This window comes from Lysinibacillus sp. NPDC097279, assembly GCF_044761745.1.
Lineage (GTDB): Bacteria > Bacillota > Bacilli > Bacillales_A > Planococcaceae > Lysinibacillus.
The window spans coordinates 1-57,671 of record NZ_JBIWDA010000004.1 but is presented as its reverse complement, the minus strand read 5'-3'; the positions used below and the strand labels follow the sequence as shown (position 1 = coordinate 57,671).

Genomic DNA, 57,671 nt, shown 5'->3' with positions numbered 1-57,671 from the left:
AGAATTAGGTCATTCCGCCGAAGATCTTCGTTTAATCGGTATTGGTGCCTTATTGCATGATGTTGGAAAGCTTATGGTGCCGAAAGAGATACTAAAAAAACCAGGTCGCTTAACGCATGAAGAATTTGAAATGATGAAAATGCACACGCGTTTTGGATTTGATTTATTACGAAATTTACATTCCATTTCCTTACTGGTTGCACATTGTGCTTTTCAACATCATGAACGCATTGATGGAAGTGGCTATCCACGTGGTTTAGTTGATTTTGAAATCCATCCATTTGCTAAAATTATTGGCGTTGCTGATGTATTTGATGCGGTGACGACAAATCGCGTATATCGTGAAAAAATGCTTCCTTCACAAGGGCTTGCCATTGTGGAAGCTGGTTCGGGAACACTTTATGATGCGCGCATTGTCAACGCATTGAAAAAATCAGTTGTCCATTATCCGAATGGACTGATTTTAAAATTATCAGACGGTCGTCGAGGCATTGTTTCTAAGCAAAATAATTTGGATTCATCCTTGCCATGGATTCGGATTTTTGAAGAACAAAATGAATTACTCACAGCGACATACGAAATTAATTTAGTGGACTATCCAACTGTAACAATTGATAGTATTGAAACCGATTATGTAGTGCCATCGCGAGTCGTATAATTTGCTCCTCCTGTTCATAAGTTGTAGAACAGGAGGAGATTTTTTTGTTTTTCCCTCGAAAAAGGATGAAATTGCGAACGAATCATAAAAGAGGAATGCAGCTTAATCGTTTAACCTTATTAATAGTGGCTAGCATTATTTGTATTGTATTTTTTCTATATTTTTTAAATGAACGTCTTAAACCCACATATTTGGAATATGCCGAAGTGCAGACAAATAAAATTGCGTCTTATGTTGTCAGTAAAGCCATTAACTCACGTACTTCTAACGTATTAGACGTTAATGATATAATCGAAGATGTACCATCTGGCACCTCAGTAACGACCAAATTTAATACAGAAATTATTAATAGAGTACGTGCAGAAACACTCGAACTTGTAAAAATGTATTTAGAGCAGGCTGAGCATGGAGAATTAGCCCATTTACCTGATTTAGATAATGTCGAATATGATGTAAACAAAATTCAAGAAGGTGATGGCATTGTCTTTTTCGTCCCACTTGCACAGGCGGCTGATCTTCCTTTACTCGGTAATTTAGGGCCGAAAATACCAATCCGTTTTCATGTAATTGGTAATGTTCATAGTAATGTTACATCCGATATACGGGAATTTGGCATTAATAGCGCCTATGTAGAAGTAGGTATTCATATAGAAGTTAATGTCCAAATAATAGTTCCATTTGCTAGTAAATCAACGACGGTATCACAGGATATTCCAGTAGCAATGGGGTTAACGAGAGGGCCAGTACCAAACATTTATACAAATGGTGGAGATGCAGTTCAACCATCTATAGAAGTACCAGTTCCATATCAATAGAAAAGTTTAAGCTGAGAGTAAATGTTAGTTGTTGCCGTTCGTGTAATATGATACATTGACAACAGTGATGGTAGATAATATTCAACAAAAGATAACTTTGATAGGGGCGAATTTGTATGACATCCTGTAAACCTACTAGCAATGCTAAAGAAGAACATGTAAGAAAACCAGATTGGCTTAAAATTAAACTAAACACGAACGATGAATATAAAGGTCTTAAAAAGCTCATGCGTGAAAAAAATCTTCATACAGTATGTGAAGAAGCGCGCTGTCCAAATATTCATGAATGCTGGGGTGAGCGCCGTACAGCAACAATGATGATTTTAGGATCAGTTTGTACACGTGCATGTCGTTTCTGCGCAGTAAAAACAGGTTTACCAAGTGAGTTAGATCTTGCAGAACCAGAACGAGTTGCAGACTCAGTAGCTATTATGAATTTAAAGCACGTTGTTATCACGATGGTAGCACGTGACGATCTAAAGGATGGCGGTTCAGAAGTTTTAGCTGAAACCGTGCGTGCTATTCGCCGTAAAAGTCCTTTCACATCTGTAGAAGTACTACCTTCTGACCTTGGTGGTTTGAAGGAAAATCTGCAACTTTTAATGGATTCTAAACCTGATATTTTAAATCATAATATTGAAACAGTACGACGATTAACACCAAGAGTCCGTGCGCGTGCAAAATACGAACGTTCATTAGAATTTCTTCGTTTAGCAAAAGAGATGCAACCAGACATTCCAACAAAGTCATCATTAATGATTGGCTTAGGGGAAACGCATGAGGAAATTTTAGAGGTAATGGACGATTTACGTGCAAACGACGTAGATATTATGACAATTGGTCAATATCTGCAACCAACAAAAAAACATTTACCAGTAAAAAAATATTATTCACCAATTGAATTTGGCAAACTTCGCAAAATTGCAATGGAAAAAGGCTTTAAGCATTGTGAAGCAGGACCACTCGTACGTAGTAGTTATCATGCTGACGAGCAAGTGAATGCTGCAACGAAGGAACGACAACTACAAGCCGAAGTATAATGTGAAATGATAGACGAGAAAGGTGGTGTCACTTTGATAATTTTAGAAGGATATGAATATGAAGTAGTTGAAGATTACCGTGAAGCTTTTCAGGAAGAAGTATTTAAAGAGCGGTACTCAGATATTTTAGTCAAATATGATTATATTGTAGGCGACTGGGGCTATAATCAGCTACGTCTAAAAGGATTTTTTGATGATAAAAATCAAAAATCTACTTTTGATACGAAAATTAGTACGCTTCAGGATTACTTATATGAGTATTGTAATTTTGGCTGTGCTTATTTTGTTTTACGTAAAGGTGGTAAAGTTATTTTACAGCCCGACGTTGTAGTAAATGAAGTAACCGAAGTGACAAAACCAAATGACAATGAACAAATAGCTGAATAGCCATAAAAACCTGATGCAAAGTTTGCATCAGGTTTTTTTTGTTTATAGGAGTTGTGAAATAATGATGAGCTTTTAACTAATTTAGAGTGTAATTATTATAATGTATAATGGAATAACGACCATCGTAATTTTTAAAGAAGGAGAGGAACAACTATGGGACTTTTTGATTTAATTAAAGCGATTATCTTAGGTTTTATTGAAGGAATGACTGAGTTTGCACCTGTTTCATCTACGGGTCACTTAATTATTGTAGACGACATGTGGCTAAAAACAAATATATTATTAGGAGATACCGCTGCAATTACATTTAAAATTGTAATTCAATTAGGCTCAATTTTAGCTGTTTTTCTTGTTTTTTGGAAACGTTTATTCAGTCTGTTAGGGCTTAGTAAATTTGCAACTTCTCATTTAAACTTGTTACATGTTGTGATTGGCTTATTGCCTGCCACTGTTTTGGGACTAACTTTCAAGGATTTTATAGACAAATTATTTAAAATAGAGACGGTTATAGTGGCTCTTATTATCGGTGCAGTTCTTATGATGTTTGCTGATAAATTTGGTCCTAAAAAACCGAAAATCGTATCATTAGATCAAATTACTTATAAACAAGCATTTATGGTTGGACTTATGCAATGCTTATCACTATGGCCTGGATTTTCACGTTCAGGAGCGACGATTTCAGGTGGGGTTTTACTTGGAATGAATCATAGAGTAGCAGCTGATTTTACCTTTATAATGGCTGTACCAATTATGATAGGAGCAAGTAGTGTATCAATCATTAAAAGTTGGGATTATTTATCTTTTGATTATTTAGGGTTTTATACTGCAGGTTTTATTAGCTCGTTCGCTTTTTCCCTTATTTCCATTCGCTTCTTTTTAAAACTTATCTCTCAAATCAAATTGACCCCATTTGCAATTTATCGAATTATTTTAGCAATAGTATTAGCTTACTTTTATATTGTATAAGTGATTGTCATATTCAATTATATTAAATATTTTTGAACTATTAACATTTATTATTTACATAATTATCAGTTTTTTTATATTATTTAATTGTAAAAAAATACGGAGGGAGATTTTTTCCATGAAAAAGATGGTTAAAGCTTTATTTTCTTTCGCATTTGTTAGTATTTTTGCATTTGGATTTAGTAAGGATGTCCCTGCAGCTATTCAATCTAATAATGCAACAGTTTCGCTGGGGAATTTCAGTATTAGTTCAGGACAAACTAGAACTACTGATTTTTGTAAAGCTATTAAGACTGATATGACATTAGGGTTTAATGCTGAAAATAGTTTTGGGAATTATAAATTCCAACATAAACCCCCTAATGGCAATTGGAGTACTGTAGGTTCTAATTCTGTTGTTTTAGCAGGAACAAAATATATTAAAGTTAGTTCAAAAGTAGATTGGTCATATCGTCTAGTGTTTAATGGGGGTAGTAGAACAAATTACATCCAAGTGTGGTGTGAGTAGTTTAGATCTCGTAAGCTTCCATTATGAAACGATGGGGATTTATAGAAGAGAATATGAGTTGAAGGTAGAAAAAAACGTCTTTCAAATTGCAAATGAGCCTTGAAAAAAGTGTTAGATTGATTGAAATCAGTCTAACACTTTTCCTTTTCTTCTTGGCTAAATTATATGAAATAATAAAGGAACTTTGCTGTAGAAGATTGCCCCTTATCGGCGGAATAACAGAATATACAATTTGTAATTTTAAAAATTATGAAATAATCTTTAGTTCAGGTCTGCATTCATAGCTTTAACCAGAGTGGGAAACAATATCATTATTGATTATTATTAAAGGTGGGATTTATATAAAAAGAGCAGTATTTTTAGACAGAGATGGCGTTATTAACGAAGTGTTGACTAAAAGGGTGAAATTTGTTAACAAACCGCAGCAACTTTTTTTCTTACCTGGTGTTCCAGAAGCGATAAAAAAATTGAACGAGTGCTTTGATTTTGTCTTTGTTGTAACAAATCAAGGTGGTGTTGGATTAGGATTTATGAAGGAAGATCAATTAAAAAAAATACACGTTCATATGGCGAATGAATTGAAAAAACAAGGTGCTACAATTCATGAAGTAGTGTATTGTCCTCATAAACCAAAAGCTGGCTGCGATTGTCGTAAGCCCAATAGTAAGTTAATTGTGGATCTCGCTGAAAAATATAGTGTCGAGTTATCTAAATCCTATATGGTGGGGGATACAGACACAGACATTATTGCAGGGAAAAGAGCTGGTACAAAGGGAGTATTTTTAGGTAAGCGTGATCCGCTTGCAGATGCAGTATACCCCGATTTAATAAGTGCAGTTGACTGGATCATAGAAGATGCAAAATTAAACGCATAACGTAATGAAGTATAAATTCCTTAAAAAAGGATAATTTAAAAATTGGAGGTGATAACTTTGGCTAACGAGAAAAAAAAGCAAAAGCAAAAACAATTAAACCGAGAAGAATACGGATACGGATTTGATATTAGTGTTGATGATTTAGCTGTTATTGGGCAAAATAAACAAGCTAAAAAACAAAATGATAATGAAAATAAAGATAAACCACATAATAAAGACAACCCTTCAACTTTAAATAAATAATGAAGTATAGGTTGTCCTACTTTCCATTAGTCAATGAGATTTTTGACCAAAAAAATTCCGCTTTATTCTAGCGGGGCAATGAATGTCAGTTTGTGCGACTTACGGATTGCCCCGAGAAAATAATTAGCGGAATTTTTTTGTATTTAAATCTTTAAACGGGTGTCAATTAAGCAATTCACGTAAGTATTCACGTAATTCAATCGTGTCTTCTTCAGAACGGTTGTACACGTGTTCTAGGTAGCCTGGTTCTTCGACATCGTCTGGCCCTATAATAGCGAAACGGCCAAATTGAATATCCATTACAAGTACTTTGCCAAAGAAGCGGCCAGATTGTAAAATGGCTAAATCATAACGCAGTTTTTGCCCTGCGAAACTTACAAAGCGTGTTTTTGTATCTTCTACATCATCATATAAGAAAAAACGTTCCATCTTTTAATCTCCTTCCAGTCCTATAGATATGGTACTATAGAAGAGAAAAGACTATCAACTTTAAATGATTTGAATGGGGGCTTTCCTTGTGTATTTTGTAGATCGAAATAAAATCACAACAAACTTACAGTACTTAGATAAACTATTAGCTATTTTTGAGGCAGAGGAAAATTGGCTTCAAAGTGATATTACGAAATTAGCAGTCGAGCGAATCGGTCATAATGTGATGGAATCAATGATGGATGTAGGTAACTTGATGATTGACGGCTTTATTATGCGTGATCCAGGTAGCTATGAGGATATCATTGATATTTTAATCGATGAAAAGGTTGTCTCAACTGACATCGAAGCATCGTTAAAGGCTGTTGTAGGCTTACGTAAAATGCTTGTTCGTGAATTTGCTTCTGTAGATATTACTGAAGTAGTGAATGTTTTAACGGCAAGCTTACCTGCTTTAAAGCAGTTTGCACCAGCTGTGAATAGCTACTTAACAAATGAGTTAGGTCCCGTATCAGCATTTTTACCTGAGGATCATCAATGAAAACTTATAAAGCTTATTGCTTTGATTTAGATGGCACTGTCTACCGCGGTAAGGAAGGTATTCCTTCTGCGGTTGCTTTTATACAAAGATTACAGCAACAGGGGATTGAACCCTTTTACGTAACAAACAACTCTTCTAAAACAAGAGAACAATTACAACAGTCATTACGAGCGATTGGAATAGTAGCACCACTTCATCATATTTATTCAAGTGCCTTAGTTACGGCAAAGTATGTAGCACTGAATTTTTCAGGTAAAAAAGTAGCGATGATGGGTTCGGATGGTATTAGATTGGCGTTATTAAACGAAGGAATTGAACCTGTAGACAATGAGCCAGATGTATTTGTTATGGGAATAGATCGAACTTTGGATTATATGGCATTAGCAAAAGCGACTGTTGCAGTGCAAAATGGGGCGATATTTATCGCAACAAATCAAGATATTAAGTTTCCAACAGAATATGGCTTTTTACCTGGGAATGGTGCATTTGCACGTTTAGTAGGAGAGGTAGCGGGGGTCGAGCCGATTTACATCGGTAAGCCATCACCTGCAATGCTCGACATCATTGCAATAGAGCATCATGTGTCAAAAGATGAGATGGTGATGATTGGTGATAACTACGATACAGACATTATGTGTGGTATTCGTTTTGGCTGTGATACAATTCACGTCAACACAGGCGTTACACCAACAAGTGTTGTGCGTGAAAAAGAACAGCAACCTACTTATTTACTAGAAACGCTCGTATGGGAAGACTAATTGTGGTGGGACTTAACAAAAAATAAAGGATGTTATACCGATTATCGGTATAGCATCCTTTTCATATGTGTAATTTTTTTATTTTACAAGACTCGACATGTCTATTATATAAACAATTATATTACCATAATGGATTTTCTTCGATAAATTGATATATAGCTTTTGTGAGCTCATCAGGAGAAGAAGCTTCAACTAAATCACCATTTACAATTGCATAAAAGGATTCAGAACACTTCGTACAGTAGCTGAGACAGCCATATTCCAAAACGTCGATATTTGGATCGCGTTCGAGGATTTCATAAGTTTTCTGTGAGCCGTTTGCTAAATTACTTATACAAAATTCAACCATTGGATTCATACGTTCACCTCACCATTGTTATGCTACTAGCTTTTGAAACGTTCGTCAATATTTTAACTTCATTCAACAAAAGCCAACCTTTTTTTGTTGGAGAAAAAAGGCCAAGCTATGGACGTAGTTTAGTAGATGTTCATACTTGAGATGAATAGATGTAAAAGATTACGGAGAATGTCACACATTTAAAAATGTATTTAATAAGCAAGCGAACTAAAAATTTGGATGCTATAAGCTCGAGGTGTAATTGATCTTGTATGAATTGTTGTTAAAAAACGCAAAGAAGTTATCGATATTGTGAAATCTTTCACAAAAAGTGCAATCTGATATTGTGAAACTTCTCACAATCGGTTATACTCAATTGTGGATACTTTGTGAACAATTATTATTAGATACATTAAAGGAGACTATTATGGGGAAATTAGTACTTTTAGGTGGCGGCTACGGTAATATGCGTGTCATGCTTCGACTTTTACCAAACAACTTACCGTTAGACACGGAGATTGTGTTAGTAGATCGAGCGCCTTACCATAGTTTAAAAACAGAATTTTATGCATTAGCAGCAGGGACATCGACAGATAAAGAAATTCGTGTAAGCTTCCCAGAGCACGAGCGTTTAACGGCTGTATATGGTGAGGCCGTTGAAATTAATCGTGCCGAAAAAGTAGTCATTCTAGAAGATGGGCAACGTATTGAATATGATGATTTAGTAATTGGTCTAGGCTGTGAAGATAAATATCATGGTGTACCAGGTGCAGAAGAGTACACATACAGCATTCAGACGATGGCTAAATCACGTGCAACATTCCAAGCGTTATGTGGTTTACCAGCTGGCTCGACTGTCGGCATTGTAGGTGCTGGTTTAAGTGGTATTGAGTTAGCGAGCGAACTGCGTGAAAGCCGCGCTGACTTAAATGTGAAATTATTTGACCGAGGTCCACGTATTTTAAAAGACTTCCCTGAGAAGCTTAGTAAATATGTGAAAGCTTGGTTTACTAAACATAATGTAGATGTAATAGCCAATTCTAATATAACTAAAGTAGAACCTGGTAAAATATTTAATCATGAGGAAGAAATTCCGCTAGATGCCATAGTATGGACTGCAGGGGTACAGCCTGTTAAAATCGTCCGTGATATGGATGTTGAAAAGGATCGCCAAGGTCGTCCAATTGTTACACAATACTTTAATGTGTTGGATGATGAGCATGTATATGTTGTAGGTGATTGTGCTTCTTCAGACTTTTCTCCAAGTGCACAATTAGCGGAAGAACAAGCAGAACATATTGTCAAAGTTTTACGCATGCGTTGGAGAGGCGAGCGTTTACCAGAAAAAATGCCAGACATCAAATTAAAAGGTTTCATGGGCTCATTGGGCAAAAAGCAAGGCTTCGCGTACCTAGCTGATACTACTGTCACAGGCCGTATTGCACGTTTAATGAAGTCTGGATTACTATGGATGTATAAATATCAAAACGATTAATAGAATGCTCTTATGTCATTGAGCATTCATATATAATAAAAAGGGATTGCTCAAAGAACGTTTGAACAATCCCTTTCCTATTTTCTTTAAACGGTTTCGTCTGGTGTAAAGCCAAGGTTTTCAAGTGCAGTGAAGACTGGTTTTAATTGGACATAGCCTTCTCCTACTACTTCATCATTGATTAAGACAAGTGGATAGAAAAATTCATCTTCTTGGATACGTGTAGCGTAATCCTGGTCACGCTCATTCTCAATTGGACCTTCAATATCGACATAGCGAATATCATAAGCTTGGTCTGGGTATTTTCGATTAATGGCAGCTTGTAGCCATTCATATGTATCTTTTGAAGAAGGTGCATTGACACAGCTAGCACAAATGACAGCTGTTCCGTAAATTTCAATGGTTGGTTTTGATTGACTCATAGTATTTATTCTCCCCCGTGATTCTATATTGGATTTTTTCTGTTGCTAACATTATAATCATTATAAGGAAAGGAGTCGAGACAAATGGCAGAAGCAACGATTAACGACCAAGTTCAAGAAGTATTAGATAAATTACGTCCATTCTTACTACGTGACGGTGGAGACTGTGAATTAGTAGATGTAGAAGATGGTGTAGTAAAATTACGTTTATTAGGTGCATGCGGTAGTTGCCCTAGTTCTACGATTACTCTAAAAGCAGGTATCGAGCGTGCTTTATTAGAAGAAGTACCAGGTATCATTGAAGTAGAGCAAGTTTTCTAATCACTGCATATAAAAAGTTCTAGCTGAAAAATTCAGGCTAGAACTTTTTTTTACGCATGCCGAGCTTTTTCTTCACGAATGAGTGTCCATTGTTCCTTTGCCATATCGATTATTTTTGCTTCGCCTCCGTGGCTTTGTTTCTCAATAACTTTCGAAAAGAAGCGTGTCGCATTTTCAATATCCCCGATACGACGAGATAATTCGGCAATCATATACATAATGCGAATATCTGACATTTGAGTAGAGCTATAATCCTCATTTGAATAAGATTCCATATAAAGATCACGTGACATTTTCATAAAACGTTGCTCTTGCCCTTCATTTTTTAATGAACGATATAACCATGCAAGACGTAATGTAAGACCAGCCGTAGCAACAAACTTTTCCTTTTTAATTGTTCCGCATAAAAACGCTAATTTATAAGCTTGAATCGCTTGGAATATAGTACGTTCGCCTTTAAAATCATGATGTACCCATTTTTCTGTAATTTGCGTCTGAATAACATCCTGTACGCCAGGCGCAAAATATTTTGAAAAGTCTTCAGTAAAGGAGAAGCCACAATGCTCGCAAACGAATACGTTGTAGTAAAGAGCATTGACATCGTCCGCATAAATCGGCTGAAAATCAGTTTCGGTATGATCTACTTTTATGAATTTAGAGCGTACTTTTAATGTAGGAAATTCTTTTTTACAATTAAGACATTGGACTTTCTTTTCGTAATATGGTGAAATCTCCATAATTGATACCTCTTTCATAGATGTAATTAAAACTATTATACCAATCCATAGGTTTTGTACATGAATAAAAAATACTAATTAAGTGAATAAATCGGGAATTTTTGCTAATAATCAAATCGAAGCTGAATGTTTGTCATACAATAGTCAAAATTGATATGATAAGTAAGAAGGAAGGTGACTGGGATGACAAGTTCAAAACAAGTAATAGAAGTGACTGAGGCAGCAGTTTTTCATATTAATGAAATGATGGAGCATAACGAGGAACGAGGTTCTTTTTTACGCGTAGCTGTTAATGGTGGCGGATGTAGTGGCCTATCGTATGGAATGCATTTTGATAAAGAGAAAAAAGACGATGATTTTGAGGATGTACAACATGGTTTAACAATTCTTGTTTCCCGCGAAGATGCGCCTATCTTAATGGGAACAAAAATTGACTATAAACAATCGCTTATGGGCGGTGGCTTCACTATCGATAATCCAAACGCAATCGCATCTTGCGGCTGTGGCACAAGCTTTAAAGCAGCGAAACGTGAAGGTACACCTGAAGTTTGTGATTAATAAAACCTTTTGAGATAGAATTGTTAAAAAAACCGAACTTGATGTATTTAGGAAAGTAGATACGTAGCCTTTTTAATTTGTATGTTGCAAAGCATTACAAATTGAGGAGGCTTTTTTGTATGGTTTTTTTGAGGATTTCTGCTACTACCCTCCTAGCATTAACGATTTGTCGTTAAAAAATTGTGAGTGGCGCTACTTATAGTAATAGAGACATAAAATACTCATCTACAAATTGACCATCAATACATAAAGAGTGTCTTTTAACGCCTTCAATTTCAAATCCCATTTTTTTATATAAATGAACAGCAACATCATTTGAAGCAATAACGGTTAAATCTAATCGGTGCAATTCCACTTGTTGTGCCCATGCTATAACATGTGTAAAAAGAGCTTTACCTACGCCTTGGCCACGGCTTTCACTATGTACGCCAATTACTATATTTGCTCGATGTGCTATACGTACGGGCTTTTCATTTTGGACAATTAAATATCCTACAATTTGTTCACCTACACATGCAACAAATACTCCTGCTTTCGGATTACGATGAGTTGTATCGATATATTTAGCGAACTTTTCAGGATTCACTGCTCTTTCTTGAGGAGAAAATAACATAAAACCTGATTCTTCTGCATTTGCCATAACATTTACAATCTTTTCTGCATCACTATAAATGGCTTTTCTTACTATCATGAATTGTAACCACCTTTCTTCTAACTTTTAAGTTGATAGCTTAATGTTAACACTTTAAATGATAATTTAGTATATATATGGAAAAAATGTGTAGGGTGAAAAGTTCTGTGTTTAATAGGCGTATAAAAAGTATTTAGAAGGAAGTAAAACTACATTCACATTACCCTGTAAGAAAGGTTAGAGAAGCATTTGTGATTTATGGTGAATGGTTTAGAGGTAGAGGTTTTACCCAGGCATAAGGAGGTCAGTACATTACAATTAGTACGAAAAAAAAGAAGCCTCGATTATCTTCTTACCTGTGGGCTTCTTTATGTACCTTTAAGAATGTTTAACTAAGTTTAGCTAATACATCTTCATAAATTTCTTCTGAAGGTTTATCGAGTGCAATGGAAAATTCGGAAAATATAATTTCTTGTAAAGAGTGCAATAACTTTTCTTCTTGAAGTGGGAATTTTTTCTCGTTCGCTTCATATTCAAACTTTTTGCGTAGCAATGTATTTAAAAGGTACGCCTGTTTTTGTCGATCGCCTGTTTTAATAATTTCTACGTGATTTCTCATACGATGTGTGTTTTGTTCAATCCATTCAACACCAGGAGACGTAAAGGAACTTAAAATTCTAATGGCTTCATCTTTTTCAATAATATCTCTAAGCTGTTTTTTTGCATTATCGATAGGGGTACGGATTGTTAATTTTGAATCGTTTAGTGGTTGTAATACGTAGTAAGTTTTAGTAATGTCGCTAAAGGTTTGTTCACAAATATCTTCAACTGAACAAAGTCCATGTGATGAATAAATGACTACATCGCCAACATTGTACATGTATAATCCCTCCATCAAACATTATTGTCAACTAAGTTGACTAAATTAATTGTAAACAATAAAAGAACTTTTGTCAACTTAGTTGACGACTGGTTCGTTTTTTTGTATAGTAATTACGAAATTATGGAATGAAGGTGAATGAGTTGAAGGACGAATTGCAAAATCGAGATGTCATTGATTTGTTGAGCGAACGTCATGAAATACTTCGACGACTTGCTGAAGAGAAATGGAATAAAAATAATACACTCCATATATCTAACTCAGAATGGCATATTTTAAGTAAAATATATAAAAAACAACCTACTATTTCAGAGGTAACGAAAGTTGTTGATTTTTCTCGCCAGGCAACTCACAAATTTATTAAAAGTTTAGAAGCTAAAGGCTTGGTAGAAGTGAGTAATGCTGAGCATAGTAAGAAGCACAAAGTAATCCGAATGACGAATTTCGGTGAAGTTTGCTATGAACAAAACGAACGTAACAAAGCGGAAATTGAACAGCAATTGGTTCGCACAATTGGAGAAGAATCAGTCGCAATATTAAAAAATATATTAGAGCTTAATTGGAGTTTTGAGCAGTTAGAGGCGTAAGAGTGGGTTATAAACAATGGATACCTACAATTCCTTAATTCTTCAAATTGTCGATAAAAGGAATCAAGAATAAAATTCTTGATTCCTTTTGTTTTATCAATACATAGAAAGTTGATTAGTGAGGACGGGGCGACTCCTGCGGAAAAGCGCAGAACTAAGACGCAATAATCCACGCATAGCGAGGGTTGCGGCTTACGGTGTGCCCACGGAAAGCATTCGACCGTAGCAGAAATCAACCCCAAAAAGAAGTTATTGAAAGGAACTACTATCATTACCTAACCAGTTGATTGGAGCGGAGGGCGACGACTCCTGCGGGAACGCACACACCGTAAGACGCAACAAACCGCGCGTTAGTGAGGGTTGCGGCTTACGTAGTGCCCGCGGAAAGCGTCCGACCGAAGCAGAAATCAACCCCAAAAAGAAGTTATTGAAAGGAGCTACTATCATTACCTAACCAGTTGATTGGAGCGGAGGGCGGCGACTCCTGCGGGAACGCACGCATAGTAAGCCGCAACAAACCGCGCGTTAGTGAAGGTTGCGGCTTACATTGTGCTCACGGAAAGCATCCGACCGTAGCAGAAATCAACCCCAAAAAGAAGTTATTGAAAGGAACTACTATCATTACCTAACCAGTTGATTGGAGCGGAGGGCGGCGACTCCTGCGGGAACGCACGCATAGTAAGACGAAACAGGTCGCGCGTTAGCGAGGGTTGCAGCTTACGGTGTGCCCGCGGAAAGCGTCCGCCCGTAGCGGAAATCAACGTTAAAGTATGGTACACAGGATTTTACCTTTTTCAATCCGTGCAGCTATATGTTTGCCATTTATTTATCTGCTTTTTTAAAAATTATTGCTTCTAAGAATAGAAATGAAAAAGCTATAATATGGACATAGAGGTGAATGGAAATGAAAAAAGATCGTGGCAAAGTTTGGTTAGGTGTTGCGGGTTGCACAGTTAATGAGCATGGGCAATGGCTCGTCGTTAAAAAGGCCTATAGTGGTTTAAAAGGTCGATGGTCATTACCAGCGGGGTTTGTCAATGCAGGAGAAACAGTAGATGAAGCGGTTGTTCGAGAGCTAAAAGAGGAAACTGGCATCGATTGTTATGTTTCGGGCTTAATAGGTTTTCGTACAGGTGTTATTCGTGGCGAAATTAGTGATAATATGGCCATCTTTTATTGTAAGATGAAGGACGAACAACAACAGCTATTTATCCAAGAAGATGAAATATTAGAAGCTAAATGGCTGTATCCTAATGAGCTTGCGCAGGACGAAATGACATCTGTTATGTTAAAGGAAATGGTGGCTAATCAATTTGAACAGCATCAATTAGATGCGATTGATGGCATCAATCCTGGCGAAGTGTTTGGCTACTCCTCTTATCGATTATTTTTTAAAAAATAGTAGGGTGTTAAATAGTAGACTGCTTTTACTAGAAGTAGGTTTTTTTCTAAAATATGACGAACATGCGAAATGAAGGATATGTTCATTGAAAGCACTCTCATAATCATGTAAACTAATGAGAGGAAAACGGAGGTTATACATACATGGGTGGTTCAGTTTCAATTGTGCAGTTAATCATTTCAATTGTGTTATTTTTCGTCATGTTTTTTGGTATTGGATTTTTATTAAATATGTTATTGCGGATGACTTGGTTAATGGCAATTGTGTATCCAATTGTTGTTGTCTTTATTGTCGATGATGTAAGCTTTTTAGATTATATTTTTAAACCTGGTTCAGCCTTCCCAGCGCTGTTAGATAAATTACAAGCACTTCAAGTTGTAGATATTTCTATTTTAACAGGTGGCTTTGCAGGGGCAATTGTAGCAGGCATCGTTATGATTTATTTAAGAAAAAGTGGATATCGGATGTTTTAACGTTAAAAAGACACAAAGGATATATAGAAGGAGCTGGTTCGAGGATGTGAACCAACTCTTTTTTTATAGAATGAATTGATAGGTTATGATAGCGATAAAGATGCCTGTTAATGCTCCGAAAAACACCTCACTACGCTTATGACCAAGCAAAGTTTTCAACTCTTCCATTTTTTCCTGCCCATCCATCTGTGGCCAATCTTTTATATCACGTAGCAATGTTTGAAAATCTTTGCGGAGTTGATTTAATACAACCGCATGCTGTCCTGCTTGGAAACGAACACCACTTGCATCATACATAACAATGAACGAAAACATTGCGGCTATGGCGAAAACAGGTGAGTCTAAACCTGTTTCATAAGCTATCGATGTTGTTAAACCAGTAACAGAAGCTGAGTGAGAGCTAGGCATTCCTCCAGTGGATGTAAATAGGCCCCATTTTATTTGTTTAGTCATTAAAAAATGGATGGGGATTTTAACAAACTGTGCAAAGAGAACAGAAAAGAGGGCGACGAGTAGAGGGGTATTTTGAAGTATCGCCAAATTCATCACAACCTTCACTTATAATTGCTTTTATTATAACATTCATTATTTTCTAAAAGAAGAAATAGCTAAATATTACGCGCTTTTTTGAAAGTTAGGTATAATGGAAATATTGAATGGAGGAATAATTATGCATATTGTTAAAGAAGCAAAAACATTTGAATCGATTTCTACAGAATTATTAGTTGTAGGGGTTACTAAACATCGTGAACAAATGCAAGATTGGGCAAGTTTTTCAGCATTTTACGGAGAATCGCTAAATGACTGGCTTAGTGCAGGTGATGTCTCAACAGAATTAAAATCTATTACTAAATTGCCATTTGTGAAGGAACATGCCAATTTAAAACGTATTTTATTTGTTGGCTTAGATGAGCGTAAAAACTTAACAGAAGGTGATTTACGTGCTGCCTTTGGATTAGTTGGCAAAGAGCTTAAAGCTTTAAAAGTAAAGGACTATTCAATTTGGCTTGAATCATTTACTACAGAAGCAATAACTGTAGATGATGTTGCATTTATAGCAGGTGAAGGAACTACGCTAGGCTATTATTCTATTCCACATTATAAAACAACTTCAAATGAAGTAGATAAACGTATTGAAGCTGTACATCTAGTGACAAATGCTGAGGATTTAGATAAAGTTGTGGCAAGCTTTGAAGTCGGTATTATTTATGGTGATGCGGTTAATGAAGCTCGTAGTTTAATTAATTTACCACCAAATCTATTAACTGCGACAGACTTAGCAAATTATGCGCAGTCACTTGCAATTGAATATAATTTTGAAGTGGAAATTTTAGATAAAGCTCAACTAGAAGAACTGGGTATGGGTGGTATTTTAAGTGTTAATCAAGGCTCATATGAGGAACCACGTTTAATCACGTTAAAATATAAAGCAACAGAAGACTTCACTGATCCAATTGGTCTTGTTGGTAAAGGCGTTACGTATGATACGGGTGGTTATTCTTTAAAACCTAAAGATTCTATGGTTGGTATGAAGGGCGATATGGGTGGTGCAGCAGCAGTACTCGGTGCTATGAAAATTATTGGTGAATTACGCCCTAATAAAAATGTAGTGGCAGTTATTGGTTCAACTGATAATATGGTTTCTGATACAGCCTTTAAACCAGATGATGTTATTACAACATACAGTGGTAAAACAGTGGAAATTTTGAATACGGATGCTGAAGGACGTTTAGTTTTGGCAGATGCTACTACATATGCTAAACAACAAGGTGCAACAGCACTTATTGATGTTGCTACTTTAACGGGTGGTGTTATTACAGCACTTGGCCTTGATAAAACAGGTGCACTTTCAAATGATGATGAATTCTATGCTAATTTCATGGAAGCAGCACAAGAGACAGATGAGTTTGTATGGCGTATGCCATTAACAGAAAGTGATAAAAAGCGAATTCGCAAATCAGATGTTGCCGATTTGAACAACTCTCCTGGTCGCGATGGTCATATGATTTTCGGTGGTGGCTTCGTAGGCGAATTTGTTGGTGAATTACCTTGGATTCATTTAGATATTGCAGGCACGTCGGATGCAGTAGCTGCTCATGATTTAGGACCAAAAGGTGGTACGGGTGTCATGGTGCGTACATTAGCAAACTTTGTGCAACGATTAGGTGAAGAAAAATAGAGTAGGCAAAGAACTCGCGGGATATGTATCTCCCTTCATACGATAGAGAAGAAGGGAGGGAGCCTATGCGAAATTTCGGAGGTTATCCAGGAGGCGGCTTTGGTGGCGGTGGCTTCTTTTGGCCAATAGGTGTACCATTTGTTGGCGGCTTATTAGGAGGTTTTCTAGGGTCACAATTTAACCGATATCCATACTATCCATATTATCCAAACTATCGACCATATCCACCTTATCGACCAGGTCGACCATATCCGTGGAATCGTAGACCTTGGTGAATTAAACGGATGTCAGGTAGCTTACTTATAAAGAAAAAAATGCTAGGAGCAAATACTCCTAGCATTTTTTATTTTTAGAAGAATGGATTAGCTCCAGTGTTAAAACTTTTTAAAATGAATAAAACAACTGTTGACAGAATATACTAAATTATTTATTATTCTTATTATATTACTAAGAATTAAAAATGGAAGCTGACTAGTAAACTAGAGGCTCTTATTATTCACAGGCAATTCTTTGCCTATGGATAGTATGAGTCTCTTTTTTTTATCTATAGAAAGGAGTGACATGACTTGGGGAAGGTGTACATTGTTGGAGCAGGTCCAGGCGATATTGATTTGATTACGGTGCGAGGGTTACGCTGCATTGAACAGGCTGATGTCATTTTATACGACAGACTGATTAATAAGGATTTATTAGCGTATGCGAAAAAAGGTGCCAAGTTAATATTTTGCGGTAAGTTACCGAATCGTCATGCCATGATTCAGGACCATATTAATCATTCCCTTGTAAGCTACGCACAGCAAGGCTTTATTGTCACAAGGTTAAAAGGGGGTGACCCATTCGTTTTTGGTAGAGGTGCTGAGGAAGCAGAAGTGCTTGCACAACATCGTATACCATTTGAAATCGTACCTGGGATTACTTCTGGTATAGCTGCACCAGCTTATGCGGGCATTCCTGTTACACATCGGGATTTAAGTTCTAGCTTTGCAATGGTCACAGGACATATGCGAGAGGGAAAAGATGATGTTATACAGTGGGAAAGTCTTGCGAAAGGCATAGATACACTTGCAATTTACATGGGGGTTGGAAATTTACCTTATATCCAACAGCAGTTAATAAAATACGGTCGTGATAAGCAAACGCCTGTCGCACTTATTCATTGGGGAACGTGTCAGCAACAAAAAACTGTCGTCGGTACATTAGCGAATATCGTGGACGTGGCACAGCAAGAAAATATTCAAAACCCAAGCATGATTGTAATTGGTGAAGTGGTGACATTACGGGAAAAAATCCAATGGTTTGAGGAAACTTGTCCTGAAATGCCTTTAAAAGAAATTTCAGTATAGGGAAGTGTTTTAATGCAGGCTATTTTATATGTGGCACATGGTAGTCGTGTAAAGGCTGGTGTGGAGCAAGCAGTTGCATTTTTACAACGTGTGCAACAAGACGTGGATTTACCGATTCAGGAAATTTGTTTTTTAGAGCTAGCCCAGCCGACGATTGCACAAGGTATAGAAAACTGTGTACGCCAAGGGGCTACAGCTATAGCAATTATGCCTATTCTTTTGTTAGCTGCTCAGCATGCGAAGCACGATATCCCTCAGGAGATGGAAAAGGCAAAAAAGCGATACCCAACAGTATGCTTTACATATGGAGAGCCACTTGGCGTACATGAGCTATTAATTGACACATTACAAATGCGAATTTTAGAAACTGAGCTGGATGCTAACAAGGCAAGTGTCTTACTCATCGGTCGTGGTAGTAGTGATCCAGCAGTGAGGGAGGATTTAGCAAAAATTGCGATAAGACTACGTGATAAATATAGTTATGTAGCCGTTGATACGTGCTTTTTATACGGAGCGGGTCCTAGTTTAGAAGACTGGTTAAGGCAAAGCCAACAATATAATCGACGTGTATTTATCGTGCCGTATTTATTGTTTACTGGCATTTTACGTCAAAGTATTGCCAAGCAATTGCATGGGTATGAGGAAAACAACCTGATTTTATGTAATAGCTTAGGCTATGACGACAATGTAAGGAAAGTATTAGTAGAGCGTATTGTTCAATTAGTGCAACTAAATTATTTGGAGGAAGGGTGTTTTTCGTAATGGTAGATAAGAGAAAAGAAAATGTCAATCTAGCATTAGATAATGTCCGACAAATTTTAAATACAGTTAACCATGGTTCGATTACATTAATTGTACAAAATTTTTACGTTGTACAAATTGAAAAGAAAGAAAAAATTCGTCTTAGATAATTATTATACGTGAGGTGGCATAGTTTGAAACTGCAAGTAATAAACAGTCCTTTTAATGAGGAGCAGGTGAAGCTTTTAAATGAGCTTCTACCTAATTTAACAGGAGAACAAAAAATTTGGTTAAATGGTTACTTAAGTGCCCCACTAGCAACCATCGATACTAATGTAGTAGAAGAAGAGAAATTGTCAGTTGCCCCAACAACAAAAACAGTAACATTGTTATATGGTTCACAAACTGGAAATAGCCAAGGTTTAGCTGAAAAATATGCAGCTGCATTAAAAGCTAATAATGTTGAGGTGACAGTCACTTCTTTAGCGAAGTTTAAGCCAAATAATTTAAAGAAAATAACGAATTTATTGCTCGTAGTAAGTACACATGGGGAAGGGGAACCACCTGATCAAGCAATTCAATTCTATGAATTTTTACACAGTAAGCGTGCACCTAAATTAGAGCATTTGCATTTTTCCGTACTGGCATTAGGCGATAGCTCCTATGAATTTTTCTGTAAAACAGGTCAGGATTTTGACGAGCAATTTGAAAAGCTAGGCGCAACACGTATCGTGCCACGAACAGACTGTGATATCGATTACGACGAAGCAGCTGCCAATTGGTTTACGGCTGTTCAACAGGCATTATTACAGCACACAAATACGGCAACAAAAACCGAGCAAAAGCAAATAGTAGAAGGTGACGCTACATATTCTCGTAAAAATCCATATTATGCTGAAGTATTGGAAAACATCAATTTAAATGGTCGAGGCTCTAATAAGGAAACGCGTCATATTGAGTTAGCGATTGAAGGAGCAAATTTTCATTTTGAGCCTGGAGATAGCATCGGTATTCTTCCAGAAAATGACGAATCATTAGTGAACGCATTAGTAACAGCATTACAGTTTAACCCACAGGCACAAGTAACTGTGTTTGATGAAGTAATGCAATTAAAAGATGCGCTTCAGAAAAAGTTAGAAATTACGGTTTTATCGAAGCCACTTCTACAAAAAATCAGTGCCTATACAGTGCATGAGGAATTTGCCAAGCTAAGTGAAAGTACTACAGCTTGGAAGGACTATGCCAGAGGAAGAGATTTAGTAGATATCGCTGAAGATTTTGCTCCATTTACTTGGGATGCACAACAGTTTGTTAACCTGCTACGTAAAATACCAGCTAGACTTTATTCCATTGCGAGTAGCCAATTGGCAAATAGTGATGAGGTCCATTTAACAATTGGAAAAGTAAGCTATGAAACGAATGGCCGCGTACGTTTCGGGGTGTGCTCAGGTAGTGTTGCAGGGCGCGTTAATATTGGTGATACATTGCCAATTTATGTTCATAAAAATCCAAACTTTAGATTGCCAGAACAAGCTGATACACCAATTATTATGATTGGTGCTGGCACAGGAGTTGCACCATATCGTGCATTTTTAGAGGAGCGAGAGGAATTAGGGATAGCGGGCAATACTTGGTTAATTTTTGGTGATCAGCATTTTGTAACGGATTTCCTTTATCAAACAGATTGGCAGCGTTGGCTTGCGTCAGGAATATTAGCTCAAATGGATATCGCCTTTTCTCGTGATACAGATAAAAAAATATATGTTCAACATAAAATCGAGGAGAAGGCACAAGCCTTTTACGAATGGCTGGAGCAAGGGGCAGTTATTTATGTATGTGGCGATGAAAAATCGATGGCAGCGGATATCGATCAAACAATCCGTCGCATAATTGAGCAACAAGGGAACAAAACGCCTGAGGAAGCGAAAGCGTATATTAATGAATTGAAACAGCACAAGCGCTACCAACGTGACGTTTATTAGTAAAGGAGCGAAAAAGATGACTGAAAAAATTATTTTACCGCCACAACCTGGAACACCTAGTGATGTAGAACGCATTAAAAGTGATAGTAACTACTTACGTGGGTCACTTGAACGGACAATGAAAGATCCATTAAGCTCAGGAATTCCCGAGGATGACAATCGATTAATGAAATTCCACGGAAGCTACTTACAGGATGATCGAGATTTGCGAAATGAGCGGCAGCGTCAAAAGTTAGAGCCAGCCTATCAGTTTATGGTGCGAGTACGAACACCTGGTGGTGCTGCAACACCTGCACAGTGGCTTGTAATGGATGAGATGGCTAGAAAATATGGCAATGGTTCATTAAAATTAACGACACGTCAGGCATTTCAAGTACACGGCATATTGAAGTGGAACGTCAAAAAATATATGCAAGAAATCAATGAAGTATTGTTAGATTCACTTGCTGCCTGTGGAGATGTGAATCGAAATGTAATGTGTAATGTCAATCCGAACCAATCGGCATTACATGAGGAAATTTACAATTGGTCAGCAAAGTTAAGTGAACATTTATTGCCAAGAACACGTGCCTATCACGAGCTATGGCTTGATGGCGAAAAAGTAGTAGATAGCCAAGAGGAAGAAATCGAGCCTATTTACGGTGCACAATATTTACCACGTAAATTTAAAATTGGCATGGCAATTCCACCAAGCAATGATGTGGATGTTTACTCACAGGATATCGGATTAATCGCAATCATTGAAGAAGAACAGCTAGTCGGCTTTAACGTAGCTGTTGGTGGCGGCATGGGGATGACACACGGTGACCATGAAACATATCCACAGCTTGCTCGAAGTATTGGCTTTATTACACCTGACAAATTGCTTGAAACGGCAGAGAAAATTATTACGATTCAGCGCGATTATGGTAATCGTTCAGTTCGAAAAAATGCACGTTTTAAATATACCATTGATGCGCGTGGACTCGACTGGTTTAAAGCAGAATTACATCGTCGTTTAGGTTGGGAACTACAGGAGGAGCGTCCATTTACTTTTGAACGCACTGGAGATGAATTTGGTTGGGTTAAAGGTGCTGAAGGTAAGTGGCATTACACATTATTTATTCAAAATGGGCGTATTAAAGATTTTGAGGATTACGAACTGCTAACAGGGCTGCGAGAAATCGCCAAAGTGCATACTGGAGATTTTCGATTAACACCAAATCAAAATTTAATGATTAGTAATGTATCGCAACAGCAGAAGAAAAAAATTGTTGCCCTTATTGAGCAGTATAAGCTAACAGATGGCGCGCATTACTCAGCACTACGCCGCAATTCAATTGCTTGTGTATCGTTACCTACGTGTGGCTTAGCAATGGCAGAGGCAGAGCGTTATTTACCTTCACTCATTACGAAGATTGATACGATTATTGATGAAGCTGGTTTACATGATACAGAAATTGTTATTCGTATGTCAGGGTGTCCAAATGGCTGTTCACGTGCAGCAATGGGTGAAATAGGCTTTATCGGCAAAGGACCAGGCAAGTACAATATGTATCTTGGCGCAAGCTTTACAGGTAATCGGTTGAATAAAATATATCGAGAAAATATTGGGGAAGAAGAAATTTTAGCAGAACTACGTCCAATTCTTTTGCATTATGCAAAGGACCGTGTAGATGATGAGCATTTCGGGGATTTTGTTATTCGTGCAGGTTATGTATCAGCCGTCGTTGATGGACGTGAATTTCATTAAAGAGGGTGTCAGGCACTGAAACAATTCTGAATTTTGCTGAACATTATTATTAAAATTAAGGCGCGCGCCAATATGATGCTTGGTATTTATGCGAAATACTAGGGCAAACGGGAACGCACGCATAGTAGCAAGGCGCAACAAACGGCGCGATAGCAGGGTTATGGCTTACGGTGTGGCCATGGAAAGCATCCCCCGTAGTGGACATAACGGCATAGTAAAAAGTGTTAGATTGAAAAGTCAATCTAACACTTTTTCTCTTTTGCACTAACCACTTTTTTAAATAGAAAAATCCTCTGGAATAAATACTTTTAATTGCTTTGGTCGTACAAATACATTGTCCCCTACCTTTAGCAAGAGATTGGTAAACTGATCTTTTGTCAGCTCTGCCTCTAAAAATTCATCAATATCAAGACGACGTAGTTCAATTTGTACGATTGGTCCGAGCAAATGAATATGGCTTATTTGAGCAGGGACAGTGCCTGGCACCGCTGTTTTTTCGATTTGGATATCATGTGGTCGAACATAGCCTACAGCATCGTCCTGCGAATGTGCGTGTGTGTCTGGCACATCTATGGCAAATTCTCCATGTGTCAGCTTTCCATTATGTAAACGCCCTTTGAAGAGGTTGACATTACCTAAGAAATCATAGACGAATGGACTTTTAGGGTTGGTATACACTTCATCTGGACTGCCAATTTGTTCAATCTTACCGTTGTTCATGACGACAATACGATCAGCCACATCGAGTGCTTCCTCTTGGTCATGCGTTACAAAAATGCTCGTTATATGAAAATCATCATGCAGCTTCCGCAACCAACGTCTTAATTCTTTACGTACTTTCGCATCAAGTGCTCCGAATGGTTCATCTAATAAAAGTACTTTAGGTTCGACAGCGAGTGCTCGAGCGAGTGCAACACGTTGACGTTGCCCACCAGATAGCTGTGTTGGATAACGATCTGAGAAATTTTCAAGTTTAACAAGTCGCAGTAATGTCATTACTTTATCGTAAATTTCTGCTTTGCTTGGTCTGGATTTCCTTGGTCTTACTTTTAGCCCATAAGCGACATTATCAAAAACGGTCATATGGCGAAAAAGCGCATAGTGCTGAAATACAAAGCCGACGTTGCGTTCCTTTGGATGATGATTAGTAATCGTTTGACCGTCAAATAAAATTTCGCCGACATCCGAAGCTTCAAGTCCTGCTATTACACGCAGTAATGACGTTTTACCAGAACCAGAAGGACCGAGCAGTGCTACCAATTCACCAGATTGGATATCGATGGATACATCTTGCAGTGCTTGAAAGGAACCGAATTTCTTTGATACATTTTGAATTTGTATACTCAAGCAAGTAAACCCCCTTTAAATTGATTTTGATTTCCACGCAACAATATCTTTTATAATAAGCGTGATGATGGCTAGCACACTCATTAATGACGCAACAGCAAAGGCTGCTGAAAATTGATATTCATTGTATAAGATTTCGATATGAAGCGGCATCGTATTCGTCATGCCCCGAATATGACCTGATACAACAGAAACAGCACCGAATTCACCAATAGCACGGGCATTACACAATATTAAGCCATATAATAAACCCCATTTAATGTTGGGTAATGTAACATAGCAAAACGTTTTAAAGCCATTCGCACCGAGAGAAATAGAAGCCTCTTCCTCGGATGTCCCTTGTGCCTGCATTAATGGTACAAGCTCTCTTGCTACGAAGGGCAAAGTAACAAAAATAGTAGCAAGTACAATGCCTGGTAAGGCAAATACGATTTTAATATCATTGGCAAATAGCCAGTTCCCAAAAAGACCTTGTGCACCGAATAGCAATATAAACACTAAACCTGCGATAACTGGTGACACAGCAAAAGGTAAGTCAATGACCGTAAGTAATAGATTTTTTCCCTTATAGTTAAATTTCGTTAGTACCCAAGCGGCCATTATACCGAACATTGCATTTAAAGGAACTGCGATTGCTACGACAGTTAAAGTTAACTTTATAGCAGCTAATGCATCTGGATGGGTAATGGCTGCAAAATAAACATCTGCTCCTTTTTGAAAAGCTGTAATAAAAATGGAAACGAGGGGAAGAACGATAAAACATGCTAAAAAAGCAAGCGCAATAAAAGTTAATACATAACGGACAATGCGAGGCTCCTGAAGGGCAGCAGGCTTTGCCGTGGCAATATGTGATTTACGAGCAAATGGTTCGATTACTGTAGATTGATCCATAAATACCTCCTCCTAATGTACAAAGCGACGGTTTGCCAGCCACTGTATCAAATTTATGGTGAATAATAAGACAAAGGATGTAATAAGCATGACAGCCGCGATAGACGTAGCGCCTGCATAGTCATATTGTTCAAGCTTAGTCATAATAATTAACGGTGTAATTTCCGTCTTCATCGGCATATTTCCCGCAATAAAGACAACCGATCCATATTCCCCTAATGCACGCGCAAAAGCTAACGAAAAGCCTGTTAAAATAGCAGGTGCCAGTTCAGGGAAAATAATTTTCGTGATGGTTTGGAGACGGGTTGCTCCAAGACTTGCCGAGGCTTCTTCGACTTCAGTACTGATATTTTGTAAAACAGGTTGCACAGTGCGCACTACAAATGGAAGTCCAATAAAGGTTAGCGCAATAATAATTCCAAGTGGTGTAAAGGCAATTTTAAAATCGAAAAATTGCCCGATCCAGCCATTCGGGGCATAAAGAGATGTTAGCGCAATTCCTGCTACAGCGGTAGGTAAAGCAAATGGTAAATCTACGAGACCGTCAATGATGCGCTTGAACGGAAAATCGTAGCGCACAAGTACCCAAGCGATAATGGTACCAAAGACGACATTAAGTAACCCAGCGGCTAACGCTGTGCCAAAGCTAAGCTTATAAGAAGCAACGGCACGAGGATCGGTTATAATGGTCACAAACTCAGCCCAGCTCAAGGACATCGTTTGAATAAAAATCATTGCTAAAGGCAAGAGCACAAGCAAACTAACGTATAGCATTGTATAACCAAGAGAAAGATGGAAGCCGGGTATAACACGTGCCGGCTTCTTTTTTACTGTTAGGCTACTCATCATATGCCTCCTTATTGTGGGACGTAAATTTCATCGAACGTGCCACCGTCTTTAAAATGCTTCGACTGTGCTTCTGTCCAACCGCCAAAATCTTCAATTGATATGAGTTCAAGCTGAGGAAATTGATTTTGATATTTTGCTAAAATTTCTTCATTGCGTGGTCGATAATAGTTTTTGGCAGCAATTTCTTGCCCAGTATCGCTATATAAATGTTGTAAGTATGCTTCCGCCACTTCGCGCGTTCCTTTTTTATCTACAATTTTGTCAACAATTGCGACAGGGGGCTCAGCTAAAATACTCAATGAAGGTGTAACGATTTCAAATTCGTCCTCCCCTAATTCATTGAGAGATAAATAGGCTTCATTTTCCCAAGCAATTAACACATCACCGATTTTCCTTTCAACAAACGTAGTCGTTGCGCCTCGAGCACCAGAGTCAAGTACTTCCACATTGCTATACAATGCCTTCATGAACTCCTTTATTTGCTTCTCGTCATTGTTATACAACTTCGCAGCATAACCCCATGCGGCTAAGTAATTCCAACGTGCACCGCCTGAAGTTTTAGGATTTGGTGTGATGACTGATACATCGTCTTTTGTTAAATCACGCCAATCTTGTATAGCTTTTGGATTGCCCTTTCGAACTAAAAAAACAATTGTGGAAGTGTATGGTGTAGAATTATTTTCAAATTCTGTTTGCCAGTCTTTGTTTAGTAAATCGCGAGCTTGTGCAATTTCATCAATATCGTAGGCAAGTGCAAGTGTTACAACATCGGCTTCTTGACCATCAATGACTGCGCGTCCTTGTTTACCAGAACCACCATGCGATTGATGAATCTTCACATCTTGACCTGTTTCATTTTTCCACTTGGCAATAAAGTCTTTATTAAATTCGTCATAAAGCTCACGTGTTGGATCATAAGAAACATTTAGTAGCTCAACTGGCTTTTTTATGTCTCCCGTACTAGTATCGTTGTCTGTAGACGCGCTATTACATCCTGTTAACAGTAAAGTTAAGCCAGATATCAGTACGAACGATTGGAAAATACGCTTTCTTTTTTTCATTCAAAATCTCCCCTTTTCATCAAAAGAACATAAAAGGCCATCTGTCAAAAACGTGTACAAACACATTTTGAGTAGATGGCCTTCAGATCCTCTGATCAGCATTTTTTTGTTTTAATTAGCTTATTACCACATTAAACATATATTTCCTATTAGTCAACAAGGAATTAAAAAATTTCTCTTTGTAGTCAGACAAGTATGTGTCGTGCAATTGCTGAGTAGCAAAGGGCGAATTACGTGAATAATATTATTTGAAGGTGCCACTAAATGGGAGAAAAGACGATATTGCAGAAAAAAGTTCAGATTTTTTAGAAAACCTAGTTGACTACTAGGTGTAATTTAGTATATATTTGGTAATAAGAAATTGATTGATAAATGAGGTACAAGATTACTAGTTTACAATCATCCATAAAAGCTGGCTAGTCAAACTAGAGGCGTTTTAACGAAGACACACTACCATAATTGTGTCTGTTGTTAAAACGCCTTTTTCTATATCCGAAAATGTTTCGAGGGGGATTACATGTTAACGTATGCAACTTGGCAGGAGCCAACGACTAACTTTGGAGTGGATGAAACCTATAAGGGTGCACTAGAGGTTTTACAATGGAGCTATGCACAATATGGGGATGACATCGTGTATGCTTGTAGCTTTGGTATAGAGGGAATCGTCTTAATCGATCTAATCTCAAAGGTTAAACCTAATGCTACAATTGTTTTTTTAGACACAGATGTCCATTTTAAGGAAACATATGACACGATTGAAAGAGTTAAGAAAAAGTATCCACAGCTTAATATCATCTTGCAGAAACCTAAGCTTACACTTGATGAGCAAAAGGCTCAATATGGAGATGAATTATGGAAGTCCAACCCTAATAAGTGTTGCGATATTCGAAAAATTAAGCCATTGCATGAGGCTTTATCAGGAGCTACTGCTTGGATTTCAGGTTTGCGCAGGGAACAATCACCGACACGACAACAGACGAATTTTATTAATCGTGATGATAAATTTAAGTCGATTAAAATTTGTCCGCTCATTCACTGGTCGTGGAAAGATGTTTGGCGTTATGTATCAAAGCATGATTTAACTTATAATCCGCTACACGATCAAGGCTATCCGAGCATTGGCTGTGAACACTGCACACAACCAGCATTTACAATGGATGACCTACGTGCAGGCAGATGGCAAGGATCTGCTAAAACTGAATGTGGGCTACATGAATAGGGGCGGTTAAATGATGCTGGAATATATTGCGATAGCCATTAGTTTATTTTTTGCAATGAATATTGGTGCAAGTGGAGCTGCCGCTTCAATGGGTGTAGCCTACGGAGCGGGTGCTATTAAAAAAGCTTGGCACGCATTACTAATTTGTGCAGTAGGGGTTTTTGCAGGCGCCATTTTAGGTGGCGGGGAAGTTGTAAAAACGATAAGCTCAGGGATTATGCCACAAGAGTATATAACTGTAAAAATCGTGGTGATTATATTAATTTCTGCCACCAGCTCATTGTTCCTTGCCAATTTACTAGGTATTCCATTATCAACAAGTGAAGTTACTGTAGGGGCAGTCGTTGGTGTAGGAATTGCCTATCGTGTGCTATATGTCAAATCATTACTTGTTATTATGGCCTTTTGGGTCATCGTTCCTCTGATCGCATTTGTTATTGCACTTGTAGTTGGCAAGTTACTTTATAGATTTCGAGGAAAGAGCTTTTTGGCAAACCATCCGCTGTTAACAGTGCTACTTGTACTTGCAGGATTTTTTGAAGCCTTTTCAGCAGGTATGAATAATGTTGCCAATGCTGTTGGCCCACTCGTAGGTGCTGGGATGATAACTGTCACAAATGGCATATGGCTTGGTGGTGCATTTGTTGCACTAGGGGCAATGCTATTAGGAAGACGTGTACTAGAAACAAATGGGAAAAAGATTGTTCGCTTTGAGAAAGCTGAGGGCATTTTAATTTCAAGTACAGGTGCATTGCTTGTCGGTATCAGTTCACTGTTTGGATTGCCTGTACCACTAACACAAGTAACGTCATCTTCTATCATAGGCATAGGGATGGCGAAAAGCGGCAAACAAATTTTTCATAAGCACATCGTAAAAAAAATTATGTGTATTTGGATTGTTTCACCTATTTTTTCATTAGCAATTTCTTATAGTCTAGTGCAGTTATTTATGGAGAAAGATTTATATGCCATCGTCATAATGGGAAGCGTCATAATCGGAACGCTTGGTGCAATTAGTTTAATGCGAACAATGCGTGAAGAAGAACGGTCAATATACGATGCAGGTGAAGGTATTTAACTATAAAACATACTATTTAAATCAATTTAGGGGGAATAAAAATGACGTTACAACCACATGGCGGAGCTTTAGTGCAAGCCTATCATCCACAAAAATCGATAGTACATATTACAAAGGAGATCGAATTGGATGCAATCGCATTAAGCGATTTAGAGTTAATTGCAATCGGTGGATATAGCCCAATCGATGGCTTTTTCACTAAAAATGATTACGAATCTGTCGTTGAACATACAAGGTTGGCCTCTGGCATTGTGTGGAGTATTCCTATTACACTTCCTGTTGACAAAGAGTTGGCTACAACATTGCAGCCAGGAGATGAAGCGAAATTAGTATATGGCAACGATGTTTATGGGACCATTGATATTACTGATATATATGAGCCAGATAAACAAAAAGAGGCATTACTTGTTTACGGTACACAGGATTTAGCACATCCTGGCGTGAAAAAGCTTCATGAGCGGCAGGCCATATATGTAGGCGGTAAAATTACATTAATTAAGCGACTTGAGCAAAAATTCCCTACGTATTCATTTGATCCACAGGAAACACGTCAGCTATTTAAGGAGAAGGGTTGGCAAACTATTGTGGGCTTCCAAACACGTAATCCAGTCCATCGTGCACATGAGTATATTCAAAAGGCGGCATTAGAAACAATTGATGGCTTATTTTTAAATCCATTAGTTGGTGAAACGAAGTCGGATGATGTATCAGCTACGATACGTATGGAGAGCTATGAGGTGCTATTAAAAAATTACTATCCTCAAAATCGTGTGCAATTAGGTGTCTTTCCAGCAGCTATGCGTTATGCAGGACCAAAGGAAGCTATTTTCCATGCACTTGTGCGAAAAAATTACGGCTGCACCCATTTTATTGTAGGACGTGATCATGCTGGTGTAGGCGATTATTATGGCACATATGATGCACAAAAAATCTTTGAACAATTTACAGAAGATGAGCTTGGTATTGTACCGTTAAAGTTTGAGCATAGTTTCTATTGCACTACATGTGAAGGGATGGCAACAACAAAAACATGCCCGCATGATAGCGCATCCCATGTTATTTTATCTGGTACAAAGGTGCGCGAAATGCTTCGAAACGGGGAAGTACCTCCAAGTACATTTAGCCGCAAAGAAGTGGTCGATGTTCTGATTAAAGGAATGCGTCAGGAGGTTTTAAAATGAGTTCTAATATCGTTTGGCATGAATCATCCATTACAAAAGAAGAACGCCGCACTCAAAACAACCATCAAAGCTTTATTTTATGGTTTACAGGACTATCTGCATCAGGAAAATCATCAGTAGCCAATGCTCTTGCTCGTGCACTATTTGAACGGGGGAACCAGGCATTTGTACTTGATGGCGATAATGTACGACATGGTTTAAATAATGATTTAGGCTTTGATGAAGGAAGCCGTAAGGAAAATATTAGACGTATCGGGGAAGTTGCCAAGCTTTTTGTGGAAAGTGGTCAAATTGTACTTACAGCTTTTATTTCACCTTATAGAGAGGATCGCCAAGTTGTTCGAAAGCTTGTGGAAGAGGGAGAATTTTTAGAGGTGTATGTTAGATGCTCTGTAGAAACGTGTGAGCAGCGCGATCCAAAAGGTCTTTATAAAAAAGCTCGCAATGCAGAAATTACTAATTTTACAGGTATTAGTGCACCATATGAAGAACCAGAACATCCCGAATTTATTTTGGACACTGAGCGCTATTCTATTGAGGAATGTGTCGAGCTGCTCACGACGTTTTTAACGGCAAAGGGCTATATTTAATTGGTATATCGCCGATAAAAGTCCGCGAATCGCCGATTAAACTTGAGAAATCGCCGATAAAAGACAGTGAATCGCCGATAAACCTGCGGAGAGTTACGACATAGAAAAAGTGTTAGATTGATTGCAGTCAATCTAACACTTTTTGTTTTTGTTTAAGTCTTTTTATTTGATACCTTGTTCTTTTTTCATTTTATCAATCTCAGGACCTAGCTCGTCACGAACTGTTCCTTTCCAAGGTTTCACACCTGCTATATAGGAGGAACGGGTCATAATATGTCCACCGACAGGGCCTGTAATAAAGAGAAACAATATACCGAGTAAAATACGAGGGTTAAAATGATCCTCGATAAGCCAAAAGTGAAAGAATACACCAATCAATACACACATAACACCGAGTGTTGCACTTTTAGAAGCGGCATGTGCCCGTGTATACAAATCTGGTAATCGAATGAGCCCTATAGCTGTTACGACGATAAATAGTACTCCGATAGAAATGAACAGAATAACTAAAGTATTAGCGAGAATTGTCACGTTTAATGATGTCTCCTTTCTCTATGAATTTAGAGAAAGCAACTGTACCGATGAACGATAAAATCGCTAACAATAATACAATTTCTAAAAAGAAGCTCGTTTCCACTAAAATCGAAAATAACGCGATTAATGAAATGAGTGATACCCCTAAGGAATCAAGTGCTACGACGCGATCGGACGCGGATGGTCCTTTCACCATACGGAAAATTACTGCTATCATTGATAAGCAAATCACTACGATCGCTGCAATAATAAACGTCATCATGATTTACTCACCTCCAAAATGGCTTTTTCAAAAGAGTCTCGGATGGATGCAATGGCATCGTCCACATCACTAATATCAATAGCATGGACAAACAATGTTTTGGCATCATCCGATACATGTACGACGACGGTTCCTGGTGTTAATGTAATGAGACTCGATAATAATGTAATTTCCCAATCTTCTTTTAAGACAGTTGGATAAGCAAAGAAGGCAGGTTGCATATCTAGCTTAGGTTTTAGCACAACTTTTAGTACTTGAATATTTGCTAATATTAACTCCTTAAAGAACAGGACAGTAAGTTTAATGATTGCCCATATACGGAAAACATAGAGCCTTTTAAAAAAGAATCTCCTCATAATCACAAGCAAAATAATACCGAGAATGAAGCCTACTATAAAGCCTGTTGCTGTATAGTTCGATGAAAGAAACATCCAAACGAAGGCAAGAGCAAAGTTTAAAATAATTTGAAATGCCATAGCTCTAATCCTCCTTCATTACAGCATCTATATAAATAGATGGGTCATTTAATAGTTTTGCAGCATCATCCATAAATGGTGTAATCCACTCTGAACCGACACCGTATGCTACTGTAATAAGCACTAATATGACAGTTGGCACAAAAAGGGTAGTATATACTTTTTTATCGACAGTACCTGTTGTTTCTTTTTCCTCACCCCAGAAGGCATAAAGGAAAATACGAATAACAGAAAGTAACACAAGTAAAGAGGAGGCTAAAATAAAAATACTACTCCACATGCTTCCAGCCTCAAAGCCCCCTTGAACGATTAACAGCTTGCCCACAAAACCACTAAGTGGGGGAATGCCAGCTAAACCGAAGGCTGCTATTAAATAAAACCAGCCTAGCACAGGGTACTTTTTCATAAGACCGCCCATCTTACGTAAATCTGATGTGCCTGTAATGTAAATAACAATACCAATCAACATAAAGAGAGCAGCCTTAATTAGCATGTCATGGATTAAGTAAAACATCGCACCCTTTAACGCTACTTCATTCATTTGAGATACACCAAATAAAATGACACCGACTGCAATTACAATGTTGTAGATAATAATAAGTTTGACATCGAAATAGGCAAGTGCCCCGATACAGCCTGCAATAATCGTTCCAATCGCTAATATCATTAACAAATGATGTGTATACGATAAATCATGGACGAAAAATAATGTATATGTGCGAGTAATCGCATAAACGCCAACTTTTGTTAAAAGTGCACCAAATAGTGTTAACACAGGAATTGGTGCAGCTGCATATGAAGTTGGAAGCCAGAAGTAAAGCGGGAATATCGCCGCTTTTAAACCAAATACCATTAAAAATAACACAGCAATAACGGTTATGATACCTGGCTGATTAATCTCGCTAATTTTTACTGCAATGTCTGCCATATTCAATGTGCCTACAACGGAGTAAAGAAAAGCTACCGTAATAACAAACAATGCAGAAGAAATGACATTGATTAAAATATATTTAATGGAGCCTTTCAGTTGTCCTTTTTCTCCACCTAGTACAATTAGTAAATACGACGCCATTAACAGTACTTCAAAGAATACGAATAAGTTAAAAATATCCCCTGTCGTAAATGCGCCATTCACACCTGTTAAAATAAACATAATACCAGGGTAATAGAAAAAGCGTTCTCGCTCTTTTGTGATAGAACCAAAGCCATACCACACAACGAAGAATGCAATGAGCAATGTTGTTGTTACTAATAGTGCTGACATCATATCAGAAACCATTGTTATACCATAGGGTACTGGCCAATCCCCGAATGTCACCTTTTGCAGACCATCATGTTTTACTTTCATCAATAGGGAAATGGCTGATATGAAAGCGAGTAGGATTCCCAGTAAAGCAAATGAGCGCTGATATTTTAAATTTTTCTGCCCAAACATTAAAATCATACCGAAGAAGAAAGGGATGATGATTGGCAGTAAAAGGAAGTTATTCATCCTCATCACTTCCTCTCATTAAACTAATATCATCAGTTTCTAGCTCCTGATACGAGCGATAGGCAAGTACTAGGAAGAAAGCCGTTACCCCAAAACTAATAACAATCGCGGTTAAAATTAAAGCTTGTGGTAAAGGGTCCGCAAATGTTTTGGCCCCATCTTTTAATACAGGAGGAGCTTCCCCTGTCAGTCCACCCATTGTTAAAATGAGTAAATGTGCACCGTGACTTAAAAGTCCAGTACCAATAATAATGCGTAATAAGCTTTTCGATAATATTAAATAAACAGCTGCCATAAACAAAAAGCCAATGACAAACGCCATAATTATTTCCATTATTCATCCTCTCCAATCGTTTGAATAATGGTCATCGTAACGCCAACAACAACCAAGTAAACACCGCTGTCAAAAAGCATGGCAGTGTGTAAGGATTGCTTACCTAGAAGCGGTAAATCGAAATAATCAAAGAAATGTGTGAAGAATGGTTTCCCTAAAAACATAGGGAATGCCGCTGTTGCAAATGCCAATAATAAGCCCGTTGCAGTTAAATACGTATAGTTGATCGGTAAAACATTGCGTACAGTGTTTAAATCAAAGGCAAGTACTAAAAGCACGATGGCACTGGATGTTAAAAGTCCACCAACAAAGCCTCCACCTGGTGTATAATGACCAGCTAAAAAAATATGAATGGAGAAGAAGAAAATAATGAAGAATACAATTTTAGCTGTAAATTGTATTATCACATCATTTGTTTTCATGCGATTTCTCCTTTCTATTCATGCGCAGCTTAATCATTGCTAAAATTGCCATTCCAGCAATACCTAACACGGTAATTTCAAATAATGTATCAAAGCCACGGTAGTCTACTAAAATAACATTGACGATATTGCCGCCACCCGCTAAAGAATAGACGGTTTCTTCGTAATATTTTGAGATAGTCGGCACAAGCTTTTGAGAATGTGCCGATAAAGCTATAAGCGTCACCATCACACCAACTGCGATGGAAATTACTGCACGATTTAACTGAAAGCGCATGCGTTCCTCACGTTTTCCGAGTTTCGGAAGATGATAAAATGCCAATAAAAATAATGCAACAGAAATAGTTTCAATTACTAGCTGTGTTAATGCTAAATCAGGTGCATTGAACATAACGAAGAATAATGCGACAGTGTAACCGACAGAGCCAAGTCCAATAATTGCTGTAAGACGTGACTTCGCAAAAATCGTAATCGCTGTGCCGATAATTAACACGACAATTAAAATTAATTGGTAAGATCGAATTGGTGCCGCACCTTCAAATGATAATGAAAAGGCATCCTTGGCAAATAATGTCCCAATGGAAATAACGGCAATAGCACTAAACATATACAATAAGTAGTGGCGCATTGAACCAGTCATATAAAGACGGGATACACGATTTAATCCGACATCTAAACCGAACATTGCTTTGTCATAGGCATTATTGAGCGTAAGAGCACGTGGGAATAGATTATAAATGCCTTGCCATTTAGGTAAGCCAACAAATAAAAGGACACCTATAATGACAATACCGATAGTCATGATTAATTCTGGTGTTAGACCCCCATGCCAGGCAGCCACGTGAATATTGATATCTTCAGGAAGATCATATAAAAACGGCTGAATAGCTTGTACTGCTGGTTTGACAAACGTATCCCCAATAATATTAGGGATGAAGAAAATAATGACTACTAATGATGCTAAAATCATCGGTGATATTAGCATACCAATTGGAGCCTCATGTGGTTTATGAGTGTAAAGCTCTGGTTTATATTTTCCTGTAAATGTTCTAAATACAAAGTAGAAACTATAAATAAACGTAAAAATACTCGCTATCCAAGCAACGATAGGGAAGAGAACACCCCATGTATCAAAACCAAAAAATTCAAAATTTTGAAGTGCTAACATAGCTGTTAAAAACATTTCCTTACTTAGAAAACCATTAAATGGTGGTAAACCTGCCATTGAGAAGCTGCCAATAGCCGCCACTGTAAAGCTAAGCGGCATAATGCTCATTAATCCTCCAAGCTTACGAATATCACGAGTACCTGTTTCATGATCAATAATCCCCGCAATCATGAATAAGCTACCTTTAAATGTGGCATGGTTGATTAGGTGGAAAATGGCTGCAAAGGCCGCATATTTAAACACTGAATCAGCCGCACCGTTTACATGAAATGCAACTGCCCCAGCGCCGAGTAACGACATAATTAATCCAAGCTGACTGACAGTAGAAAATGCTAGAATTCCTTTTAAATCGGTTTGTTTTACTGCAAAGAACGAACCCCAGAATAGTGTTAACAAACCTATTCCTGTCACAAGCCAAACCCATAGCTCAGAAGCTGCAAAAATTGGTGTAAAGCGAGCAACTAAGTAAATGCCTGCTTTTACCATTGTTGCAGAGTGTAAGTATGCGCTGACAGGTGTCGGTGCTTCCATTGCATCTGGTAACCAAATGTAGAATGGGAATTGTGCAGATTTTGTAAATGCGCCTAGGAGTAATAAAACAAGTGCCCATGTGAACAATGGATGTTGCACTAGGTTTGGTGCCATTGCAATGAGTTCACGAATTGAATATGTTCCACCCATTAAATAAAGAAGGATAAATCCTCCTAACATCATTAAGCCGCCGAAGACTGTAATCATCATGGATTTTAGTGCACCAAAGCGAGAAGCATCACGTGTGTACCAATATCCAATAAGTAGGAATGATGAAATCGACGTTAACTCCCAGAAGAAGTACAATGAAATTAAATGGTCAGATTGTACAACTCCGAGCATTGCGGTCATAAATAATAATAAGTAAACATAAAAATTATGTAGTTTTTCTTTATGTTTATCTAAGTAGAAAATGGAGTAAAGCACAACGAGTGAGCCAATTCCTGTAATGAGTAACGAAAACAGTAAGCTAAGTCCATCCAAATACGATACGATCGAAATATCGAGCGATGGAATCCAAGGTATCCCATCATAAAACACTTCTCCTTGGGCAACTCTCGCTATATAAGTAGCGTAAATAACGGCGAGTGTTGCAGGCACTGCAAGAACAAACCAGCCTGTGTGAATATTTTTAATGCTTTTATATATAAAAGGCACAAATATTGCAGCAAGCATCGGGATGAAAATATAGAGTACTTGTAACAAAAAAATCCTCCTTTATGCAGGTAAGTGTAATAATTATAACGTACTTTCGTAGGGAATGCATATGGCCTAACAGGATTTAGCTTGGATAGCAGAAGAATTTTCGCTATATTATAAATAGGAAGTTATCAAAAAAAACAGAGGAAAAAATTTTTTATGAGGAACCCTTACATATATGGTTATTTACCATTAATTACAATTTTATTGTTTAGTTTAACATTCGGTATGTATGCAGTAGGCGAAGCATTACAAATCTTCCAAGCAATCGGTGTTTATTCAGGAATGCGTGAATTTTTATCGGATTTTGAATTACGTGTATTATTGCTTGTTGTATTTGCAGTTATTTTTTTTATGGCAATTTCAGCGCTTAAATTAGTTGGAGAAACAATTCATGAACTAGGAATGTTATTTTTTTCAAAAGATAATGAAGGGGCAGCGGTAAGCCAAGCACGTGGAGGCTATGTCATTTTATTTATTGGAGCTATGTGTTCTGTCTTTGCTATTCAATCGATTTATGCATTAGCGGGTATATTCGTATTAACGATTTTTGTTTATTTCATTTATCTTATCTATAAAATGAGCCTTTTTATGTCCATGGGAGGAACGATTGGATTACTAATATTTGAGCTTTTCATGTGGACAATATTATTTTCGTTATTAGTTTATGTCATATTAAAATTGTATAACGGTGTACTGGCAAGCCTTCCTTTTGCAAAATAGAGTGACAGGCACCGAAACAATTCTGAATTTTCACGGTGACAGGCACCGAAATAATTCTGAATTTTGCTAGTAGGAAATAACCAAGTAAAAACCCACGTAGACTCCTGCGGGAACGCACGCAAAGTAAGACGCAACAGGCGACGCGATAGCGACGGTTGCGGCTTACAGAGTGCCCGCTGGAAAGCGAAGTGGGTTTTTACGCTATAAGAAGTCATTTTTATAAGGAGATATTAGGTGTCGGTGACAGGCACCGAAACAATTCTGAATTTTGCTAGGAGGAAATAACCAAGTAAAAACCCACGTAGACTCCTGCGGGAACGCACGCAAAGTAAGAAGCAACAGGCGACGCGATAGCGACGGTTGCGGCTTACGGAGTGCCCGCTGGAAAGCGAAGTGGGTTTTTACGCTATAAGAAGTTATTTTTTGCAAGAAGATATTACTCTAGTAAAACATTAAATAGCTTGTGATGGATTTTATACGCTTCTAGTTTTTCCATTGGTTGAGGTTTATCATAGCCTAGCCAGACAGCGGCTGTATACTGATCATTTAAGCCCGCGAGCCAATAATCGCGGTAATCATTTGTCGTACCAGTCTTAGCACCAACATAGTTACTATTATTATAAACACCTTGCCCCGTCCCATTTGTTACAACCTCAGCAAGTAACTCCCGCATATATTTTACCGTTTTGGGCGACCATATTTGATCGCGTTCCGAATCCCAGCTATATAGCACGGTACCATCATTTGCCGTCACCTTGCGAATACTATGTGCCAAGACATATGAGCCATCAATAAAGCTTGAATAGGCATCTGCTAGCTCAAGTGCTGTGACACCGTACGTTAATCCACCCAATGAAGCGGCATACGTATGATCCTTTGCTACGATGGAGCGGAAATGGAATCGATCAAGGTAACTAAATGCCGTCTCCACTCCAACAGCGTTAAAAAGACGAAGCGCGGAAGTATTATAACTATTACGGAATGCTGTACGAATAGTCACATCCCCATATTTATACCCCCCATAGTTTTGAGGGCAAAAAGAACCGACACAAAAACTACCACCGTTTACGATGGAATCAGGCGTATGTGTGCTCGTTTCAAAAAAAGGTGCGTAGACCGCAAGTGGCTTAAATGCTGAGCCAGGCTGTCTTGGTCCTTGAAAAGCTCGATGATAATCAAATTTCTCATAATTTTTACCAGCATATAGGCTGATAATTTCACGCGAAGTGTTATTAATAACAGCTCCTGCTGCCTGCAATTCCCCAGTTCCTAATATAGCTGTCATTTGCTGTTCATCATGATCTTGTTTAGCTGGATCAAGGGCCGTATAAATAGTTAAACCATTTTGAAACAAAGTGTTGAGACGGTTGTCTAGTTGTGTTTGGATCGACTTTTTTTCTTCTTCACTTTGCGTATTTTGAAGTCGATCTTTGTAGCCCTCTTTCTCGGCTACAAGCCAACGTAGCTCTTGAAGAACATAAGTGCTATACATCGGATAGCTTTGCATCTTATTTTTGACATTTAATATTATTGGTGCTGCTTTATAAGAAGTGGCATCTTCTTTTGTAATAGCGCCACTTGCAGCGAGTGTATCGAGTAGCCGTTCCTGTCTTGCCTTTGTCTCATCAAAATTTTTTAATGGATTATAAAGTGATGGGTTGTTTGGAATAGCGGAAATAAAAGCAATTTCAGCAATTGATAAATCTTGAATAGATTTTTGAAAATAAAAAGTCGCGGCACTTCCGATGCCATAAACTTGGTTGCTAAAATAAGATTCATTTAAATACATTGTTAAAATTGCATCTTTATCGTATTTTTTTTCAAGTTCGTAGGCATAAAATAATTCCGTCAATTTACGTTCGTACGTTTTTTCATCCGATAAATAGCGCATTCGAACAAGCTGTTGTGTAATGGTACTGCCACCTTGTGATGTGGCATTAGCGTTAGAGTTTGCGACAACAGCACGAATAATGGCACTTAGATCGAAGCCGATATGTTCATAAAAGTCAGCATCCTCACTAGCAATAAAAATTTCCTGGGCAATTTGTGGAATTTCTTGCAGTGTTAATGGTTGTCGCCATTCGACATATTCTTCGCTAAAGGTTTGACCATTCTGATCTATTAATGTAACGGGAAGTTGAACTTGTACTTCAGGCACATCAATTGTCCCTTCAATTTGTTCTTCGTGCGCTTGAGCTGTATTCAACTCTGTTCGTATATTCGTTCCAATCCACCAAATGGTAGGTAAACATAGAGTAATAATAATAAAACCAAAAACCTTTTTCATATATGCCTCCAACTTTGAAAATAAGTCTTTCAACAGAATAGCATATTTTGGATGCTTTCCAAATACTCGTTGAGACCTATTTACGCAATACAAAACTATAAAAATAAATGACAGCGGTAGTCTGTTTCTTCATCCATTATTTTGGGTTATACTACCATAGGTACCAAACAGAAGTTTCACTGTTATCGCAAATATAATGGATTGAACGATTGTAAAATTACAAAATTCGTCAATACTTAGATGGAGAAAACAGCTAGGAAGTATGTTAGACTAATATGAGGTCAGAAATGATCTAGGATGATCATTTTCATTGAAACTGAAATTTTACATTTAAAGGAGAGACTCCAATGTTTCCACAATTAACAACAGAAGTACAAGAAGGCGAAGTACTAGTAGAAATGAAAACAACTTTAGGTGCTTTAAAAATTAAACTATTTCCAAAACAAGCACCAAAAACTGTTGAAAATTTCTTAGGTCATGCAAAATCAGGTTATTACGATGGCATCATTTTCCACCGTGTTATTCAAGATTTCATGATTCAAGGCGGTGACCCTACTGGTACAGGTATGGGCGGTGAGTCAATTTGGGGTAACTCATTTGAAGATGAGTTTTCTGATGAATTATTTAACCTACGTGGTGCACTTTCAATGGCAAACGCTGGTCCAAACACAAATGGTTCACAATTCTTTATCGTACAAATGAAACACCTGCCAAGCGATATGCTACGCCAACTTCAAGGTGCTGGTTTCCCAGAAGAAATTATTGAGGCATATGCTAAAAACGGTGGGACACCATGGTTAGACCATAAACACTCTGTGTTCGGTCATGTTGTAGAAGGTATGGATATCGTTGATAAAATTGCTGATGTAGCAAAAGATAACCGCGATAAACCGCTTGAAGATGTTAAAATTGAGTCAATTACAGTTTTTGAATAATAATTGTAAGGACGTGTAGAAAATATGGAACATTTAATGTATCAATTTTTATATTTCCCTGAAGATAAAACAGCTTATATTCCAGCAGCTTTCGAATTTTTAATCATGCTTATTTTATGTATAGGCGTATTTATGATTTTCCGTAAAATCTCTAAAAAGCAGGAATTAAAGTCTAAGGAAATCGAAACACGTATTTTAGCTGAACGAAATAGCACTAACAATCAACAAAACGTATAAAAAAAGCACTCTGCGAAAGAGTGCTTTTTTTTATGTGCACAACTACAATTAAGTGACTGGCACTTTAAAGATTCAGAATTGTTTGAGTGACTGGCACGCAAGCTTAAAGCGTGCGACTGCATCTTTTACAGTATCAAATGAGCACGCCACGTTCATACGTAGGAAGCCACGGCCTTCTTCACCATATTTTGAACCTGGTTCTAATGCAAGTTTTCCAACTTCAAGCAGTTGCTTCATTAATTCTTTTTCATCGATGCCTAATTGACGACAATCAATCCACAGCAAGTATGTGCCTTGAGGCTTTGCAATGTGTATGCCAGGTAATTGCGTTAACTCGCTAATGACATAATCCATATTATTGGAAATGTAAGGAAGTAACTCTTCTAGCCATGGTAATCCTTCAGTGTAAGCGGCTAGCAGGGCAATAGGAGCAAAGCTGTTTAATGAGCCTTGACCACTAGCCATATTAACTGCCTCTAATAGAAGGCGTTTTTTCTTATCTGTAGCAATAATATAAGACACTTGGATGCCTGCAAGGTTAAATGTTTTTGTCGGTGCCATACATGTAATTACACGATCGATTTCATCACCTGCAATTTTTGCAAGCGGAGTATGCTTGGCACCATCTAACATTAAATCTGCGTGGATTTCATCTGAAATAATTAGAACGTCATACTTTGCACAAAGACGAATAATCTCTTTTAGTGTGGCTTCATCCCATACATAACCACCTGGATTATGTGGGTTACACAATATGTAAGCTTTAATATCTTGGGCAAGTGTTTGTTCGAATGCCTCAAAATCATAGACAAACATACCGTCTTGTTCTACTAACGGACAAGTTACGACCTCACGACCATTGCTTTTTGGGATATTAAAAAATGGCGGATAGACAGGTGTTGAAATAAGTACCTTATCACCTACATTAGTCAATGCCGTTAGAATATTTGCTAATGCTGATACAACCCCGTGGCTAAAAGAAATGAATTCTTTTTCGATGTGCCAATTATATCGATTGTATTGCCAGTCTACTATCGACTGTTTTACTTCCTCACATACAAAGCCATAACCGAAAATGGCACCCTCCGCATGTTTTTGTAAAGCCTTTGAAACAGCTGTTGGTGGAGCAAAGTCCATGTCTGCTATCCACATTGGTAATATTTCTGTCGTATCGTTTAGGCCATAAATTTTCTCCATTGCGTCCCATTTTACTGAGTTAGTATAGCGACGATTTAAAGTTTGATCGAAAATAGACAAGCAAATCACTCTTTTCTTTTTTTTTTACTATGGTATCATACCTATTAAGATTAAAGGATAATAGGTGAGTATTTTGGAAAATATAAAAATGAATCGAGCAGCCGTACATCTGCTAGCGGAGTGGGATCCTTTCCACATCGGAGCTGAGCATTATGATACAGAGACAGCAGATGTTGTTGCAGCATTACAAAGTATTGATGACCCCTCAGCACTTGCAAAGGTCATTCAAGAAACTTACGAGCACTCGTTTGAGCAATGGATTCCAATTGAAGATTGTGTTGCCATTTCATACAAACTAATTGCCATTAAGTTTGAAGCAAAATGCATTATTTAATCGACATATAGTGTTTTTTTATTGGAAATAGCTTGTAGGCTAGCATTTATGCGATTTACCAGCTACTTCCTTATAAAAGTGAGGTTGTCTTTACAATAGTAGACAACCTCATTTTCTTATTTAAATAACGGCAAAATGCCTTGGATGAAAATAAGAAAAATCGCAATAGGTGATACATAGCGAATTAACAAGTACCAAATGTTAAACATAAGGCTTGATGAAGCAAGCTCTTTACGGGAAATATCTTTTGTATAGTAATAGCCTGCAAAAATAGAAATAAGTAATGCACCAATTGGCATACCTACGCTATTTGTAAGGAAGTCTACAAAATCAAAAATTGAACGATCTAATAGTTGTACGTCAGAAAGAATGCCGAAAGATAGAGCACTTGGAATACCGAAGCCGAAAATAATAATACCGCCAATCCATGCAATTTTTTTACGCTTCTCTGGCTTGTCTCCTATAGCAATAGCTACTACAATTTCTAACATTGAAATTGAGGATGTCACTGTAGCAAACAATAAGAGAATAAAGAAAATTGTTAGGAAAAGACCGCCAAGTGGCAATTGTTCAAAAACCGCAGGCAAAATAATAAAAACAAGTCCTGGTCCTTGGTCAGGTGTATAGCCTAGCGCGAATACCGCTGGGAAAATAACTAAACCTGCAAGTAGCGAAATTATTATATTCATTGAAGCTACATTGATAGCAGAGTTGCCAATCTTCTCGGTTTTTGGGAGGTAGGATGCGTACGTAATCATCACAGCAATACCGACACTTAATGAGAAGAATGCTTGTCCAAGTGCTTTCAAAAATGTTTCAGCATTTAAGTAAGACCAGTCAGGGACAAACATAAATTTTACGCCTTGCATTGCACCGTCAAGTGTTAAGGAACGGATAACTAACACAATGAAAAAAATGAATAATAATGGCATCATCCATGTACTAGCCTTCTCAATCCCACCTTTAATGCCTCCTGATACAATGGCGATTGTTAAAAGTAAAAATAACCCTTGTACAAGAATCGCTTCAAATGGGCTGGAGATGATATTGTTAAATAAATCAGCGTAATTGCCGTCATTACTTGATAATTGAAAAGTCAAGGAACGCCCTAAATAACTTAAAATCCAACCGCCCACTACGCTATAGAAGGATAGTATTAAACCAGCAATGAGCATGCCGCCCCATCCTATTAAGTACCATGGTTTTCCTGGCGCTTGTTCTTTGAATGACGTAACAGCATCCTTTTGCCCACGACGGCCAATCATAAATTCTGCGATTAACACTGGCAAACCGATGAAAAATGTACATAAAATAAACAATAAAATAAATACACTCCCACCGTTCGTTCCCGCCATATAAGGGAATTTCCAAATAGCCCCCAATCCAATGGCACTTCCAGCAGCAGCTAAAATAAATCCAATTTTTGATGTGAATTGATCTCGAGATGACACAAAAATAAAGCCTCCTTATACTAAAGTTCTATTTTACCGTAAAAACTTTATAACACAAGGCAAATTTCTGAAAATTGATTATAGATACTTTTTTTCTAACCACGTCCAAAAGGGAAGTTAAAGTTTTCGTGTAAAAGTGTCATTTTAACTGAACAAAAGCTGATGCAATCAGTTTTATTAGCGTAAACTATGTTCTAGCATCAATTCGGTCAAAATGTAACAATTAGGAAGAATGGGTCGTTACATAAAAAAGGAGGGATAACGAGTGAATGAGTCCGAATTAATCGAACGAGCACAACAAGGAGATAAAGATGCCTATATTGAACTAATTCGCATCCATCAGCGAACAGTTGAAAAATTTGCCTATCAATGTGGCGTACATAGCAGTGATTTAGCGGATGTTGCACAAGAAGTTTTTGTAAAACTATACCGCTTTTTACATCAATTTAAGCAGGATCGATTTACGACATGGCTTTATAAAGTGACACTCAATGCTACGCGTGACTACTATCGTAAGGAGCAACGTGAGCAGGCTAAGGAGGAGCTGTTAAATGCTCAGCGACAAAATTATAGTCCTTCGGCTGAAAAGCACGTATTAAATTTTGAGGAAGATCGATTATTACACCAGATTATTCAAGCACTTGATGAAAAATATCGCTATCCACTTGTATTGTTCTACTTTCATGAGTTGAAATACGAGGAAATTGCAGAGGTGCTTGGGATTTCTTTGTCGGCGGTCAAAGTACGAATTTTACGCGCAAAGGAAAAACTAAAAGTCTCTTTGACACAGGAGGGGAGTGTTGAAAATGGATGACAAACAATTTGATAAACGCATGGCATTATTGAAAAAATCTTACGACCGAATGGAACAACAATTAAATCCAGCAGATGTTTTCAAGCAAATCGAAGAAGAAGAAGCACTCGCAAAGCAAACGATTGCCACTCAAAAGAAGCCCTCCCCAAAATGGCAAAAGCCAGCAGTCTGGCTAGCGAGTATTGCAAGCGTATTGTTAGTTGGTCTGTTAGTGACGCTCTATACAATGAAACAGCAAGAAAATACTCAAACGGAAGTGCCGCAAAGTATTCCCGTAAAAGAGGCTGAAGAGGAAGATGCAGCCGACTATATAACGAAAAAATATAATAGTCGAAAAGAGGACATTAGAAGAGAATTAAAAGTTTCGAAAGATGAACTGCAAGCATTTGAATTTATTCAAACAGCAGATACAATGTTGGATTTTTATATAGCAAATAACTTACACTCGTCCTCAAGTGATAGTGCACAGAATGTTGAAGAATACGTCTTATACTATTTAATGACTCCTAAAAGGGCTATAGAGACGATTAAATCATATGAAAATTTAACTTTTGACGAATCGTATGAAGTTTATAATCAATACGTTATTTCTGTTGAAGAGTTGGAGAATTTTTATAGTAAGCTACTAGAACCGTATAAATCTCTACTGAAGAAAGCTGATGAAAAGCAATATCCATCAGATTTAAAAGCAATTATTGAAGCTGCTAACAATCAATATATGGAGCTGAAAATGGATGATAAAGGCTCGTTTTATTTTAAAGCGAACCCTATTGATGGGGAATTTGCACCAGCCTATATCAATCAATTACATCCTGATGTTTTTGGGTATTTTGAATATTTAAAAATGGGCTATTTATTATTAGTTGATGATTTACGCTATTCACGAGAAGAAACAGCAAAATCGCTTAAAGTAATGGAACGTACGTTATTAGCGGATGTCAATGCGGGTTCTCCCAACTACAAGTTATTACAAGAAACCTTTAAAAATACGTGGGTGGCTCTATTGCAAGGCACTAAACAATATCCTGCCTTAGCGGAAGATGGGCAACCTGATAAGAAATATTTAACGTTTTTACAAGAAGTGGCTGCAGGTAAGTATGGTGAGGTCATGAAACGGACATCTGCCAATATTTCAGAGGAATTCCAACAAACGAATCATTCTGAAACATTATCACAACTCGCATCTTATGATATATGGACAATACTTTTACAGACACGGGAAGAAACAGCAGGTTATATTAACGATAGTGATTTTAGTATTGTTGATATGAGTGATGCTCGTATTGAGCAAATTAAGGGAATATATGAGCAATACAAGCAAAATAATGATGTAGCTATATTAAATCAACTTCGCCCAATAAATATTGCTGCGCTTTACTTATATGCCATAACTATTGGTGATGAATCATTGCAAAATACCTTATTAATGCCAAATTCCGAATTGAATATAAGTTTGTTGTTACAAACGATGAAAGATTTAAACATATTTAGTCAGCTAGGTGAGTACGATGGGATTTATCCAATTGTAGCTGCTCGTGTTGCTGTCAATAAACAAGATCAGTACGGGAGGCAATTTCTTATAAAATTTTCAAAACAAGAGGGAGGCTATTATCGTATAACGGAGATCATTGATTAGTGGGACGATTTTTTGCTCCAGATATTGACGTATGTTATAATTTAACGTGATATATACGTAGCAAACATATAGAAAGTGGGCAAAGGTTATGGCAAAAAAATATGAATTAGGAGACGTATTGACCGGAAAAGTTACAGGTATTCAACCGTACGGTGCGTTTGTAGCACTTGATGACGATACACAAGGGCTCGTGCATATTTCTGAAATTACGTACGGCTTTGTAAAAGACGTCAGTGAGTTTTTATCAGTAGGGCAAGAGGTCGAAGTGAAGGTACTTGAAATCGATGAAGCGGCCGAAAAAATTAGTTTATCGATCCGTGCCTTACAAGAACGCCCAGTAGCAATAAGAAAAAAAGACGCAACACCACGGAAATCATTACAGGATCGTGTAGATGAATCCGATGCAAATGGCTTTAATTCCCTAAAAGATAAACTACAGGACTGGATCGAACAGTCAGGACATTAAAAAACGAGGATGCTTCCATGAGAAGGCATCCTCGTTTTTTATAAACAGTATTAGGATTAATCCTTTTTCATCTTCCGTATGCGATACTGCAAGTTTTGGCGACTCATGCCAAGTGCACCAGCAGCCTTTGTTATGTTACCTTCATATAGATTTAAGACATTTTGCACATAATAGGATTCGGCTTCTCGTAAATAAGCATCGAGCGGCATGACATCATTTTGCTGTTGGAACATGAAAAATTCAGGTTCGCGTTCAGAAGTATCCTGGCTTTGCACTTTAAAACGAAAATGAACTGGGAGTAAATCGAATGTAACAGTTGTTTCAGTTGTCATAAATGACACAATTTCATCAAGTAATAATTCGAGTTCTTTTAGATTGCCAGGCCAATCGTATTGTAAGAATAATGCTTGTACATCAGGTGCTAGTTCTTTTACGTTTGATGCAAAGCGCTCACGATGGCGACTAAAGTAATCATCTACAAACGGTAAAATATCTTCTTTTCGGTCTGTTAAATTAGGAATGGTGATAGACATGGTTGCAAAGAAATAATATAAAGATTTTGAAAGCTTTTTCTCCGCTATCAACGTAATCGGATCACTGCCGACACTACCAATCAGCATATATTTTGATTGTGGAAGCGACTGTAATAGTTCGAGTAATTGCTCCTGAATGGGGAGGCTTAAAAAATCAATGCGTTCAAAGAAAAATGTATATGCTTTATCATCCTGCAAAAGCTCTTCCATTTTATCAAGCACTGATTTTGCTGAACGTCGACTAAACAGTGTAACGAAAGCTTCAGGATCAGACGAAGCGGCATGATGAATACTTTCTGCAACTAAATCTTTTCCAGTCCCAGACTCTCCGATGAGCAATATAGGTAATTTTACTGCGGCAGCTTTTTTAGCATTTACAATCACTTGTTGCATCGTCTCTGAAACAGCGGTAATCATATCAAAAGTTAAAGGCTCACCATATCGACGGAGCGGCTGATACACTAATTTTTCTAAAGATGTTATATCACGTGCAAATTCTATAGCACCGATTAGTTGATTGTTTTTAAAAAGTGGAAAAGTATCGTTAATCGTTGTAATTTCATGACCATTTTTATTCCAATAGGTTTGTTTCACATTCATTTCTTGTAAGCCTGTTTGTAATACCCGCATCAAAGTACTTTCATGTTGACGGAAGGAAAACAACTCAATAATTGAACGATCTGCTAATTCATCAAAATGAAATCCTTCAATTTCTTTCATTTTTGAATTATAGATAATTGTTTTACCTGTTTCGTCAATCGCATGTATACCAACGGATACATTAGTTGCAATAAACTCATAAAAGGGTAATAAGGGTTCAGAATTTTTCATAAAATGTGCACCTCAAAAATTTTTTACTTGAAATATGCAACGAAATTTTGCATTATAATAAGTGTAAGAATATTTTATACGCAAAAATATTTTGCGTCAATGTTTTTTGCACACTAAATATTTACAGCTCACAAAAGGAGGATATAGTATGATTCCATACAAACACGAACCATTTACAGATTTTTCTCAAGAGGCAAACTACAACGCTTATTTAGAGGCATTAAATAAAGTTGAAGGTTATTTAGGTCAAGACTATCCACTAATCATTGGCGGAGAACGTATTACAACAGAAGATAAAATTGTTTCATATAATCCAGCAAAGAAAACAGAAGTAATCGGTCGCGTTTCAAAAGCAAGCAGAGAATTAGCTGAAAAAGCGATGCAAGCAGCAGATGAAACATTTAAAACTTGGAAAAAAGTAGACCCAGCTATTCGTGCTGACGTGTTATTTAAAGCAGCAGCAATTATCCGTCGCCGCAAACATGAATTCTCAGCACTATTAACAAAAGAAGCTGGTAAACCTTGGAATGAAGCAGATGCTGATACAGCAGAAGCAATTGACTTCCTTGAATACTATGGTCGACAAATGTTACGTATTAAAGACGGCCAACCAGTAGAAAGCCGTCCAGGCGAATACAACCGTTACGATTATATTCCATTAGGTATTGGTATTGTTATTTCACCATGGAACTTCCCATTCGCTATTATGGCTGGTACGACAGTTGCAGCTTTAGTAACAGGAAACACAGTATTATTAAAGCCAGCTTCAACAACACCAGTTGTTGCTTATAAATTTATTGAAGTTTTAGAAGAAGCGGGACTACCTGCAGGTGCAGTTAACTATGTACCAGGTTCAGGTGCAGAAGTTGGGGATTACTTAGTAGATCATCCAAAAACACGCTTCATCAGCTTCACAGGTTCTCGTGATGTAGGCTTACGTATTAACCAACGTGCTGCAACACATAACGATGGTCAAATTTGGATTAAACGTGTTATCGCTGAAATGGGCGGTAAAGATACAATCGTAGTTGATAAAGAAGCAGACTTAGAATTAGCTGCACAATCAATCGTAAAATCAGCTTTCGGTTTCTCAGGTCAAAAATGTTCAGCATGTTCTCGTGCCGTTATTGTAGAAGATGTATATGATACAGTTGTTAACCGTGTAGCGGAGCTTACAAATGCGTTAACAGTTGGTGACCCAGCTGACAACAGCAACTTCATGGCGACAGTTATTGACCAAGCAGCATTTAATAAAATTACTGAATACATTGAAATTGGGAAAGGTGAAGGACGCCTTGTAGCAGGTGGTACAGCTGATGATTCAGTTGGTTACTTCGTCAACCCAACAGTATTCGCAGACGTAGACCGTTCTGCTCGTATTATGAAAGAAGAAATCTTCGGACCAGTTGTGGCAATTGCGAAAGCAAAAGATTTCGATGAAGCAATCGAAATTGCAAACGACACAGAGTACGGCTTAACAGGTGCGGTTATTACAAACAATCGTATGAACTTAGAAAAAGCTCGTGAAGATTTCCATGTTGGTAACTTATACTTCAACCGTGGTTGTACTGGTGCTATCGTTGGTTACCAACCATTTGGTGGCTTCAACATGTCAGGTACTGACTCAAAAGCTGGTGGCCCAGACTACCTACAACTTCATATGCAAGCAAAAACAACTTCAGAAATGCTTTAATTTTTACTGATTTGAGTGGCATAAAACCACATGTTCAAAGATGGATTGTTTAAATAAGAAGAAAGAGCTAGCAAAGCCTCGTAGATTGTAATACCTACGAGGCGTGCAGCTTCATTAAATAGCAGACGAATTTTCATGTTGTTTCTATTAAATAGCTCCTTTATTAAAACTGTTAAACAGACCAATCTTTTTAGATTTTCATTTTAAGTTAGTAGGGAGAGAATGCTATATGACAAAATCACAACAAGTTATTGAACAAACACAAAATTACGGTGCTGCAAACTATCATCCACTGCCAATCGTTATTGCAGAGGCTGAAGGTGCTTGGGTTAAAGATCCAGAAGGAAACAAATACTTAGATATGTTATCAGCATATTCGGCAGTGAATCAGGGGCATCGCCATCCGAAAATTATTGCTGCATTAAAAGAACAAGCTGATAAAGTAACTTTAACTTCTCGTGCATTTTATAGTGAAAACTTAGGTGAATGGTATGAGTTAGTAGGTAAATTAACAAATAAACAAATGGTTTTACCTATGAATACAGGTGCAGAAGCTGTAGAAACTGCATTTAAAGCTGCTCGTCGTTGGGCTTATGATGTAAAAGGCGTAGAAGAAGGTAAAGCAGAACTAATCGCTTGTAACGGAAACTTCCACGGACGTACGATGCTAGCAGTATCTTTATCATCTGATGAAGAATACCGTCGTGGCTTCGGACCAATGTTACCAAATATCAAACTTGTTGATTATGGTAATTTAGAAGCGTTAAAAGCTGCAATTACACCAAATACAGCTGCATTTTTAATTGAGCCAATTCAAGGTGAAGCTGGTATTGTTATTCCACCAGAAGGCTTCTTAAAAGCTGCACGTGAATTATGCCGTGAAAATAATGTTTTATTTATTGCGGATGAAATTCAAGCTGGTTTAGCGCGTACAGGTAAAATGTTTGCATGTGATTGGGAAGAAGTAGAACCTGATATGTACATCCTAGGTAAAGCATTAGGTGGCGGTGTATTCCCTATTTCTTGTGTAGCTGCTAATCGTGAAATTTTAGGTGTCTTCAATCCTGGTTCTCACGGTTCAACTTTCGGAGGAAATCCATTAGCATGTGCGGTTTCTATCGCATCTATTAAAGTTTTATTAGATGAAAAATTAGCAGAGCGCTCACAAGAACTTGGTGAATATTTCAAAGGTAAACTACGTGAAATTAACAACCCAGTGATTAAAGATGTTCGTGGTCGTGGTTTATTCATCGGTATGGAATTAACAGAAGCTGCTCGTCCATATTGTGAAAAACTAAAAGAATTAGGTTTATTATGTAAAGAAACACATGATACTGTAATTCGTTTTGCTCCACCACTAGTTATTTCTCAAGAAGATTTAGATTGGTCTATTGCTCAAATTGAAAAAGTATTTAAACTTTAACAAAATGTTCACATTTTAATTAAGAAGTGTGTTACAATGATGCCGATATACAATCATTAAAAAAAACAAAGAGGCGATTTAAAATGTCTGAAAACTTAAATCTGTTCACATCAACTCAAGATGTTATTCAAGAAGCTCTTAATAAACTAGGCTATGACGAAGCAATGTATGAACTACTAAAAGAACCGCTTCGTATGCTACAAGTCCGCATTCCAGTTAAAATGGATGATGGAACTACAAAAGTATTTACTGGTTACCGTGCACAACATAATGATGCAGTAGGACCAACTAAAGGTGGAGTACGTTTCCATCCAGCTGTATCCGAAGAGGAAGTTAAAGCGCTTTCAATGTGGATGACATTGAAATGTGGAATTGTAGATCTACCGTATGGCGGAGGTAAAGGCGGTGTCATCTGTGACCCACGTCAAATGTCTATGGGTGAAATCGAACGTCTAAGCCGTGGTTATGTTCGTGCGGTTAGTCAAATCGTTGGACCAACAAAAGATATTCCTGCTCCAGACGTATTTACGAATGCACAAATTATGGCATGGATGATGGATGAATACAGTCGTATGGACGAATTCAACTCTCCAGGTTTCATTACTGGTAAGCCACTAGTTCTTGGTGGTTCTCAAGGTCGTGATCGTGCAACTGCTCAAGGTGTAACAATCGTTATCGAAGAGGCTGCGAAAAAACGTGGTATCGACATTAAAGGTGCTCGTGTTGTAATCCAAGGTTTTGGTAATGCAGGTAGCTTCTTAGCTAAATTCATGAATGATTTAGGTGCCAAAGTTATTGGTATTTCTGATGCTTACGGTGCACTTCATGATCCTGAAGGTTTAGATATCGACTACTTATTAGATCGTCGTGATAGCTTCGGAACAGTAACAACTTTATTTGAAAACACAATTTCAAATAAAGATCTTTTAGAGCTTGATTGTGATATTTTAGTTCCAGCTGCAATTGAAAACCAAATTACTGCAGATAATGCGCATAATATTAAAGCAAACATTGTCGTTGAAGCAGCAAATGGCCCAACAACTTCAGAGGCGACTAAAATTTTAACAGAGCGTGGCATTTTACTTGTACCAGACGTATTAGCATCTGCTGGTGGTGTTACAGTTTCTTACTTCGAATGGGTACAAAATAACCAAGGTTATTACTGGACTGAGGAAGAAGTAGAAGAACGCCTTTACAAAAAAATGGTTGATGCATTTGAAAATGTTTATACAACTGCGACTACACGTAACATCAATATGCGCTTAGCTGCATATATGGTTGGTGTGCGCCGTACTGCAGAAGCATCTCGCTTCCGTGGTTGGGTTTAATCAATAGATATTTACAAAGACATTCCTAATTAGGGATGTCTTTTTTATGTAAAAGCTTAAATGCCGTTAATTTGAGCTATAGGGCGCTTTCGCTCAGCACAACGTAAGCCGTCACCTCGCTGTCGCATACAAGTTGTTTGTGCAGACGAAGTGGATTTTCCTTTAGTATGCATCGAAATTGTGTGAGTGCCTGTCACCCATTGCATTTTTTGGTTTTAAATCTTTGCTTTCTGCATTGTAATTATGAGAAAATCCAACTAGAAAGGGGCGAATTTAATGGATTCATTTACATTTTTTAACCCAGTAAAATTACACTTTGGTGAAGATGCGCTGGAAAAATTACCGAAAGAGTTAGCGCAGTATGGAAGTAAGGTGCTAATGGTTTACGGTGGAGGTAGTATCAAGAGTAATGGTGTATACAATGCTGTTATTGAGAAGCTACAACAAGCAGATAAAACAGTATTTGAATTAAGTGGGGTAGAGCCTAATCCGCGAGTAGAAACGGCGCGAATTGGTATTGATATTTGTAAAAAAGAAGGTATTGATCTTGTGCTTGCTGTTGGTGGCGGCTCTGTCATTGACTGTTCTAAATTAATTGTTGCTGGTGCTAAATATGATGGCGACGCATGGGATATTGTTAAACGAAAAGTATTAGTTCAAGATGCCTTGCCACTTGGAACAGTTTTAACATTAGCCGCTACAGGCTCTGAAATGAATTCAGGCTCTGTTATTACAAATGCAGCAACAGAAGAAAAGTTAGGTTGGGGTAGCCCTGCTGCGTTCCCTAAATTTTCGATTTTAAATCCAGCATACACAGTGTCAGTACCGAAAAATCATACAGTTTACGGTATGGTCGATATGATGTCCCATGTTTTGGAGCAATATTTCCACAACACGACGAATACGCCTGTGACTGATGAAATGTGTGAGGGTGTTTTACGAACTGTTGTGACGACAGCACCTAAATTACTAAAAGATTTAGAAGATATTGCATTACGTGAAACGATTTTGCTAGCTGGGACGATTGGTTTAAATGGTTTCTTATCAATTGGCTCACGCGGAGATTGGGCATCCCATAATATTGAGCATGCGGTATCAGCAATTTACGATATACCTCATGCTGGTGGTTTAGCCATTTTACAACCTCATTGGATGAGATTAAATGTGCCTGTAAACCCAGAACGTTTTGCAGGTTTAGCCATTCGTGTTTTCGGTGTAGATGCGACAGGAAAAACGGCAGAAGAAATTGCTTATGAGGGAATTGATCGTTTGTCAGCATTTTGGACTTCTTTAGATGCGCCAAACCGTTTAGCTGATTATAATATTGATGATTCGAAATTCGATCAAATTATTGAGCATGCAATGCAAAACGGACCTTTTGGTAACTTTAATAAGCTACAAGAAGACGATGTTCGTACAATTTTACAAAACGCATTATAAAAATAAAGCCAATTGCCAGTATAGGCAATTGGCTTTACTGTTATTGTTTTTTATAGGCAATTGAAGGTCTTTCACCGACGTGTACCCAGTTAACTTTACCATCATCTTCATCAAATAAAATAGCTACTTTTGAGACGCCTTTTTGACTTAAAATTACTTCTGTTAAATGATCGCGGACATCATCTAGAAAGGCAAGTGATAAATTTGCATCTGCCTCAGCGACTAATTCAACGTGTAAAAATTCGCCTTCTTTTACAACCTCTAAGCGGAAAATATCTTTAATATTAGGATCATCCATTACGAGATGGGCGATATGATTGAGCATTTCTTCATCTGTTTCACCAATTACCCCGCGAGCGTTATCTAAGAAAACCTTTCCGACTACATAAAACATCATACAGCCGATAATAATTGAAACAAGTCCTTCGATTCTCGTCCAACCTGTAAAATGGGCAATTAAGATAGCGACAAAGGCTAAAACATTACCACCTGTTGCTACTAAATCTTCCATAAAAACTAATTTTGTAGCAGGCTTGGCACGGTTTAAAAAACCAAATGCTTTTGGAATAGACATCATACCAGCTTTTTCTTGTCCTGCTTCGTGAAGTACTTCGACTGCCGCTTTGGCAAGAACAGTTCCTTCTAATACAATCCCGATAAATAAAACACCAAGTGCAATCAGCATTCCTTTTGATTCACCAGAAGGATGCATAAAATGATGCCAGCCTTCTTTTATCGTCTCGTAAGAAAGAATAGCTACAATTATAACGGCAAACAGGCAAACTAGATTGACGATTCGACCAAAGCCCCCAGGGAATTTTTTTGTAGGAGCTTTTTTAGATAACGCTGAACCAATATATACGAATAGTTGGTTTGCTGCATCTCCAAGTGAGTGCATCATTTCGGCAAACATAGCGACATTGCCTGTGAAAAAGAAGGCAATTCCTTTTATGATACCTAAAAATGCGTTGACACATGCAGCCATTAATGAAGGCTTATTACCTTCCTTGAGTAGTTTTAATATTTCTGTCATTAAAGAATCCTCCAGCTAGTTTAAAATTTCCATCTCAATTTTTTCGATATAAGGTAAGGTACGTAATGAACGATAAAACGACAGTAAGTTATCTGAGACAATCAACGATAAACGGAAATCTAATTCGTGTAACACTTGATTATTACCTAAAGGAATGTCTTTTATACGAATGTTTTCAATTACAATATTGCTGTCCTTTAAAAATAGAAGGAATGATTCCGTGTTACTATCATCATCAATTTGAACTTTTAACGAAACTTCTCGCATACGAATTCTTTTTGGTCCAATCTTCATAAGAAATGGAGACAATACTTCAATACCGAACACAATAATAATTACAGCTAAAGTAGCATCCATATAGAAGCCTGCACCAACAGCAATTCCGATACCAGCAGCTCCCCAAATCATAGCAGCGGTAGTTAAACCCGAAATGCTATCATTACCGCGTCTTAATATGACTCCCGCTCCAAGAAACCCAATGCCACTTACTATTTGGGCTGCCAGACGAAGAGGGTCCATCGTTATATTAATGTCTGTTCTTGGAGGTGTTGAGTATGCGGTCTCAATCGAGATAATTGTAAGTAAGCAGCTGAATGTTGCAATAACTAAACTGGTTTTTAATCCAACAGGTTTCTTTTTTAATTCCCTCTCAATGCCGATTACTAAACTTAATGTGGCTGCAATAACTAATTTTATGCCAACTTCATATGTAATCATATTCTCCAATAATGTTTCCAAACGCACCCCTCCATTTATATTTCGTATTGCTAAGAGATATGCAAGCTGTCATTATTATATGTACATTACTTTTTTGTATTGTACATCATGAAAGTAATGATGTATAAGCTTTTTTTCTGGAGGTCGATTTCAATGAATGAACCAAAGATTCATCCGTATATCCCAATTTTTATTGGCGTTATATCAGTATCTTTATCAGCCATTTTTGTAAAATTAGCAAATGCGGAGTCGGGTGTTATTGCTTTTTATCGTATGTTGTTTTCTGTCATAATCATGGCACCGTTATTTTTCATGAAATATACGAAAGAATTAAAGCACTTATCTAAGAGGGATTGGCTTTTTTCTTCAATTGCTGGAGTATTTTTAGCATTTCACTTTATTTTGTGGTTTGAATCACTAAATTACACATCTGTTGCAAGTTCAACTGTGCTTGTGACACTTCAGCCACTTTTTGCGTTTGTCGGTACATACTTTTTCTTTAAAGAAGCTATTACTTTAAAAACCATTCTAGCTGGAGCAATTGCCATCGTTGGTAGTGTATTAATTAGCTGGGGTGATTTTAAGCTTAGTGGCTCTGCTTTCTATGGAGATATGCTTGCATTAATTGCTTGCGCACTTATTACAACCTATCTTTTATTTGGACAGGATGTACGAAAACGACTTTCACTTGTAACTTATACAATGATTGTTTACGTAGTGAGCACAATTACATTGTTTTTCTATGTACTAATAAAAGGGGAATCATTCGGTCCTTATTCTTCGATGGACTGGACGTGGTTTATTTTATTAGCCATTGTTCCTAATTTATTAGGTCATACTTTATTTAATTGGTCTATTAAATATGTTAGTACGAATGTGGTTTCAATTGCTATTTTATTCGAGCCAATTGGAGCAGCTATTTTAGCTCTTATTATTTTCAAAGAGTATTTAATCGCAACACAGATTGTTGGTGGATTAGTTGTAATAGTAGGGATTCTATTGTTTGTAGTGGACGATAAAAAGATTTTAAAGTTTTTTAAGAAAAAGGCTTGATTTTTATATTGCTATATTATATATTATTACTTGTCCTTAACAAGAAGTACGGCTTGAAAATAACGATTTGAAAAAAGTTGTTGACTTCTTGTTGAAAACAAGTTATATTAAAAAAGTCGCTAAAAACAAGCGAATGCAAAATGAACCTTGAAAACTGAACAAGCAAAACGTAATCAATATAGTTTTTAGTAGCTAACTTCGTTAGTGAACGAAACAAAATTTTGGACATCAAAATTGATGCCAGCAAAACAATTTGAGCTAATCAAATTTCTTTTATGGAGAGTTTGATCCTGGCTCAGGACGAAC

At 37.5% G+C, this 57,671-nt stretch carries 63 protein-coding genes (1 of these 63 running past the window's edge); 39 read left to right on the top strand and 24 right to left on the bottom strand.

Going from position 1 to position 57,671, the window contains the following annotated elements; translation table 11 throughout:
• The 8 genes from ACIQ1H_RS16285 to ACIQ1H_RS16250 form a co-directional block, all read left to right on the top strand.
• Positions 1-658: the 3' portion of a cyclic di-GMP phosphodiesterase gene (locus tag ACIQ1H_RS16285; protein ID WP_173479784.1), read on the top strand. It extends 452 nt beyond the left edge of the window; only the last 658 of its 1,110 coding nucleotides appear in the window; its start codon lies off the left edge, out of view; the stop codon is at positions 656-658.
• 65 nt (positions 659-723) lie between these two features.
• Positions 724-1,473 (top strand): sporulation protein YunB, encoded by a 750-nt coding sequence (gene yunB, locus ACIQ1H_RS16280; RefSeq protein WP_337982237.1) that lies wholly within the window; start codon positions 724-726, stop codon positions 1,471-1,473.
• Positions 1,474-1,589: 116 nt separating this feature from the next.
• On the top strand, positions 1,590-2,513 hold the full coding sequence (gene lipA / locus ACIQ1H_RS16275) for a lipoyl synthase (RefSeq protein ID WP_402890109.1): 924 nt from the start codon (positions 1,590-1,592) through the stop codon (positions 2,511-2,513).
• A 33-nt stretch (positions 2,514-2,546) separates the two neighbouring features.
• Positions 2,547-2,900, top strand: coding sequence for a YutD family protein (locus ACIQ1H_RS16270; RefSeq protein ID WP_402890107.1), 354 nt, complete (start codon positions 2,547-2,549; stop codon positions 2,898-2,900).
• 153 nt (positions 2,901-3,053) lie between these two features.
• A complete protein-coding gene (locus tag ACIQ1H_RS16265; RefSeq protein WP_402890105.1) occupies positions 3,054-3,866 on the top strand; it encodes an undecaprenyl-diphosphate phosphatase in 813 nt (270 codons plus the stop codon).
• A gap of 118 nt (positions 3,867-3,984) precedes the next feature.
• Positions 3,985-4,374 carry a hypothetical protein gene (locus tag ACIQ1H_RS16260; RefSeq protein ID WP_402890103.1) on the top strand — a complete coding sequence of 130 codons (390 nt, stop codon included), beginning with the start codon at positions 3,985-3,987 and terminating at the stop codon, positions 4,372-4,374.
• Positions 4,375-4,715: 341 nt separating this feature from the next.
• Entirely contained in the window at positions 4,716-5,249 is a 534-nt protein-coding gene (locus ACIQ1H_RS16255; RefSeq protein WP_402890540.1) for a D-glycero-alpha-D-manno-heptose-1,7-bisphosphate 7-phosphatase, read from the top strand.
• 57 nt (positions 5,250-5,306) lie between these two features.
• Positions 5,307-5,492 (top strand): hypothetical protein, encoded by a 186-nt coding sequence (locus ACIQ1H_RS16250; protein WP_402890101.1) that lies wholly within the window; start codon positions 5,307-5,309, stop codon positions 5,490-5,492.
• Positions 5,493-5,654: 162 nt separating this feature from the next.
• Here ACIQ1H_RS16250 and ACIQ1H_RS16245 read toward each other — a convergent pair whose 3' ends face one another.
• On the bottom strand, positions 5,655-5,921 hold the full coding sequence (locus ACIQ1H_RS16245; protein ID WP_139859850.1) for a DUF3055 domain-containing protein: 267 nt from the start codon (positions 5,919-5,921) through the stop codon (positions 5,655-5,657).
• An 88-nt stretch (positions 5,922-6,009) separates the two neighbouring features.
• On the opposite strand from ACIQ1H_RS16245, the gene ACIQ1H_RS16240 reads away from it, so the two are divergent.
• A complete protein-coding gene (locus tag ACIQ1H_RS16240) occupies positions 6,010-6,462 on the top strand; it encodes a DUF86 domain-containing protein (RefSeq protein WP_402890099.1) in 453 nt (150 codons plus the stop codon).
• Positions 6,459-7,220, top strand: a complete 762-nt coding sequence (locus ACIQ1H_RS16235) for a TIGR01457 family HAD-type hydrolase (RefSeq protein WP_402890097.1) — start codon at positions 6,459-6,461, stop codon at positions 7,218-7,220. Before ACIQ1H_RS16240 ends, ACIQ1H_RS16235 begins: the two co-directional genes overlap by 4 nt.
• Before the next feature lie 121 nt (positions 7,221-7,341).
• On the opposite strand, the gene ACIQ1H_RS16230 is transcribed toward ACIQ1H_RS16235, so the two are convergent.
• Positions 7,342-7,578, bottom strand: a complete 237-nt coding sequence (locus tag ACIQ1H_RS16230; RefSeq protein WP_402890095.1) for a YuzB family protein — start codon at positions 7,576-7,578, stop codon at positions 7,342-7,344.
• Positions 7,579-7,984: 406 nt separating this feature from the next.
• On the opposite strand from ACIQ1H_RS16230, the gene ACIQ1H_RS16225 reads away from it, so the two are divergent.
• Positions 7,985-9,052: an NAD(P)/FAD-dependent oxidoreductase gene (locus ACIQ1H_RS16225; RefSeq protein WP_139859842.1), complete on the top strand. Its 1,068-nt coding sequence runs from the start codon at positions 7,985-7,987 to the stop codon at positions 9,050-9,052.
• Between the two features lie 86 nt (positions 9,053-9,138).
• Here ACIQ1H_RS16225 and ACIQ1H_RS16220 read toward each other — a convergent pair whose 3' ends face one another.
• Positions 9,139-9,474, bottom strand: a complete 336-nt coding sequence (locus ACIQ1H_RS16220; protein WP_402890093.1) for a YuzD family protein — start codon at positions 9,472-9,474, stop codon at positions 9,139-9,141.
• A gap of 84 nt (positions 9,475-9,558) precedes the next feature.
• On the opposite strand from ACIQ1H_RS16220, the gene ACIQ1H_RS16215 reads away from it, so the two are divergent.
• Positions 9,559-9,795, top strand: a complete 237-nt coding sequence (locus tag ACIQ1H_RS16215; RefSeq protein ID WP_024364841.1) for a NifU family protein — start codon at positions 9,559-9,561, stop codon at positions 9,793-9,795.
• Between the two features lie 50 nt (positions 9,796-9,845).
• Here the strand turns inward: ACIQ1H_RS16215 and ACIQ1H_RS16210 are convergent, their stop codons facing one another.
• The gene (locus ACIQ1H_RS16210; protein ID WP_173479779.1) at positions 9,846-10,532 is read right to left on the bottom strand and encodes a DUF2225 domain-containing protein; all 687 of its coding nucleotides are present in this window, start codon (positions 10,530-10,532) and stop codon (positions 9,846-9,848) included.
• Positions 10,533-10,715: 183 nt separating this feature from the next.
• Here ACIQ1H_RS16210 and ACIQ1H_RS16205 point away from each other — a divergent pair, with 183 nt between their 5' ends.
• Positions 10,716-11,090 carry a HesB/IscA family protein gene (locus tag ACIQ1H_RS16205; protein ID WP_173479778.1) on the top strand — a complete coding sequence of 125 codons (375 nt, stop codon included), beginning with the start codon at positions 10,716-10,718 and terminating at the stop codon, positions 11,088-11,090.
• Between the two features lie 196 nt (positions 11,091-11,286).
• Here ACIQ1H_RS16205 and ACIQ1H_RS16200 read toward each other — a convergent pair whose 3' ends face one another.
• Both ACIQ1H_RS16200 and ACIQ1H_RS16195 read right to left on the bottom strand, forming a co-directional pair.
• Positions 11,287-11,781, bottom strand: coding sequence for a GNAT family N-acetyltransferase (locus tag ACIQ1H_RS16200; RefSeq protein WP_402890091.1), 495 nt, complete (start codon positions 11,779-11,781; stop codon positions 11,287-11,289).
• 328 nt (positions 11,782-12,109) lie between these two features.
• Entirely contained in the window at positions 12,110-12,601 is a 492-nt protein-coding gene (locus ACIQ1H_RS16195; protein ID WP_173479776.1) for a CarD family transcriptional regulator, read from the bottom strand.
• Positions 12,602-12,735: 134 nt separating this feature from the next.
• On the opposite strand from ACIQ1H_RS16195, the gene ACIQ1H_RS16190 reads away from it, so the two are divergent.
• The 3 genes from ACIQ1H_RS16190 to ACIQ1H_RS16180 all read left to right on the top strand — a co-directional run bounded on the left by ACIQ1H_RS16190 (position 12,736) and on the right by ACIQ1H_RS16180 (position 15,063).
• Positions 12,736-13,188: a MarR family winged helix-turn-helix transcriptional regulator gene (locus ACIQ1H_RS16190; RefSeq protein ID WP_370635741.1), complete on the top strand. Its 453-nt coding sequence runs from the start codon at positions 12,736-12,738 to the stop codon at positions 13,186-13,188.
• A 904-nt stretch (positions 13,189-14,092) separates the two neighbouring features.
• Positions 14,093-14,590 (top strand): NUDIX hydrolase, encoded by a 498-nt coding sequence (locus ACIQ1H_RS16185; RefSeq protein WP_402890089.1) that lies wholly within the window; start codon positions 14,093-14,095, stop codon positions 14,588-14,590.
• 143 nt (positions 14,591-14,733) lie between these two features.
• Positions 14,734-15,063, top strand: coding sequence for a YuiB family protein (locus ACIQ1H_RS16180; RefSeq protein ID WP_402890087.1), 330 nt, complete (start codon positions 14,734-14,736; stop codon positions 15,061-15,063).
• 63 nt (positions 15,064-15,126) lie between these two features.
• On the opposite strand, the gene ACIQ1H_RS16175 is transcribed toward ACIQ1H_RS16180, so the two are convergent.
• Entirely contained in the window at positions 15,127-15,609 is a 483-nt protein-coding gene (locus tag ACIQ1H_RS16175; protein ID WP_173479772.1) for a divergent PAP2 family protein, read from the bottom strand.
• 124 nt (positions 15,610-15,733) lie between these two features.
• Here ACIQ1H_RS16175 and ACIQ1H_RS16170 point away from each other — a divergent pair, with 124 nt between their 5' ends.
• The 7 genes from ACIQ1H_RS16170 to cysI all read left to right on the top strand — a co-directional run bounded on the left by ACIQ1H_RS16170 (position 15,734) and on the right by cysI (position 23,040).
• Positions 15,734-17,242 (top strand): leucyl aminopeptidase, encoded by a 1,509-nt coding sequence (locus ACIQ1H_RS16170; protein WP_402890085.1) that lies wholly within the window; start codon positions 15,734-15,736, stop codon positions 17,240-17,242.
• Positions 17,243-17,307: 65 nt separating this feature from the next.
• On the top strand, positions 17,308-17,517 hold the full coding sequence (locus ACIQ1H_RS16165; RefSeq protein WP_173479770.1) for a uroporphyrin-III methyltransferase: 210 nt from the start codon (positions 17,308-17,310) through the stop codon (positions 17,515-17,517).
• Between the two features lie 291 nt (positions 17,518-17,808).
• Positions 17,809-18,585 (top strand): uroporphyrinogen-III C-methyltransferase, encoded by a 777-nt coding sequence (gene cobA / locus ACIQ1H_RS16160; protein ID WP_402890083.1) that lies wholly within the window; start codon positions 17,809-17,811, stop codon positions 18,583-18,585.
• A gap of 12 nt (positions 18,586-18,597) precedes the next feature.
• Positions 18,598-19,347: a sirohydrochlorin chelatase gene (locus ACIQ1H_RS16155; RefSeq protein WP_402890081.1), complete on the top strand. Its 750-nt coding sequence runs from the start codon at positions 18,598-18,600 to the stop codon at positions 19,345-19,347.
• The gene (locus ACIQ1H_RS16150; protein WP_173479767.1) at positions 19,347-19,496 is read left to right on the top strand and encodes a YezD family protein; all 150 of its coding nucleotides are present in this window, start codon (positions 19,347-19,349) and stop codon (positions 19,494-19,496) included. The genes ACIQ1H_RS16155 and ACIQ1H_RS16150 overlap by 1 nt, the downstream gene beginning before the upstream one ends.
• A gap of 24 nt (positions 19,497-19,520) precedes the next feature.
• Entirely contained in the window at positions 19,521-21,308 is a 1,788-nt protein-coding gene (locus ACIQ1H_RS16145; protein ID WP_402890079.1) for an assimilatory sulfite reductase (NADPH) flavoprotein subunit, read from the top strand.
• Between the two features lie 16 nt (positions 21,309-21,324).
• Positions 21,325-23,040 (top strand): assimilatory sulfite reductase (NADPH) hemoprotein subunit, encoded by a 1,716-nt coding sequence (cysI, locus tag ACIQ1H_RS16140; protein WP_402890078.1) that lies wholly within the window; start codon positions 21,325-21,327, stop codon positions 23,038-23,040.
• 276 nt (positions 23,041-23,316) lie between these two features.
• On the opposite strand, the gene ACIQ1H_RS16135 is transcribed toward cysI, so the two are convergent.
• From ACIQ1H_RS16135 to ACIQ1H_RS16120, 4 genes are read right to left on the bottom strand one after another with little or no spacing between them, the layout of a single operon-like run.
• Positions 23,317-24,387, bottom strand: a complete 1,071-nt coding sequence (locus ACIQ1H_RS16135) for a sulfate/molybdate ABC transporter ATP-binding protein (protein ID WP_402890076.1) — start codon at positions 24,385-24,387, stop codon at positions 23,317-23,319.
• 15 nt (positions 24,388-24,402) lie between these two features.
• The gene (gene cysW, locus ACIQ1H_RS16130; RefSeq protein ID WP_402890075.1) at positions 24,403-25,278 is read right to left on the bottom strand and encodes a sulfate ABC transporter permease subunit CysW; all 876 of its coding nucleotides are present in this window, start codon (positions 25,276-25,278) and stop codon (positions 24,403-24,405) included.
• A gap of 12 nt (positions 25,279-25,290) precedes the next feature.
• Positions 25,291-26,124 (bottom strand): sulfate ABC transporter permease subunit CysT, encoded by an 834-nt coding sequence (cysT, locus tag ACIQ1H_RS16125; protein WP_402890073.1) that lies wholly within the window; start codon positions 26,122-26,124, stop codon positions 25,291-25,293.
• Positions 26,125-26,135: 11 nt separating this feature from the next.
• Entirely contained in the window at positions 26,136-27,188 is a 1,053-nt protein-coding gene (locus ACIQ1H_RS16120; RefSeq protein WP_402890072.1) for a sulfate ABC transporter substrate-binding protein, read from the bottom strand.
• Positions 27,189-27,705: 517 nt separating this feature from the next.
• Between ACIQ1H_RS16120 and ACIQ1H_RS16115 the strand changes: the two genes are divergently transcribed.
• The 4 genes from ACIQ1H_RS16115 to cysC are packed head-to-tail and all read left to right on the top strand — an operon-like array spanning position 27,706 to position 31,256.
• A complete protein-coding gene (locus ACIQ1H_RS16115) occupies positions 27,706-28,407 on the top strand; it encodes a phosphoadenylyl-sulfate reductase (protein ID WP_402890070.1) in 702 nt (233 codons plus the stop codon).
• Positions 28,408-28,423: 16 nt separating this feature from the next.
• On the top strand, positions 28,424-29,485 hold the full coding sequence (locus tag ACIQ1H_RS16110) for a sulfate permease (protein ID WP_402890536.1): 1,062 nt from the start codon (positions 28,424-28,426) through the stop codon (positions 29,483-29,485).
• A 41-nt stretch (positions 29,486-29,526) separates the two neighbouring features.
• Positions 29,527-30,666 (top strand): sulfate adenylyltransferase, encoded by a 1,140-nt coding sequence (sat, locus tag ACIQ1H_RS16105; protein ID WP_402890068.1) that lies wholly within the window; start codon positions 29,527-29,529, stop codon positions 30,664-30,666.
• The gene (gene cysC, locus ACIQ1H_RS16100) at positions 30,663-31,256 is read left to right on the top strand and encodes an adenylyl-sulfate kinase (protein WP_402890066.1); all 594 of its coding nucleotides are present in this window, start codon (positions 30,663-30,665) and stop codon (positions 31,254-31,256) included. The genes sat and cysC overlap by 4 nt, the downstream gene beginning before the upstream one ends.
• 162 nt (positions 31,257-31,418) lie before the next feature.
• Here the strand turns inward: cysC and mnhG are convergent, their stop codons facing one another.
• From mnhG to ACIQ1H_RS16065, 7 genes are read right to left on the bottom strand one after another with little or no spacing between them, the layout of a single operon-like run.
• Positions 31,419-31,787 carry a monovalent cation/H(+) antiporter subunit G gene (gene mnhG, locus ACIQ1H_RS16095; protein WP_139860683.1) on the bottom strand — a complete coding sequence of 123 codons (369 nt, stop codon included), beginning with the start codon at positions 31,785-31,787 and terminating at the stop codon, positions 31,419-31,421.
• Entirely contained in the window at positions 31,771-32,052 is a 282-nt protein-coding gene (locus ACIQ1H_RS16090) for a Na(+)/H(+) antiporter subunit F1 (protein WP_139860686.1), read from the bottom strand. Before ACIQ1H_RS16090 ends, mnhG begins: the two co-directional genes overlap by 17 nt.
• Positions 32,049-32,528 carry a Na+/H+ antiporter subunit E gene (locus ACIQ1H_RS16085; protein WP_340822852.1) on the bottom strand — a complete coding sequence of 160 codons (480 nt, stop codon included), beginning with the start codon at positions 32,526-32,528 and terminating at the stop codon, positions 32,049-32,051. Before ACIQ1H_RS16085 ends, ACIQ1H_RS16090 begins: the two co-directional genes overlap by 4 nt.
• Before the next feature lie 4 nt (positions 32,529-32,532).
• Positions 32,533-34,020: a Na+/H+ antiporter subunit D gene (locus tag ACIQ1H_RS16080; RefSeq protein ID WP_402890063.1), complete on the bottom strand. Its 1,488-nt coding sequence runs from the start codon at positions 34,018-34,020 to the stop codon at positions 32,533-32,535.
• The gene (locus tag ACIQ1H_RS16075; RefSeq protein WP_173479759.1) at positions 34,013-34,354 is read right to left on the bottom strand and encodes a Na(+)/H(+) antiporter subunit C; all 342 of its coding nucleotides are present in this window, start codon (positions 34,352-34,354) and stop codon (positions 34,013-34,015) included. Before ACIQ1H_RS16075 ends, ACIQ1H_RS16080 begins: the two co-directional genes overlap by 8 nt.
• Positions 34,354-34,776, bottom strand: coding sequence for a Na(+)/H(+) antiporter subunit B (locus ACIQ1H_RS16070; protein ID WP_402890061.1), 423 nt, complete (start codon positions 34,774-34,776; stop codon positions 34,354-34,356). The genes ACIQ1H_RS16075 and ACIQ1H_RS16070 overlap by 1 nt, the downstream gene beginning before the upstream one ends.
• Positions 34,763-37,180: a Na+/H+ antiporter subunit A gene (locus ACIQ1H_RS16065; protein ID WP_402890059.1), complete on the bottom strand. Its 2,418-nt coding sequence runs from the start codon at positions 37,178-37,180 to the stop codon at positions 34,763-34,765. Before ACIQ1H_RS16065 ends, ACIQ1H_RS16070 begins: the two co-directional genes overlap by 14 nt.
• Before the next feature lie 153 nt (positions 37,181-37,333).
• On the opposite strand from ACIQ1H_RS16065, the gene ACIQ1H_RS16060 reads away from it, so the two are divergent.
• Entirely contained in the window at positions 37,334-37,897 is a 564-nt protein-coding gene (locus ACIQ1H_RS16060) for a DUF5366 family protein (protein ID WP_173479756.1), read from the top strand.
• Between the two features lie 436 nt (positions 37,898-38,333).
• Here ACIQ1H_RS16060 and ACIQ1H_RS16055 read toward each other — a convergent pair whose 3' ends face one another.
• Positions 38,334-40,184, bottom strand: a complete 1,851-nt coding sequence (locus ACIQ1H_RS16055; RefSeq protein ID WP_402890056.1) for a transglycosylase domain-containing protein — start codon at positions 40,182-40,184, stop codon at positions 38,334-38,336.
• A gap of 347 nt (positions 40,185-40,531) precedes the next feature.
• Here ACIQ1H_RS16055 and ACIQ1H_RS16050 point away from each other — a divergent pair, with 347 nt between their 5' ends.
• A complete protein-coding gene (locus tag ACIQ1H_RS16050) occupies positions 40,532-41,119 on the top strand; it encodes a peptidylprolyl isomerase (RefSeq protein WP_173479754.1) in 588 nt (195 codons plus the stop codon).
• A gap of 24 nt (positions 41,120-41,143) precedes the next feature.
• Entirely contained in the window at positions 41,144-41,356 is a 213-nt protein-coding gene (locus ACIQ1H_RS16045) for a hypothetical protein (protein ID WP_173479753.1), read from the top strand.
• A gap of 72 nt (positions 41,357-41,428) precedes the next feature.
• Here ACIQ1H_RS16045 and ACIQ1H_RS16040 read toward each other — a convergent pair whose 3' ends face one another.
• Positions 41,429-42,613, bottom strand: coding sequence for a MalY/PatB family protein (locus ACIQ1H_RS16040; protein ID WP_402890054.1), 1,185 nt, complete (start codon positions 42,611-42,613; stop codon positions 41,429-41,431).
• 73 nt (positions 42,614-42,686) lie between these two features.
• Between ACIQ1H_RS16040 and ACIQ1H_RS16035 the strand changes: the two genes are divergently transcribed.
• On the top strand, positions 42,687-42,947 hold the full coding sequence (locus ACIQ1H_RS16035; protein ID WP_173479751.1) for a DUF1871 family protein: 261 nt from the start codon (positions 42,687-42,689) through the stop codon (positions 42,945-42,947).
• A gap of 116 nt (positions 42,948-43,063) precedes the next feature.
• On the opposite strand, the gene ACIQ1H_RS16030 is transcribed toward ACIQ1H_RS16035, so the two are convergent.
• Positions 43,064-44,398, bottom strand: coding sequence for a sodium-dependent transporter (locus ACIQ1H_RS16030; RefSeq protein WP_402890051.1), 1,335 nt, complete (start codon positions 44,396-44,398; stop codon positions 43,064-43,066).
• Positions 44,399-44,663: 265 nt separating this feature from the next.
• On the opposite strand from ACIQ1H_RS16030, the gene ACIQ1H_RS16025 reads away from it, so the two are divergent.
• From ACIQ1H_RS16025 to yugI, 3 genes are all read left to right on the top strand, one after another.
• A complete protein-coding gene (locus ACIQ1H_RS16025; protein WP_402890050.1) occupies positions 44,664-45,212 on the top strand; it encodes an RNA polymerase sigma factor in 549 nt (182 codons plus the stop codon).
• Positions 45,205-46,848: a hypothetical protein gene (locus ACIQ1H_RS16020; RefSeq protein ID WP_402890048.1), complete on the top strand. Its 1,644-nt coding sequence runs from the start codon at positions 45,205-45,207 to the stop codon at positions 46,846-46,848. Before ACIQ1H_RS16025 ends, ACIQ1H_RS16020 begins: the two co-directional genes overlap by 8 nt.
• 88 nt (positions 46,849-46,936) lie before the next feature.
• Entirely contained in the window at positions 46,937-47,314 is a 378-nt protein-coding gene (gene yugI / locus ACIQ1H_RS16015; RefSeq protein ID WP_173479747.1) for a S1 domain-containing post-transcriptional regulator GSP13, read from the top strand.
• Positions 47,315-47,370: 56 nt separating this feature from the next.
• Here yugI and ACIQ1H_RS16010 read toward each other — a convergent pair whose 3' ends face one another.
• Positions 47,371-48,678 carry an AAA-type ATPase lid domain-containing protein gene (locus ACIQ1H_RS16010; protein WP_173479746.1) on the bottom strand — a complete coding sequence of 436 codons (1,308 nt, stop codon included), beginning with the start codon at positions 48,676-48,678 and terminating at the stop codon, positions 47,371-47,373.
• A 148-nt stretch (positions 48,679-48,826) separates the two neighbouring features.
• On the opposite strand from ACIQ1H_RS16010, the gene pruA reads away from it, so the two are divergent.
• From pruA to ACIQ1H_RS15990, 4 genes are all read left to right on the top strand, one after another.
• Positions 48,827-50,371 carry an L-glutamate gamma-semialdehyde dehydrogenase gene (gene pruA / locus ACIQ1H_RS16005; protein WP_401012590.1) on the top strand — a complete coding sequence of 515 codons (1,545 nt, stop codon included), beginning with the start codon at positions 48,827-48,829 and terminating at the stop codon, positions 50,369-50,371.
• Between the two features lie 229 nt (positions 50,372-50,600).
• On the top strand, positions 50,601-51,794 hold the full coding sequence (locus ACIQ1H_RS16000) for an ornithine--oxo-acid transaminase (protein ID WP_173479744.1): 1,194 nt from the start codon (positions 50,601-50,603) through the stop codon (positions 51,792-51,794).
• 83 nt (positions 51,795-51,877) lie between these two features.
• The gene (locus ACIQ1H_RS15995) at positions 51,878-53,122 is read left to right on the top strand and encodes a Glu/Leu/Phe/Val family dehydrogenase (RefSeq protein ID WP_173479743.1); all 1,245 of its coding nucleotides are present in this window, start codon (positions 51,878-51,880) and stop codon (positions 53,120-53,122) included.
• A 276-nt stretch (positions 53,123-53,398) separates the two neighbouring features.
• A complete protein-coding gene (locus tag ACIQ1H_RS15990) occupies positions 53,399-54,562 on the top strand; it encodes an iron-containing alcohol dehydrogenase (RefSeq protein WP_402890045.1) in 1,164 nt (387 codons plus the stop codon).
• Positions 54,563-54,602: 40 nt separating this feature from the next.
• Here the strand turns inward: ACIQ1H_RS15990 and ACIQ1H_RS15985 are convergent, their stop codons facing one another.
• Positions 54,603-55,595 carry a cation diffusion facilitator family transporter gene (locus ACIQ1H_RS15985; protein ID WP_402890043.1) on the bottom strand — a complete coding sequence of 331 codons (993 nt, stop codon included), beginning with the start codon at positions 55,593-55,595 and terminating at the stop codon, positions 54,603-54,605.
• A 15-nt stretch (positions 55,596-55,610) separates the two neighbouring features.
• On the bottom strand, positions 55,611-56,333 hold the full coding sequence (locus ACIQ1H_RS15980) for an MgtC/SapB family protein (protein ID WP_402890042.1): 723 nt from the start codon (positions 56,331-56,333) through the stop codon (positions 55,611-55,613).
• 132 nt (positions 56,334-56,465) lie between these two features.
• Between ACIQ1H_RS15980 and ACIQ1H_RS15975 the strand changes: the two genes are divergently transcribed.
• Positions 56,466-57,365, top strand: coding sequence for a DMT family transporter (locus tag ACIQ1H_RS15975; protein WP_402890040.1), 900 nt, complete (start codon positions 56,466-56,468; stop codon positions 57,363-57,365).
• The last annotated feature ends 306 nt before the right edge of the window (positions 57,366-57,671 follow it).

Bases quoted from the DNA above. Each gene is read 5' to 3' on its own strand.
- ACIQ1H_RS16175 (WP_173479772.1), bottom strand. From the start codon at position 15,609: ATGAATTTGGCGATACTTCAAAATACCCCTCTACTCGTCGCCCTCTTT.
- ACIQ1H_RS16180 (WP_402890087.1), top strand. From the start codon at position 14,734: ATGGGTGGTTCAGTTTCAATTGTGCAGTTAATCATTTCAATTGTGTTA.
- pruA (WP_401012590.1), top strand. From the start codon at position 48,827: ATGATTCCATACAAACACGAACCATTTACAGATTTTTCTCAAGAGGCA.
- ACIQ1H_RS16120 (WP_402890072.1), bottom strand. From the start codon at position 27,188: ATGAAAAAAAGAAAGCGTATTTTCCAATCGTTCGTACTGATATCTGGC.
- ACIQ1H_RS16245 (WP_139859850.1), bottom strand. From the start codon at position 5,921: ATGGAACGTTTTTTCTTATATGATGATGTAGAAGATACAAAAACACGC.
- yunB (WP_337982237.1), top strand. From the start codon at position 724: ATGAAATTGCGAACGAATCATAAAAGAGGAATGCAGCTTAATCGTTTA.
- ACIQ1H_RS16080 (WP_402890063.1), bottom strand. From the start codon at position 34,020: ATGAATAACTTCCTTTTACTGCCAATCATCATCCCTTTCTTCTTCGGT.
- ACIQ1H_RS16170 (WP_402890085.1), top strand. From the start codon at position 15,734: ATGCATATTGTTAAAGAAGCAAAAACATTTGAATCGATTTCTACAGAA.
- ACIQ1H_RS16115 (WP_402890070.1), top strand. From the start codon at position 27,706: ATGTTAACGTATGCAACTTGGCAGGAGCCAACGACTAACTTTGGAGTG.
- ACIQ1H_RS16215 (WP_024364841.1), top strand. From the start codon at position 9,559: ATGGCAGAAGCAACGATTAACGACCAAGTTCAAGAAGTATTAGATAAA.
- ACIQ1H_RS16260 (WP_402890103.1), top strand. From the start codon at position 3,985: ATGAAAAAGATGGTTAAAGCTTTATTTTCTTTCGCATTTGTTAGTATT.
- ACIQ1H_RS16230 (WP_402890095.1), bottom strand. From the start codon at position 7,578: ATGAATCCAATGGTTGAATTTTGTATAAGTAATTTAGCAAACGGCTCA.
- ACIQ1H_RS15990 (WP_402890045.1), top strand. From the start codon at position 53,399: ATGGATTCATTTACATTTTTTAACCCAGTAAAATTACACTTTGGTGAA.
- cysC (WP_402890066.1), top strand. From the start codon at position 30,663: ATGAGTTCTAATATCGTTTGGCATGAATCATCCATTACAAAAGAAGAA.
- ACIQ1H_RS16185 (WP_402890089.1), top strand. From the start codon at position 14,093: ATGAAAAAAGATCGTGGCAAAGTTTGGTTAGGTGTTGCGGGTTGCACA.
- cysW (WP_402890075.1), bottom strand. From the start codon at position 25,278: ATGGATCAATCTACAGTAATCGAACCATTTGCTCGTAAATCACATATT.
- yugI (WP_173479747.1), top strand. From the start codon at position 46,937: ATGGCAAAAAAATATGAATTAGGAGACGTATTGACCGGAAAAGTTACA.
- ACIQ1H_RS16220 (WP_402890093.1), bottom strand. From the start codon at position 9,474: ATGAGTCAATCAAAACCAACCATTGAAATTTACGGAACAGCTGTCATT.
- ACIQ1H_RS16055 (WP_402890056.1), bottom strand. From the start codon at position 40,184: ATGAAAAAGGTTTTTGGTTTTATTATTATTACTCTATGTTTACCTACC.
- ACIQ1H_RS16265 (WP_402890105.1), top strand. From the start codon at position 3,054: ATGGGACTTTTTGATTTAATTAAAGCGATTATCTTAGGTTTTATTGAA.
- ACIQ1H_RS16210 (WP_173479779.1), bottom strand. From the start codon at position 10,532: ATGGAGATTTCACCATATTACGAAAAGAAAGTCCAATGTCTTAATTGT.
- ACIQ1H_RS16090 (WP_139860686.1), bottom strand. From the start codon at position 32,052: ATGATGACGTTTATTATTGCAGCGATCGTAGTGATTTGCTTATCAATG.
- ACIQ1H_RS16225 (WP_139859842.1), top strand. From the start codon at position 7,985: ATGGGGAAATTAGTACTTTTAGGTGGCGGCTACGGTAATATGCGTGTC.
- cysT (WP_402890073.1), bottom strand. From the start codon at position 26,124: ATGAGTAGCCTAACAGTAAAAAAGAAGCCGGCACGTGTTATACCCGGC.
- ACIQ1H_RS16050 (WP_173479754.1), top strand. From the start codon at position 40,532: ATGTTTCCACAATTAACAACAGAAGTACAAGAAGGCGAAGTACTAGTA.
- ACIQ1H_RS16200 (WP_402890091.1), bottom strand. From the start codon at position 11,781: ATGATAGTAAGAAAAGCCATTTATAGTGATGCAGAAAAGATTGTAAAT.
- ACIQ1H_RS16020 (WP_402890048.1), top strand. From the start codon at position 45,205: ATGGATGACAAACAATTTGATAAACGCATGGCATTATTGAAAAAATCT.
- ACIQ1H_RS16235 (WP_402890097.1), top strand. From the start codon at position 6,459: ATGAAAACTTATAAAGCTTATTGCTTTGATTTAGATGGCACTGTCTAC.
- ACIQ1H_RS15995 (WP_173479743.1), top strand. From the start codon at position 51,878: ATGTCTGAAAACTTAAATCTGTTCACATCAACTCAAGATGTTATTCAA.
- ACIQ1H_RS16060 (WP_173479756.1), top strand. From the start codon at position 37,334: ATGAGGAACCCTTACATATATGGTTATTTACCATTAATTACAATTTTA.
- ACIQ1H_RS16010 (WP_173479746.1), bottom strand. From the start codon at position 48,678: ATGAAAAATTCTGAACCCTTATTACCCTTTTATGAGTTTATTGCAACT.
- ACIQ1H_RS16165 (WP_173479770.1), top strand. From the start codon at position 17,308: ATGCGAAATTTCGGAGGTTATCCAGGAGGCGGCTTTGGTGGCGGTGGC.
- ACIQ1H_RS16070 (WP_402890061.1), bottom strand. From the start codon at position 34,776: ATGAAAACAAATGATGTGATAATACAATTTACAGCTAAAATTGTATTC.
- cysI (WP_402890078.1), top strand. From the start codon at position 21,325: ATGACTGAAAAAATTATTTTACCGCCACAACCTGGAACACCTAGTGAT.
- ACIQ1H_RS16085 (WP_340822852.1), bottom strand. From the start codon at position 32,528: ATGGCATTTCAAATTATTTTAAACTTTGCTCTTGCCTTCGTTTGGATG.
- lipA (WP_402890109.1), top strand. From the start codon at position 1,590: ATGACATCCTGTAAACCTACTAGCAATGCTAAAGAAGAACATGTAAGA.
- ACIQ1H_RS16155 (WP_402890081.1), top strand. From the start codon at position 18,598: ATGCAGGCTATTTTATATGTGGCACATGGTAGTCGTGTAAAGGCTGGT.
- ACIQ1H_RS16205 (WP_173479778.1), top strand. From the start codon at position 10,716: ATGACAAGTTCAAAACAAGTAATAGAAGTGACTGAGGCAGCAGTTTTT.
- ACIQ1H_RS16150 (WP_173479767.1), top strand. From the start codon at position 19,347: ATGGTAGATAAGAGAAAAGAAAATGTCAATCTAGCATTAGATAATGTC.
- sat (WP_402890068.1), top strand. From the start codon at position 29,527: ATGACGTTACAACCACATGGCGGAGCTTTAGTGCAAGCCTATCATCCA.
- ACIQ1H_RS16045 (WP_173479753.1), top strand. From the start codon at position 41,144: ATGGAACATTTAATGTATCAATTTTTATATTTCCCTGAAGATAAAACA.
- ACIQ1H_RS15975 (WP_402890040.1), top strand. From the start codon at position 56,466: ATGAATGAACCAAAGATTCATCCGTATATCCCAATTTTTATTGGCGTT.
- ACIQ1H_RS16195 (WP_173479776.1), bottom strand. From the start codon at position 12,601: ATGTACAATGTTGGCGATGTAGTCATTTATTCATCACATGGACTTTGT.
- ACIQ1H_RS16075 (WP_173479759.1), bottom strand. From the start codon at position 34,354: ATGGAAATAATTATGGCGTTTGTCATTGGCTTTTTGTTTATGGCAGCT.
- ACIQ1H_RS16000 (WP_173479744.1), top strand. From the start codon at position 50,601: ATGACAAAATCACAACAAGTTATTGAACAAACACAAAATTACGGTGCT.
- ACIQ1H_RS15985 (WP_402890043.1), bottom strand. From the start codon at position 55,595: ATGACAGAAATATTAAAACTACTCAAGGAAGGTAATAAGCCTTCATTA.